This is a genomic window from Arthrobacter sp. NPDC080082, assembly GCF_040686595.1.
Lineage (GTDB): Bacteria > Actinomycetota > Actinomycetes > Actinomycetales > Micrococcaceae > Arthrobacter.
In genome coordinates, this window is record NZ_JBFBKQ010000001.1 from 57,672 (window position 1) to 115,021 (window position 57,350).

The 57,350-nt window shown below is 70.9% G+C and carries 48 protein-coding genes and 2 tRNA genes (2 of these 50 cut by a window edge); 18 read left to right on the forward strand and 32 right to left on the reverse strand.

Annotated elements, in window-relative coordinates:
• On the reverse strand, nt 1–251 hold the beginning of the coding sequence (locus tag AB0O44_RS00215) for a cysteine desulfurase family protein (protein ID WP_364132895.1). It extends 976 nt beyond the left edge of the window; 251 of the gene's 1,227 nt are visible here — the first part of the coding sequence; its start codon is at nt 249–251; its stop codon lies off the left edge, out of view.
• Between the two features lie 127 nt (nt 252–378).
• Between AB0O44_RS00215 and AB0O44_RS00220 the strand changes: the two genes are divergently transcribed.
• Nucleotides 379–1,386 carry a DMT family transporter gene (locus tag AB0O44_RS00220; RefSeq protein WP_364132898.1) on the forward strand — a complete coding sequence of 336 codons (1,008 nt, stop codon included), beginning with the start codon at nt 379–381 and terminating at the stop codon, nt 1,384–1,386.
• Here AB0O44_RS00220 and AB0O44_RS00225 read toward each other — a convergent pair.
• Nucleotides 1,293–1,979 carry a hypothetical protein gene (locus tag AB0O44_RS00225; protein ID WP_364132901.1) on the reverse strand — a complete coding sequence of 229 codons (687 nt, stop codon included), beginning with the start codon at nt 1,977–1,979 and terminating at the stop codon, nt 1,293–1,295. The two genes, AB0O44_RS00220 and AB0O44_RS00225, sit on opposite strands and share 94 nt — an antisense overlap.
• Nucleotides 1,980–1,986: 7 nt before the next feature.
• The gene (locus AB0O44_RS00230; RefSeq protein ID WP_364132904.1) at nt 1,987–2,931 is read right to left on the reverse strand and encodes a diacylglycerol kinase family protein; all 945 of its coding nucleotides are present in this window, start codon (nt 2,929–2,931) and stop codon (nt 1,987–1,989) included.
• A gap of 126 nt (nt 2,932–3,057) precedes the next feature.
• Here AB0O44_RS00230 and AB0O44_RS00235 point away from each other — a divergent pair, with 126 nt between their 5' ends.
• The 4 genes from AB0O44_RS00235 (at nt 3,058) to AB0O44_RS00250 (ending at nt 6,258) form a co-directional block, all read left to right on the forward strand.
• A complete protein-coding gene (locus AB0O44_RS00235) occupies nt 3,058–4,029 on the forward strand; it encodes a DnaJ domain-containing protein (protein WP_364132907.1) in 972 nt (323 codons plus the stop codon).
• 29 nt (nt 4,030–4,058) lie between these two features.
• Nucleotides 4,059–4,526, forward strand: coding sequence for a tRNA (cytidine(34)-2'-O)-methyltransferase (locus tag AB0O44_RS00240; RefSeq protein ID WP_364132910.1), 468 nt, complete (start codon nt 4,059–4,061; stop codon nt 4,524–4,526).
• 207 nt (nt 4,527–4,733) lie between these two features.
• Nucleotides 4,734–5,336 carry a sigma-70 family RNA polymerase sigma factor gene (locus AB0O44_RS00245; protein ID WP_364132913.1) on the forward strand — a complete coding sequence of 201 codons (603 nt, stop codon included), beginning with the start codon at nt 4,734–4,736 and terminating at the stop codon, nt 5,334–5,336.
• A 1-nt stretch (nt 5,337) separates the two neighbouring features.
• Nucleotides 5,338–6,258: an anti-sigma factor gene (locus AB0O44_RS00250; RefSeq protein ID WP_364132916.1), complete on the forward strand. Its 921-nt coding sequence runs from the start codon at nt 5,338–5,340 to the stop codon at nt 6,256–6,258.
• A gap of 92 nt (nt 6,259–6,350) precedes the next feature.
• Here the strand turns inward: AB0O44_RS00250 and AB0O44_RS00255 are convergent, their stop codons facing one another.
• From AB0O44_RS00255 to AB0O44_RS00280, 6 genes are all read right to left on the reverse strand, one after another.
• Nucleotides 6,351–7,760 (reverse strand): gluconate:H+ symporter, encoded by a 1,410-nt coding sequence (locus tag AB0O44_RS00255; RefSeq protein WP_364132919.1) that lies wholly within the window; start codon nt 7,758–7,760, stop codon nt 6,351–6,353.
• A 35-nt stretch (nt 7,761–7,795) separates the two neighbouring features.
• Nucleotides 7,796–8,329, reverse strand: coding sequence for a gluconokinase (locus AB0O44_RS00260; protein WP_290255708.1), 534 nt, complete (start codon nt 8,327–8,329; stop codon nt 7,796–7,798).
• 70 nt (nt 8,330–8,399) lie between these two features.
• Nucleotides 8,400–9,179, reverse strand: coding sequence for a PIG-L deacetylase family protein (locus AB0O44_RS00265; RefSeq protein WP_364132922.1), 780 nt, complete (start codon nt 9,177–9,179; stop codon nt 8,400–8,402).
• Nucleotides 9,180–9,183: 4 nt separating this feature from the next.
• Nucleotides 9,184–10,134, reverse strand: a complete 951-nt coding sequence (locus AB0O44_RS00270) for an electron transfer flavoprotein subunit alpha/FixB family protein (RefSeq protein WP_364132925.1) — start codon at nt 10,132–10,134, stop codon at nt 9,184–9,186.
• Between the two features lie 11 nt (nt 10,135–10,145).
• Nucleotides 10,146–10,946, reverse strand: a complete 801-nt coding sequence (locus AB0O44_RS00275; protein WP_364132927.1) for an electron transfer flavoprotein subunit beta/FixA family protein — start codon at nt 10,944–10,946, stop codon at nt 10,146–10,148.
• A 252-nt stretch (nt 10,947–11,198) separates the two neighbouring features.
• Entirely contained in the window at nt 11,199–12,818 is a 1,620-nt protein-coding gene (locus AB0O44_RS00280) for a trypsin-like peptidase domain-containing protein (protein WP_364132930.1), read from the reverse strand.
• A 263-nt stretch (nt 12,819–13,081) separates the two neighbouring features.
• Here AB0O44_RS00280 and AB0O44_RS00285 point away from each other — a divergent pair, with 263 nt between their 5' ends.
• The 3 genes from AB0O44_RS00285 to AB0O44_RS00295 all read left to right on the forward strand — a co-directional run bounded on the left by AB0O44_RS00285 (nt 13,082) and on the right by AB0O44_RS00295 (nt 17,709).
• Entirely contained in the window at nt 13,082–15,139 is a 2,058-nt protein-coding gene (locus tag AB0O44_RS00285; RefSeq protein WP_364132933.1) for a TPM domain-containing protein, read from the forward strand.
• Nucleotides 15,140–15,262: 123 nt separating this feature from the next.
• A complete protein-coding gene (locus tag AB0O44_RS00290; protein WP_290255714.1) occupies nt 15,263–16,051 on the forward strand; it encodes a PspA/IM30 family protein in 789 nt (262 codons plus the stop codon).
• 233 nt (nt 16,052–16,284) lie between these two features.
• Entirely contained in the window at nt 16,285–17,709 is a 1,425-nt protein-coding gene (locus tag AB0O44_RS00295; protein WP_364132937.1) for a deoxyribodipyrimidine photo-lyase, read from the forward strand.
• A 117-nt stretch (nt 17,710–17,826) separates the two neighbouring features.
• Here the strand turns inward: AB0O44_RS00295 and AB0O44_RS00300 are convergent.
• The 4 genes from AB0O44_RS00300 to AB0O44_RS00315 form a co-directional block, all read right to left on the reverse strand.
• Nucleotides 17,827–17,900 (reverse strand) — tRNA-Met (locus AB0O44_RS00300).
• A gap of 177 nt (nt 17,901–18,077) precedes the next feature.
• Nucleotides 18,078–18,151 (reverse strand) — tRNA-Met (locus tag AB0O44_RS00305).
• Nucleotides 18,152–18,278: 127 nt separating this feature from the next.
• Complete coding sequence (locus tag AB0O44_RS00310; RefSeq protein ID WP_364132939.1) at nt 18,279–21,284, reverse strand: UPF0182 family protein; 3,006 nt, start codon at nt 21,282–21,284, stop codon at nt 18,279–18,281.
• 92 nt (nt 21,285–21,376) lie between these two features.
• Nucleotides 21,377–22,405 carry a S16 family serine protease gene (locus tag AB0O44_RS00315; RefSeq protein ID WP_290256459.1) on the reverse strand — a complete coding sequence of 343 codons (1,029 nt, stop codon included), beginning with the start codon at nt 22,403–22,405 and terminating at the stop codon, nt 21,377–21,379.
• A 418-nt stretch (nt 22,406–22,823) separates the two neighbouring features.
• Between AB0O44_RS00315 and AB0O44_RS00320 the strand changes: the two genes are divergently transcribed.
• Nucleotides 22,824–24,281 carry a zinc-dependent metalloprotease gene (locus AB0O44_RS00320; protein WP_364132942.1) on the forward strand — a complete coding sequence of 486 codons (1,458 nt, stop codon included), beginning with the start codon at nt 22,824–22,826 and terminating at the stop codon, nt 24,279–24,281.
• A gap of 89 nt (nt 24,282–24,370) precedes the next feature.
• On the opposite strand, the gene AB0O44_RS00325 is transcribed toward AB0O44_RS00320, so the two are convergent.
• From AB0O44_RS00325 to nudC, 3 genes are all read right to left on the reverse strand, one after another.
• Nucleotides 24,371–24,976 carry a M48 family metallopeptidase gene (locus tag AB0O44_RS00325; RefSeq protein WP_364132945.1) on the reverse strand — a complete coding sequence of 202 codons (606 nt, stop codon included), beginning with the start codon at nt 24,974–24,976 and terminating at the stop codon, nt 24,371–24,373.
• A complete protein-coding gene (locus AB0O44_RS00330) occupies nt 24,976–27,078 on the reverse strand; it encodes an ATP-dependent DNA helicase UvrD2 (protein WP_290256460.1) in 2,103 nt (700 codons plus the stop codon). Before AB0O44_RS00330 ends, AB0O44_RS00325 begins: the two co-directional genes overlap by 1 nt.
• 105 nt (nt 27,079–27,183) lie before the next feature.
• Nucleotides 27,184–28,266, reverse strand: coding sequence for an NAD(+) diphosphatase (gene nudC / locus AB0O44_RS00335; protein WP_364132948.1), 1,083 nt, complete (start codon nt 28,264–28,266; stop codon nt 27,184–27,186).
• Nucleotides 28,267–28,432: 166 nt separating this feature from the next.
• On the opposite strand from nudC, the gene AB0O44_RS00340 reads away from it, so the two are divergent.
• On the forward strand, nt 28,433–29,827 hold the full coding sequence (locus tag AB0O44_RS00340; protein WP_364132951.1) for a macrolide 2'-phosphotransferase: 1,395 nt from the start codon (nt 28,433–28,435) through the stop codon (nt 29,825–29,827).
• Between the two features lie 6 nt (nt 29,828–29,833).
• Here the strand turns inward: AB0O44_RS00340 and AB0O44_RS00345 are convergent, their stop codons facing one another.
• The 3 genes from AB0O44_RS00345 to AB0O44_RS00355 form a co-directional block, all read right to left on the reverse strand.
• Nucleotides 29,834–33,322 carry an ATP-dependent DNA helicase gene (locus tag AB0O44_RS00345; protein WP_364132954.1) on the reverse strand — a complete coding sequence of 1,163 codons (3,489 nt, stop codon included), beginning with the start codon at nt 33,320–33,322 and terminating at the stop codon, nt 29,834–29,836.
• Nucleotides 33,319–36,618: an ATP-dependent DNA helicase gene (locus tag AB0O44_RS00350; protein WP_364134615.1), complete on the reverse strand. Its 3,300-nt coding sequence runs from the start codon at nt 36,616–36,618 to the stop codon at nt 33,319–33,321. Before AB0O44_RS00350 ends, AB0O44_RS00345 begins: the two co-directional genes overlap by 4 nt.
• A 68-nt stretch (nt 36,619–36,686) precedes the next feature.
• Complete coding sequence (locus AB0O44_RS00355; protein WP_364134618.1) at nt 36,687–37,103, reverse strand: MGMT family protein; 417 nt, start codon at nt 37,101–37,103, stop codon at nt 36,687–36,689.
• An 85-nt stretch (nt 37,104–37,188) separates the two neighbouring features.
• On the opposite strand from AB0O44_RS00355, the gene AB0O44_RS00360 reads away from it, so the two are divergent.
• From AB0O44_RS00360 to AB0O44_RS00375, 4 genes are all read left to right on the forward strand, one after another.
• Nucleotides 37,189–37,899, forward strand: a complete 711-nt coding sequence (locus AB0O44_RS00360) for a 3'-5' exonuclease (protein WP_364132957.1) — start codon at nt 37,189–37,191, stop codon at nt 37,897–37,899.
• A gap of 380 nt (nt 37,900–38,279) precedes the next feature.
• Entirely contained in the window at nt 38,280–39,230 is a 951-nt protein-coding gene (locus tag AB0O44_RS00365; protein ID WP_290256463.1) for an ABC transporter substrate-binding protein, read from the forward strand.
• A gap of 32 nt (nt 39,231–39,262) precedes the next feature.
• Nucleotides 39,263–40,027: an amino acid ABC transporter permease gene (locus tag AB0O44_RS00370; RefSeq protein ID WP_364132960.1), complete on the forward strand. Its 765-nt coding sequence runs from the start codon at nt 39,263–39,265 to the stop codon at nt 40,025–40,027.
• A complete protein-coding gene (locus AB0O44_RS00375; protein WP_290255724.1) occupies nt 40,024–40,761 on the forward strand; it encodes an amino acid ABC transporter ATP-binding protein in 738 nt (245 codons plus the stop codon). The genes AB0O44_RS00370 and AB0O44_RS00375 overlap by 4 nt, the downstream gene beginning before the upstream one ends.
• A gap of 66 nt (nt 40,762–40,827) precedes the next feature.
• On the opposite strand, the gene hemL is transcribed toward AB0O44_RS00375, so the two are convergent.
• The 10 genes from hemL to hemE form a co-directional block, all read right to left on the reverse strand.
• Entirely contained in the window at nt 40,828–42,159 is a 1,332-nt protein-coding gene (gene hemL, locus AB0O44_RS00380) for a glutamate-1-semialdehyde 2,1-aminomutase (protein ID WP_364132965.1), read from the reverse strand.
• 13 nt (nt 42,160–42,172) lie between these two features.
• Complete coding sequence (locus tag AB0O44_RS00385; RefSeq protein ID WP_364132967.1) at nt 42,173–43,306, reverse strand: LLM class flavin-dependent oxidoreductase; 1,134 nt, start codon at nt 43,304–43,306, stop codon at nt 42,173–42,175.
• Entirely contained in the window at nt 43,303–44,286 is a 984-nt protein-coding gene (gene hemB, locus AB0O44_RS00390; protein WP_364132971.1) for a porphobilinogen synthase, read from the reverse strand. The genes AB0O44_RS00385 and hemB overlap by 4 nt, the downstream gene beginning before the upstream one ends.
• A 10-nt stretch (nt 44,287–44,296) precedes the next feature.
• The gene (locus tag AB0O44_RS00395) at nt 44,297–45,223 is read right to left on the reverse strand and encodes a uroporphyrinogen-III synthase (protein WP_364132974.1); all 927 of its coding nucleotides are present in this window, start codon (nt 45,221–45,223) and stop codon (nt 44,297–44,299) included.
• Nucleotides 45,224–45,240: 17 nt separating this feature from the next.
• Nucleotides 45,241–46,239, reverse strand: a complete 999-nt coding sequence (hemC, locus tag AB0O44_RS00400; RefSeq protein WP_364132977.1) for a hydroxymethylbilane synthase — start codon at nt 46,237–46,239, stop codon at nt 45,241–45,243.
• A complete protein-coding gene (locus AB0O44_RS00405) occupies nt 46,236–47,507 on the reverse strand; it encodes a ferrochelatase (protein ID WP_364132980.1) in 1,272 nt (423 codons plus the stop codon). The genes hemC and AB0O44_RS00405 overlap by 4 nt, the downstream gene beginning before the upstream one ends.
• Before the next feature lie 26 nt (nt 47,508–47,533).
• Nucleotides 47,534–48,235, reverse strand: a complete 702-nt coding sequence (gene hemQ, locus AB0O44_RS00410) for a hydrogen peroxide-dependent heme synthase (protein ID WP_364132983.1) — start codon at nt 48,233–48,235, stop codon at nt 47,534–47,536.
• Between the two features lie 102 nt (nt 48,236–48,337).
• The gene (locus AB0O44_RS00415) at nt 48,338–49,009 is read right to left on the reverse strand and encodes a hypothetical protein (RefSeq protein WP_364132986.1); all 672 of its coding nucleotides are present in this window, start codon (nt 49,007–49,009) and stop codon (nt 48,338–48,340) included.
• Nucleotides 49,010–49,206: 197 nt separating this feature from the next.
• Nucleotides 49,207–50,733 (reverse strand): protoporphyrinogen oxidase, encoded by a 1,527-nt coding sequence (gene hemG / locus AB0O44_RS00420; RefSeq protein ID WP_364132989.1) that lies wholly within the window; start codon nt 50,731–50,733, stop codon nt 49,207–49,209.
• Nucleotides 50,734–50,738: 5 nt separating this feature from the next.
• Nucleotides 50,739–51,872 (reverse strand): uroporphyrinogen decarboxylase, encoded by a 1,134-nt coding sequence (gene hemE, locus AB0O44_RS00425; RefSeq protein ID WP_364132992.1) that lies wholly within the window; start codon nt 51,870–51,872, stop codon nt 50,739–50,741.
• A 158-nt stretch (nt 51,873–52,030) separates the two neighbouring features.
• On the opposite strand from hemE, the gene AB0O44_RS00430 reads away from it, so the two are divergent.
• A complete protein-coding gene (locus AB0O44_RS00430; protein ID WP_364132995.1) occupies nt 52,031–53,362 on the forward strand; it encodes a glutamyl-tRNA reductase in 1,332 nt (443 codons plus the stop codon).
• Between the two features lie 76 nt (nt 53,363–53,438).
• On the opposite strand, the gene AB0O44_RS00435 is transcribed toward AB0O44_RS00430, so the two are convergent.
• The gene (locus AB0O44_RS00435) at nt 53,439–54,440 is read right to left on the reverse strand and encodes an SDR family NAD(P)-dependent oxidoreductase (protein ID WP_364132998.1); all 1,002 of its coding nucleotides are present in this window, start codon (nt 54,438–54,440) and stop codon (nt 53,439–53,441) included.
• Between the two features lie 11 nt (nt 54,441–54,451).
• Nucleotides 54,452–55,669, reverse strand: coding sequence for a molybdopterin-synthase adenylyltransferase MoeB (gene moeB, locus AB0O44_RS00440; RefSeq protein WP_364133001.1), 1,218 nt, complete (start codon nt 55,667–55,669; stop codon nt 54,452–54,454).
• 82 nt (nt 55,670–55,751) lie between these two features.
• On the opposite strand from moeB, the gene AB0O44_RS00445 reads away from it, so the two are divergent.
• The 3 genes from AB0O44_RS00445 to AB0O44_RS00455 all read left to right on the forward strand — a co-directional run bounded on the left by AB0O44_RS00445 (nt 55,752) and on the right by AB0O44_RS00455 (nt 57,016).
• On the forward strand, nt 55,752–56,417 hold the full coding sequence (locus AB0O44_RS00445) for a TetR/AcrR family transcriptional regulator (RefSeq protein ID WP_290255737.1): 666 nt from the start codon (nt 55,752–55,754) through the stop codon (nt 56,415–56,417).
• A gap of 63 nt (nt 56,418–56,480) precedes the next feature.
• Nucleotides 56,481–56,705 (forward strand): DUF3107 domain-containing protein, encoded by a 225-nt coding sequence (locus tag AB0O44_RS00450; protein WP_290255738.1) that lies wholly within the window; start codon nt 56,481–56,483, stop codon nt 56,703–56,705.
• 8 nt (nt 56,706–56,713) lie between these two features.
• The gene (locus AB0O44_RS00455; RefSeq protein WP_364133005.1) at nt 56,714–57,016 is read left to right on the forward strand and encodes a hypothetical protein; all 303 of its coding nucleotides are present in this window, start codon (nt 56,714–56,716) and stop codon (nt 57,014–57,016) included.
• 4 nt (nt 57,017–57,020) lie between these two features.
• Here AB0O44_RS00455 and AB0O44_RS00460 read toward each other — a convergent pair whose 3' ends face one another.
• Nucleotides 57,021–57,350, reverse strand: partial view of a VOC family protein gene (locus AB0O44_RS00460; protein ID WP_364133008.1) — the 3' portion only. 33 nt of this gene lie beyond the right edge of the window; 330 of the gene's 363 nt are visible here — the last part of the coding sequence; its start codon lies off the right edge, out of view; it ends in the stop codon at nt 57,021–57,023.

Here is a 57,350-nt window from a genome sequence, read left to right on the forward strand (position 1 = left end):
CGGGCCCAGTAGAGACCCTTGACGGCCAGGTTGTCCGCTTCCGTGCCGCCCGAGGTGAAGATGATCTCGGAGGGGTGCGCCCCGGCGGCCGCGGCGAGCGCCTCGCGGGCGTCCTCGACGGCGCGGCGGGCCCGGCGGCCGGAGCCGTGCAACGAGGATGGGTTGCCGGTGCGGGCAAGCTCCCGGGTCAGGGCGGCGAGCGCTTCCGCGGCGAGCGGGGTGGTGGCGGCATGGTCGAGGTAGGCAGGCACCCTCCAATTCTACCGGCGGCCTGTCCCGCCGTCGGTGGCCGCCCGCGGGGCCGCTACTGAATCCACTGCGGAACGACGTCGAAACGGTTGCCGGTCCGGTCCCGGCGCGCTGGTGTACATTCGAGCGGTGAAAGCGCCCCTGTACCTGGTCCTGGCCACCCTGTTCTGGTCCGGAAACTTCGTCGTCGGGCAGGCCGCCGTGGCGTCCATGTCGCCGCTGGATCTGACCTTCTGGCGCTGGACCCTGGCCGCGCTGCCGCTGCTGGCCCTGGCCCACGTCGTGGAGAAGCCGGACTGGCGCGCGGTGCTGCGCCGCTGGCCGGTGCTGCTCCTGCTCAGCGCGTTGGGGATGAGCGGCTACACCCTCCTGCTGTACGGGGCACTGGGCTTCACCTCCGCGGTGAACGCCTCCCTCATCACCGCGGCGAACCCGGCCCTGATCGTGGTACTGGCGGTGCTGTTCCTGGGCGAGCGCACCACCCGGCTGGGCTGGCTGGGCATCGGCCTGGGGCTGCTGGGGGTGCTGCTGGTCCTGACCCAGGGCCAGCTGGAGCGGATCCTGAGCCTGTCCATCAACACCGGTGAGCTGCTGATGATCGGCGCGATCGCGGTCTGGGGCTGCTACACGATCATCGCCCGCCGGCTGGCGTTGCCGCCGATCGCAGCCACGGCGGTGCAGGTGGCCATGGCCTCCGTGACCCTGGCCCCGCTGGCGCTAGCCTTCCACGCCCGGCTGCCGGACACCCCTGCCGAGGCCTGGTCGCTGGCCTACATCGCCGTGTTCCCCTCGCTCGGCGCCTACCTGTTCTGGAACCTGGCCCTCCGGACCACCCCGCCCGGGACGGCCGGGAACTACCTGAACCTGATGGTGGTGTTCACCGCCGCGATCACCGTGGCGCTGGGCACGCCGCTGACGGTGGTGCAGATCCTCGGCGGGGTCCTAGTCATCGCCGGGGTGCTGCTGACCGGGCTAAGGGGCCAGCCCCGGGCCCTGCCGCTCACAGCAGCCCCGGCTACGGCCTCTTCGGCGTCCCCCGCCCGTCAGGACGACGGCGGCAGCACGGCCAGGCGCGCGGCGACGTCGGCGCGGGCCGCGGCCAGCGAGCCCCGGTCCGGGCACGCCACGGACACGTAGACCGACGAACCTGCCTTCGCGAACATCCGGGCGTAGCTGACCGCTGCCCGCGTGCCGGCCGCGGCGCCGTCGTACACCAGTACCTCCACGCGGGGGCCGGTCTTGTCCGCGTCGCCGCCCCAGCGAAGGGTGTCGGTGGCGAGGTAGCCGGGCAGGATGCTCGGGTCCAGGTAGTGGAACAGCGCCTCGGTGGAGGCCTTGTCGTTTCCGGGAACCGCCAGCGGCCCCTGGTTGGTGCTGACCCGGGCCGCCGCCTGGCAGCCGTCGGCCTTCTTGTAGATGCTGGCCCCGGCCGTGCCCTGCCCCGCGGCGGACCAGCCCGGGGCGTCCTTGAGCCCGTCGGAGAGTTGGACGGGGACCCCGGCGGCGAGGCTCTCCCCCGCGCTGAAGGGCAGGTCGCGGGCGGCGACGGCGTCCGCGTCGTGGCCCGGGGTGACAGTCGGGGTGGCGGGGGCCGGCACCCAGGTGGAGGTGGCGGGCGCCGGGGCGGCCGGGTCGGGGACGCCGACGCTGCACCCGGACACGGCCAGCAGCAGGACGCCCAGTAAGGGCAGGGCCGCAGCCGGGGCGCGGCGGAACGAGGAAACGGGCATTGGGCTCCTAGGCCAGCACCCGGAGGGCCCCGGGCACCACGTCGATGGTCAGGGGCAGCGGTCCCAGCCGCTCGCCGTCCGCATAGGCGACGACGCCGTCGGCCTCCAGCACCACCCGGCGCACCCGGCGCAGTTCCACGGCGGGATGGCCCACGTGCCGGCCGGTGAAGACCTTCGGAAAGACCGCCAGGAGCGCGGCACGGGAGAGCGGGTGCACCACGAACAGGTCCAGGAGACCGTCCTCCAGGCTCGCCTCCGGAGCGATCGCCATGCCGCCGCCCATGGAGCGGCCGTTGGCGACCGAGACCAGCATGGCGCCCTGCCGGCGGCGCTCGCCGTCGATGGTCAGGGTGTAGTCGATGGCGGTGAATCCGGCCAGTTCGCGGAGCATGGCCAGGTTGTAGCGGGACTGGCCCCGCGGCCAGCGCCAGGCGTTGGCGCGTTCGTTGACTGCGGCGTCGAAGCCCGCGGAGAGGACGCCGGCGAACCAGTGCGTCCGGCCGGCAGACACCGCGCGGCCGGCGTCGATCCGCCGTCCGCCGGAGCCGAGGGCCGCGAGGACGCGCCCCACCGCGGCCGGAATGTCATGCCGCGGCAACTCCAGCATCCGGGCCAGGTCGTTGCCCGTGCCGGTGGGGATGATGCCCAGCGGGGTCCCGGCGGCGGTCCCGGCGCCGGCCGAGGGGGCGCCGCCGTCGGCCCCGGCGACGGCGGGCACGGCGGCGAGCGCATTGACGCCCAGGTGGACCATGCCGTCGCCGCCGACCACCACCAGGGCGTCCACTCCGCCAGCGACGGCCTCCGCCACCCGCGCGGCGAGGGCGGCATAGCTGTCCTCGCAGAGCAGCTCCACCTCCGCGCCGGCAGCCCGGAAACACTCCGCCGCTGCCCCGCCGGCGTGCCGGCCGCGGCCGAACGAGGCGCGGGGGTTTACGGCGAGGGCGATCTTCATGGCCTGAATTATGCCAGCCGCCGGGGAACCTTCCACGACTCCGCGCTCGTTGTTCCCCTCAAGCCGGTTAAACTGGCGACGCCGGAGCCGCCGGCGGGAAGTCCCCTCGAGGCAAAGGAACGGTGCGTGACGCAGGGCAGCAGTTCGCATTACCAGGTCCTTCGGATTCCGGTCACGGCGACGGAGAAGGACATCAAGGTGGCGTACCGGAAGGCCGCACGCACCGCCCACCCTGACCACGGCGGGGACCCGGCCACGTTCCGTCGCGTCACCCTTGCCTACGAGACCCTCATCGACGCCCGCCGCAGGGCCGACTACGACCGTTCCTACGGCAGCGGGACCTCGGCCGCGAGCCGGATTCCCCCGGAGGACGAGGGCGCGCACTTCGACGCCCCGGCCGCCGGCAGCCGCGCCTCGGCCCACGTGCGCCGGCCCAACACACCGCGCAGCACCGCCGCGGACGCCCCGGTGTACGTCCCCTCCTTCGAGGAGCTGGCGGCGGCCGGCGAGGTGCCGCTGATCCCGCCGTCGACGGCGGGCCAGCAGGTCCACGGGATGCCCCGCCGCCGGGGCATCTTCGGTGCCGAGGCCCGGATCCAGCGCGAACTGCGGACGGTGCAGCTGCTCTCCCGGCAGGTCCTCCCCGGCATCCCGGCCGCCCGGCTGATCAACGGGCTGCAGTCCCCGGCGGACAACAGCCACATCGACCACGTGCTGCTCTCCGGCTACCGGATGGCCATCATCGGGTCCATGCTGCTGCCCCCGGGCGCGTACGCCTGGGACGGTCGCACCCTGAACCACGGCGGCCGCTCGGTCGCCCCGCCGCAACTGGCCCACGTGGTCCGGCGGATGCAGGACATCTTCCCCGAACTCAACGTCACCGGCTGGACCGTGGTGCACAGCACCGACGGCAACCTCCACGAGCCGGTGATCGACCGGCCCGGACGCCGGCGGGGCGGGGAGGACGCCCTGGAGACCGTCCAGGTGGTCAACGCCGCCGGCCTGGCCCGGGGACTGAAACAGTTCCTCGGCTCGGGTCCGGCCCCCAACACGGTCCTGGTGCCGGTCCTGGCCCGGCTGCTGCGGGGGATGCACTAGCGGCCGGGGCCGCTGGCTAGGATGGGAACGTGTTCCGCATCCTCTTCGACAGCCCAGAAATTCCCGGTAATACCGGCAACGCAATCCGCCTCGCGGCCATCACCGGGGCGCAGCTGCACCTGGTGGAGCCGCTGGGCTTCGATTTCTCCGACGCCAAGCTCCGGCGCGCCGGCCTGGACTACCACGACCTCGCCGTCGTCACGGTGCACCCGGACCTGGACACGGCGTGGGAGGCCCTGCAACCCGAACGGGTCTTCGCCTTCACCTCCGACGGCGACACTTCCTACACGGACATCGCCTACCGCCCCGGGGACGTGCTGATGTTCGGCAGGGAATCCGTTGGCCTCTCCGAGGAGGCCAAACACGACCCACACGTCACCGCACGGGTCCGGCTGCCCATGCTGCCGGCACTTCGTTCGCTGAACCTGGCCAATGCCGCCTCGATCGCCGTCTACGAGGCGTGGCGGCAGAACGGTTTCGCCGGCGCCAAGCTCTGAACGGCCCCGTTTAAGTCCCTCCCATCCAACTCCGGCGCGGCGCCGAATCCTTCATGGACACCACAAATGCCAACCAAGGAAAGGAGCGAGGAGCGGCCGGTGAGCACACTCCAGGTACACAGGTCCGGCGGACCGCACCGGGCGGGGCACTCCCCGCACGCCCGGCCTGATCTCCGCACGGGCGGCGGCGGCCTATGCTTGAAGGTGATGGAAACTCCGAACGCCCCGAACCGCGAGGCCGCTCCCCCGACGAGCACCACCGATGTGAACCACCGGCTCGGCGTGCTGCTCGACCAGATCGCCGGCGGCAGTCAGTCCGCCTTTGCCGAGTTCTACGAGCTCACGTCCCGCCGTGTCTTCGGCATGGCACGCCGTGTCCTGATCGATCCCGAACTCAGCGAGGACACCACGCAGGAGGTCTTCCTCCAGGTCTGGCAGAACGCGGCCAAGTTCGACGCCGCCGCCGGCAGCCCGCTGGCCTGGCTGATGACCATCTCGCACCGGCGCGCCGTGGACAAGGTCCGCTCGACCCAGTCCGCCAGCGACCGGGAGGCCCGCTACGGTGCCAGCAGCCAGGACATCGACCACGACTCCGTGTCCGACGAGGTCGGCGGCCGACTCGAGGCTGAGGCGGTGGTCCGGTGTCTGGAAACGCTGACGGATACGCAGCAGGAATCCGTCAGGCTCGCCTACTACGGCGGGCTTACCTATCGTGAGGTGGCGGAGAAACTGAACGCCGCCGTACCCACCATCAAGTCCCGCATCCGCGACGGACTGATCCGACTGAAGAACTGCCTGGGGGTGAGTTGAGATGAACGACATTAATCCGCTGAACGGCGGGCGACCCGCCGGCGGTTTCTCCGCCGACATCGCCACCGATCTCGCCTCCGGCCGCGCCGTCGACTTGGCCGAAGTGTACGCGCTGCACGCCCTCGACGACGGCGAACGCGACGCCGTCGACCGCTATGTATCCTCCGCCCCCGCCGCCGAGCGGGCCGAGTTCGAGGAACGCGTGCGCCAGGCCCGGGAGACCCTGGCCATGAGCTTCACCGCCGAGGAGGAACCACCCGCCGGGCTGTTCGACAAGATCTCCGCCGCGCTGCCCACGGCCGCTTCGGCGTCGACCCCTGCGACCCCGGAATCGGGGACCCCGGAGTCCGGGGCACCCGTCGTAGCCCTCCCGGGCGCCTCCGCCCCGGTGGTCGCCCGGCCCGTCCGGGACGCGGCCCAGGCAACCGGCACCGACGACCTCGCCGCGGCCCGGGAGCGCCGGGAGCAGCGCCGCCGGCCGCAGGGCATGCGTACCTGGCTGATCGGCGTCGCAGCGGCGGCCGCCGTCGCCGTCGGCGGCGTGGGCGTGGGTGCCTACATCGCCAACCAGAACGACCCGATGGCCCAGGTGCTGCAGGCCGGTGACGTGAAGAAGGAAACCATCGACGTGATCGGCGGCGGCACGGCGTCGCTGACGCTGTCGTCGTCCAAGGACGCCGTCGTGGTCAAGATGAACGGCGTGCCCGCTCCCCCGTCCGGCAAGGTCTACCAAATGTGGCTGATCCCCAAGGACGGGTCGGCCCCGGTCTCCAAGGGGCTGATGGACGCCGAGGCGCTGTCCAAGCCCGCCGTGGTCACCGGCATCGGCTCCGCTGCGGCGCTGGGCATCACGGTGGAACCGGTGGGAGGGTCCAAGACACCCACCATGCCCACGGTGGCGGCGGCCTCGCTGGGCGCCTGAGCGGCCGCGCGAACAATCTCTACCACGACAAAAGCCGCGCCGACCCCGGAATTCCGGGACCGGCGCGGCTTTCTCGTATCAGTTGAACGGCGCTAAATCACCAGCGAGAGCAGCATCACGAAGCCGAAGCCCACCACGGAGATCAGCGTCTCCATCACGGACCAGGTCTTGAAGGTCTGCCCCACGCTCAGGCCGAACAGTTCCTTGACCAGCCAGAAGCCGGCGTCGTTGACGTGCGAGAGGAACAGCGAGCCGGCACCGATCGCCAGGGCCAGCAGGGCTGCGTGGGTGGGGGTCAGCGAGCTGGCCAGCGGACCCACGATGCCGGCTGCGGTCACCGTGGCCACGGTCGCGGAGCCGGTGGCCAGGCGCAGCGCCACGGCCACGATGAAGCCCAGGACCAGGACGGACATGTTGGCGCCCTCGGCCCACTTCTTGACCGCGTCGCCGACGCCGGCGCCGATCAGGGTCTGCTTGAAGCCGCCGCCGGCGCCGACGATCAGCAGGATCGCGGCAATCGGGCCCAGGCTCGCGCCGATCTTGGTGGTGATCTTGTTGCCGGTGAAGCCGACGGCGTAGCCGAAGGTCACGATAGCGAGCAGCACCGCCAGGGTCATGGCGACCAGCGGCTGGCCGACGAAGTCGAAGAACACCCGCACCGCGGGGGCGGTCTTGGGGTCCGGCCAGACGATGTCCACGACGGCCTTGAGCAGCATCAGGACCACCGGGAAGATGATGGTCAGCAGGGTCACCAGGAAGCTGGGCTGGCGCTTGACGCCCTCCAGGTCGGCCCCGTGCCGGGTGTCGATGCCGCCGGCAACCTCGGGGGCACCCACCGGCACCCAGCGGGCGGCGAGTCGGGCGAACAGCGGGCCGCAGATGATGACGGTGGGGACGGCCACCAGCAGGCCCAGGGCCAGGGTGGTGCCCAGCTCGGCCTTGACGGCGCTGATCGCGATCAGGGGTCCGGGGTGCGGCGGCACGAGGCCGTGCAGCACGGACAGGCCCGCCAGGGCGGGGATGGCGATGCGCATCAGCGGCATCTTGGACCGCTGGGTGACCAGGACGATCACCGGCAGCAGCAGCACCAGGCCGATTTCGAAGAACATCGGCAGGCCGATGATGACGGCCACCAGGGTGATGGACCAGACCACGCGGTTGCCGGTGGCCTTGGCCAGCAGCGTGTCCACCACGCGGTTGGCGCCGCCGGAGTCGGCCAGCAGCTTGCCGAGCATGGCGCCGAGGGCGATCAGCAGGCCGACTTCCTTGAGGACGCCCCCAACGCCGTCCTCGAAGTTGCTGATGATCTTGGCCAGTTCGACGCCGGAGGCCAGGCCCACGAACGCGGAGCCGAGGACCAGGGCCAGGAACGGGTGGAGCTTGAATTTGGCGATCAGGACGACGATGAGCGCGATGCCCACGGCGGCGACCACCAGGAGTTGGGTGTCGTGGCCGGACCAGGCCTCGACGGCAGCGGGAACCTGCAGGGCAAGTGATTTCACAGGGTATTCCTAAAGGGAGGGGGTGGCCGGAAAGGTCAGAGCGCGGCGGTGCCGGCGGCCTCGAGGTGGAGCCGGTCGATGATTTCCTGCGCCTCTTCGGCGGGCGTCGCGCCGACCGAGAGGGTGATGGCGTTCTCGTCCGCGGCGGGCTTTTCCAGCGCGTCGAACTGGGAGTCCAGCAGCGCCGGCGGCATGAAGTGTCCGTGCCGGGAGGCGAGCCGGTCCGAGATGCGGTCCTTGCTGCCCTCGAGGAAGACGAAGGTGACGCCCTCCCCGCGGAGCACGTCGCGGTACCGCTTCTTCAGGGCCGAGCAGGTCACGACGCCGGGCCGGCCGGAGTCGGTGTGGTCCCGGATCCATTCCGCGATGCGTTCGAGCCAGGGCCACCGGTCCTCATCGGTCAGTGGCTGGCCCGAGTGCATCTTGGCGACGTTGGACTCCGGGTGCAGGTCATCGCCCTCGGCCAGATCCCAGCCGAGGCGCCCGGCCAGCAGGCCCGCGACGGTGGATTTACCGGATCCGGAGACGCCCATGATGACAAGGACGGGGTGCTGCGCAGTCTTCGCCATTAAAGTCTGCCTTCCATAAATATGATTTAAACATGGTCAGCATATGGCAGTGGGGGCGGGCAAACAAACACTAGAACCCGGCGATGGTCTCCGGCCCGTTGACCGCCACGACGTGGAACGCCTCGGCGCTACGGCCGGCCGGCAGTCCGCCGCGCTGCGCGGTGGACCGCAGGAGCCCCCGGACGGTGCGGTCCATGGCGTCGACGTCGGGGTGCTGGCTGACGTGGACGTGGATGGCGGCGAGCTTTTGCTCCACCTGGCCGGTGACGTCTACGAAGTGGTTCTCCCGCTCCTCCGGACCGGCGAAGAGCCACAGCCAGGGCAGCTTGTAGGCCTCCAGGCCGGCGGCGGCCAGCTCCGGGTAGGCGAACGGGTTCTCCACGGCCGGATAGACCGCCCGGGTGACGGCCTCCCCCACGGCCAGGTGGTCCGGGTGGCTCTTCTGGATCCGGGTCCAGTTCCGTTCCGGGTGCATGGCGAGCACGACGTCAGGCCGGATCGTGCGGATCAGCCGGACCACGTCCCGGATCACCTCGTGGGTGGGTTCGAGGTAGCCGTCGCGCTGGTGCAGGTAGTGGATGTCGGTGACCCCGACGAGGCCGGCGGCGTGCCGCTGCTCCTCGATCCGCTGCCGCACGATCTCCTCGCGCGTGTCCGGGTCGAAGCCGCCGGCGTCGCCGTCGGTCATGATGCAGTAGGTGACCTCGACCCCGGCCGCGGTCCAGGCCGCGATGGTCCCGGCGGCGCCGAAGTCGATGTCGTCCGGGTGCGCGGTGAAACAAAGCACCCGCCCGATCCGGTGCTGCGCCGGGTCGAACGGGCTTTGTGCCGATGTGGCGGTGGTGTTCAAATGCCTAGCCCTTGCGTTTGTTGATCTCTTCGGTGGCCTGTGGCAGGACCTGGAACAGGTCTCCGATGATGCCGAAGTCGGCGATCTCGAACACCGGCGATTCGGCGTCCTTGTTCACCGCCACGATCACCTGGGCGGTCTGCATGCCGGCCTTCTGCTGGATGGCGCCGGAGATCCCGGCGGAGATGTAGAGCTGCGGGGAGACGGTCTTGCCGGTCTGCCCGATCTGGGCGTCGTGGCCGATCCAGCCCGCGTCCGTGGCGGCGCGGGAGGCACCGACGGCGCCGCCCAGGGCGTCCGCGAGGTCCTCGAGCGGGCCGAAGTTCCCCTCGACGCCGCGGCCGCCGGCCACGACCACCCGGGCCTCGGTCAGGTCGGGACGGCCGCTGGCGGCCTTGGCGCTGCGGGCGACCACGCGGGCCGCAGCGCCGGCGTCGGCCGGTACCTCGACGGTGGCGGTCTGCGGCGCCGTGGCCTCGGCGGCGGGTTCGGCGGTGATGCTGTTGGCCTTGACGGTCAGCAGCGCCACGGCGGTGGTGGCGCGGGCAGTAGTGGTGTAGGACCCGGCGAGGACCGGCTTGTGGGCGGTGCCGTCCGGATCGACGGCGACGACGTCGGTGATGACCCCGGCCTCAAGCTTGATCCCGGCGCGGGCCGCGATCTCGCGGCTTTCGGCGGTGTTGTCCAGCACCACGGTGGTGGCCCCGCTCTCCCGGACCGCTGCGGCTAGGAAGGCGGCCTTCGGGGCGACGAGGTAGTCCTCCAGGTCCGCGGCGGAGGGCCGGTAAAGGGCGTGGACGCCGTAGTCGCCGAGCGTGGCGGCGGCGCCGTCGTGCAGCTCGCCGGTGACGGCGGCGGAGGCCTCGCCCAGGCTCCGGGCGAGGGTGAGCAGTTCCAGGCTGGACTTCTTCAGCGCCTCGCCCGGGTTGTCAATGAAAACCAGTACGTGTGCCATGGATGATCCCCTTAGAGCAGCTTCTGGGCGGCGAGGAAGTCGACCAGCCGGATGCCGGCGTCGCCCTCGTCGGTGATGATGGTCCCGGCGGTGCGCGGCGGGCGGGCCTCGGCGGTCTCGACGGCGGTCCACGAGCCGGAGCGTCCCACCTGTGCCGGGTCGACGCCGATGTCCGCGAGGGACAGGGTGGTGATGGTCTTCTTCTTCGCCGCCATGATGCCCTTGAAGTTGGGGTAGCGGGGGTCGTTGATCTGGTCCGTGACCGAGACGACGGCGGGAAGGTCCGCCTCGACAGTGAGCGCGGAGGTGTCCCCCTCGCGGCGGGCGGTGAGGGTGCCGCCGTCGATCTCCAGGCTGGCCGCGAAGGTGACCTGCGGCAGTCCCAGCCGTTCGGCCAGCTGCGCGGGGACCAGCGAGGTCTCCCCGTCGGTGGAGGCCATGCCGGTGATGACGAGGTCCGCGGGCGCGTCGGCGCCGAGGTGTCGGACGGCAGCGGCGAGGGCCAGGGAGGTGGCGGCCGCGTCGGAGCCGGCGAGGGCGTCGTCGGAGAGGTGCACGCCCTCGGAGGCGCCGATCTGGAGGGATTTCTTGATGGCATTGACGGCCCCCGCGGGTCCCATGCTGAGCGCGATGACTCTGTTCCCGGCGGCCTCGCCGCCGCGGGCCTCGATCAGCTGCAGGGCCGCCTCGAGGGCGTACTCGTCCAGCTCCGAAAGGATGCTTTCGGACCGGTCCAGGGTGTTGTCCGGGCCGCCGAGGTGTCGGTCGAACTGGGCGTCCGGTACGTGCTTGACCAGCACAATGATCTTCAAGGGTTCTTCCACTGTGTCTACAGCAGCCTTCCGTGCGGGGGCAGCCAGCCGGGTGGGTGGTGGCCTGGGAGCGGTTCCCGGCGCCGCCGGGTCTTCCTAGCTAACCATATAGCGGCGGCCAATTCCGGCCGGGGTTAAGCCGGATGTCAGAAGGGGCCGCCCGGTACCTTGCGGTCCGGACGGCCCCTTCCTGGTGCGGGTCCCGGCCGTCGCTGCGGCCGGGCTGTTGCCAGTGTTACTGGTCTGCCAGTGTTACTGGTCTGCTGCTGCGCCCAGGGTGACGTCCACCTGCTTCTCCTGGCCGCCGCGGAGGACGGTGACCTTAACGGTGGCGCCGGCGGCCTGTTCGCGGACGGCTGCGGTGAGCTGGTTGGGGTCGCTGATGACCAGGTCCTGGAACTTGGTCACGACGTCGCCGACCTTGATGCCGGCCTTGTCCGCGGCGGAACCGGGCTCCACCGTCGCGACGTCCGCTCCCACCGAGAAGCCGGAGGCGGAGGAGCCGGAGGGCTTGGCCTTGACGCTGACGCCCAGCTGGCCGTGGCTGGCTTTGCCGTTGCTGATGATCTCCTGGGCCACGCGCTTGGCGTTGTTGATCGGGATGCTGAAGCCGACGCCGATGTTGCCGCTGCTGCTGCCGCTGCTGGAGTCACCGCCGGCCGAGGCGATGGCCACATTGACGCCGATGATCTCACCCTTGCTGTTGACCAGGGCGCCGCCGGAGTTGCCAGGGTTGATGGCCGCGTCCGTCTGGATCACGTTGATCGAGATGCTGCCCTGGTTGCTGGTGCTGGGCGCCTGGCCGCCGCCCGGAGGGGCGAATTGGAAGCCCTGGTCACCGCCCTGGGAGTTGTCCGCGCCATCCTTGGGGGCGGCGGAAGACGCGACGCTGATGGTGCGGTTCAGGGTGGAGACGATGCCGTCCGTCACGGTTCCGGTCAGGCCCAGCGGGGAGCCGATCGCGACGGCCGTGTCGCCGACGTTCAGCTTGCTGGAGTCACCCAGGCTGGCCGGTACCAGGCCGCTGGCGTTGTCCACCTTGATCACGGCGAGGTCCGAGAGTGGATCCGTGCCGACGATCTTCGCGCTGTAGACCTTGCCGTCGTTGAGGCGGACCTCGACGGCGGCCTTGGCGGTCTTGCCGTCCAGGGTGACGACGTGGGTGTTGGTGAGGATGTGGCCCTCGCCGTCGAGGATGATGCCGGAGCCGGTGCCGCCCTCGGAGCCGCTGGTGGCCTTGATGGTCACCACGCTCGGCGAGGCCTTCTGCGCCGCGGCGGTGATGGCGTTGACGTCGTCCTTGTTATTGACGATCACCGTGCCGGGCTGGGTGCTGCTGCCCGTGGAGGAGACCTGCCGGCCGCCGATCAGGGCGTTACTGCCGGCCACGACGCCGCCACCCACCAGGCCGGCCGCCAGCATGCTGGCGATCAGGACCGGGACGCCGAAGGCGGCCTTGCGCCGCGGGGCGTTGTTGGGGTGGTTGAACGAGGAACCGGGAGCGTGCTGGGCCTGGCCCTGGTGGGCCTGCTGGCCGTTCCAGCCGGCAAAGTGGCCCTGCTGGTTCGGGTACTGGCCGTGCTGGTGCTGGCCCTGCTGGTGCTCTCCGTAGGCGCCCGACGGCTGTCCCGGGGCGCCGAACTGCTGCGTCTGCGGGGACGGGTTCTGGGCTGACGGGTTCTGGCCGTAGGCCGGCTGGTGCTGCGGGTAGACCGGGCGCGGGGCGTCCTGCCCCGGCTGGTCAATCCGCATCGTGGGGTTCTCCTGGCCGGAACCCTGCGCCGGTGCGCCGTGCCGGTCCGTGGCCTCGCCCGGCTCCCGCTCCGGCTGTGCTGGATCCGTCGAGCCGCCCTGCAGTGGGTTCTCAGTCATGGAACTTCCTTTCATCCGTGTCTGCCATTAACTATGGTCGCTCAGACTGGTACAACTGCGGACATTCGCTGGGAGGTTCCTGAACGCCCCGGCTTTTCGCTGGTGGCATATTCCCGGCGATGGACTGCCCCCGGGGGGCACCATAGAATCAAATGGAATTGCCACAGCGACCTGCGGCTTCACACCTGCGTGGGGGCGTTGCCGCAGTTCTGGGACGACCGGCACGGACCGTGCCGGCCACCGAGGCGCTGAAGGGTTTGCAGATGCGGTCAATGATGAAACGTTTCCTCGCGGGGGTTGGGGTCGCCGGCCTGCTGGTCCTTCCCGCCGCCCCGGCCCTGGCCGAGGACCCGGTGACCATTCCCTCCGGCCAGAACGTCGTGGACAACGCCAACGTGCTGGGCAGCCGCAAGGGTGAAGTCCAGGACGCGGTCCAGAAACTGCTCAAGGACCACAAGTACAACCTGTACGTCGTGACCGTGAAAACCTTCGAAAACCCCACCTCCCCTGAGGGTTGGGCGCAGGCGGTTGCCACGAAGAAGGGCATGGGCCGGGCGGACGTCATCCTCACCATGTCCGACGACGGCAAGTACTACTTCTCGCCGAACTCGGCCAGCGCCATCTACTCCAAGAAGAGCACGATCACCCAGAACGCCATCGCCGCCAACCTCGGCGCCGGCAAGCGCGACTTCGCCCAGGCGGCCATCGACACCGCGGCGGCCGTGGGCGACGCGGCCGGCGGCGGCAGCGGCACCGTGCCCTCCGGCGCGGGAGCCGGCTCCGGCGTGCTCGTGGGCGTCGGCGTCGTCGCGCTCGGCGGCGCGGGAACCTACCTTTACCTGCGCAACCGCCGGAAGAAGGCCGTCACGGCAGGTAGCGCCGGGGAGGGCCAGCAGGCCGAACTCGACCCCCTGGCCGGCCTCAGCGTGGACGAGCTGCGCCGCAAGAGCGGCTCGCTGCTGATCGAGGCCGACGACGCGATCAAGTCCAGCGAACAGGAACTCGGCTTCGCCCAGGCCCAGTACGGCGACGCCGCCGTCGGCAACTTCACCAAGGCGCTGCAGGACGCCAAGGCGCACATGACCGAGTCCTTCAAGCTCCAGCAGCAGCTCGATGACCACATCCCCGACACCGAGGCACAGCAACGCTCCTGGTACGGCGAGATCATCCGCCGCTCGGAGGCGGCCCTGGCATCCCTGCAGGAGCAGAAAGCCGACTTCGACTCCCTGCGCGAGCTGGAGAAGAACGCGCCCCAGGCCCTTGCCGCCGTCGGAACCGGGGCCCGCGAGGCCGAGACGAAAATCGCCGCGGCCGACCAGTCCCTCACGGACCTGCGCGCCCGGTACGCGGACAGCGCCCTCACCGCCGTGGCGGACAACATCACCCAGGCGAAGGAGCGGCTGGCCTTCGTCCAGAACGCCTCCTCCACGGCGCAGGACAAGCTCGACGCCGGCGACACCAGCATGGCCGCCGTGGCGGTCCGGGCCGCCGAGGAAAGCCTGCACCAGACCAACGTCCTGCTCGGCGCCATCACCAAGGTGGCCGCCAACCTCGACGAGGCCCGCAACGGGCTGGAAACCGCCGTCGTGGACACCTCCCAGGACCTCGCCCAGGCCCGCGCCATGATCCAGTCCGGCGCACACCCGGAACTCGCCGGCCCCGTGGCCGGGGTCGAGGCGGCCCTGGCCCAGGTCAAGTCCGAGATCCAGGCCGGCAGGATCGATCCGATCGCCACCCTGGAACGGGTCGAGGCCGCCCACCAGAGCCTGGACAGTGCGCTGACCGGCATCCGCGACCAGCAGGAGCAGACCCGCCGGGCCCAGGCCTCGCTGCAGCAGAGCATCATGTCCGCCCAGGCCCAGATCAGCGCCACGTCGGACTACATCACGGCCCGCCGCGGCGGCGTCGGCACCGAGGCGCGGACCCGGCTGGCGGAGGCCCAGCGCAACCTCGACTACGCCCTGTCCATCTCCCGGACGGACGCGGTCACGGCCCTGCAGTACGCCCAGCAGGCCCACGCCCTCGCGGCGCAGGCCGCCCAGCAGGCCCAGGCCGACGTCGACCAGTTCGGCGGCTACGCCAACCAGGGCTACGGCCGGGGCGGCATGTTTGGCGGCGGCGGTGGAGGCGGCGGCCTGGGCGGCGCCATCCTCGGCGGCATCCTGATCAACTCCATCCTGCACGGCGGCGGCGGAGGCGGCTGGGGTGGCGGAGGCGGCGGCTGGGGCGGCGGTGACTCCGGCGGAGGCTGGGGTGGCGGCGGAGGCGGCGACTTCGGTGGCGGCGGCGATTTCGGCGGCGGCGACTCCGGCAGCTTCTGAGCGGACGGGAGCACGCTCACAGAGACTAGCGCCGGCGGACCCGGTCCGGCCGGCGGGTAGAGGCAGTACATCCACAGATCACCGATTCCAGTGACCCCACTGGAGAGGACGAGAGGTAGCACCATGGTTAAGCAGTCCATTTTCGGCCGCATGGCACAGCTGGCGAAGGCGAACATCAACTCGCTGCTGGACCAGGCCGAGGATCCGCAGAAGATGCTGGACCAGATGGTCCGCGACTACACCAACAACATCGCCGAGGCGGAGTCCGCCGTCGCCCAGACCATCGGCAACCTGCGGATGCTGCAGGATGACTACAACGAGGACCTCAAGAACGCCCAGGACTGGGGCAACAAGGCCCTCGCCGCCTCCCGCAAGGCCGACGAATACCGGGCCAAGGGCGACTCCGTGGACGCCGAGAAGTTCGACAACCTGGCCAAGGTGGCGCTGCAGCGCCAGATCACCGCGGAGAACGAGGCCAAGTCCGCCGAGCCGAGCATCGCCTCCCAGACCGAGGTGGTGGACAAGCTCAAGCAGGGCCTGGACCAGATGAAGAACAAGCTCAACGAGCTGACCAGCAAGCGCAACGAACTGGTGGCCCGGTCCAAGACCGCCGCCGCGCAGAGCCAGGTCCACGACGCGCTCAAGAGCATTGACATCATGGACCCGACCTCCGAGGTGGGCCGCTTCGAAGAGAAGATCCGCCGCGAGGAGGCCAAGGTCCGCGGCCAGCAGGAACTCGCCGCCTCCAGCCTGGACGCCCAGTTCAACGCCCTCGAAGACCTCGGCGAGCAGACCGAGATCGAGGCCCGGCTGGCCGCGCTGAAGTCCGGCGGCAGCCAGCAGGCCCTCGGCGCCGGCAACGGTTCCCACACCGGCTCCACCGTGGACGAGGCCGACTTCGACAAGCTCTGATCAAGGTCCACGCCGGCGCGTGACGCGCCGCCGGACGACGACGGCGAGGGCCGGGTTCCGCTGCGGAACCCGGCCCTCGCCGTCCCCGGGGCGTTTCCTGCCCTGCCCCTCCTGAACCTTGTGTCCTGTTCCCCTGCCCTGCACTTCCGGCCCTGCGCTTTCTGCCCTGCGCTTCCTGACTTGCGCTTCCGGCCCTGCGCTTTCTGCGGGGCGGCATCCAGTAGCGTTGAGCCATGTCTTCGACTTTGGTTTGGCTTCGCGACGATCTTCGCCTGGATGACAACCCGGCCCTGGCGGAGGGCGCCGCCGCCGACGGGCCAATGACGGTGGTCTACGTCCTGGACGAAGAGTCCCCCGGCATCAGGCCTCTGGGCGGCGCCACGAAGTGGTGGCTGCACCACTCGCTGGAGTCCCTGGCCGCGGACCTCAAGGAGGCCGGCAACCGGCTGGTGCTGCGCCGCGGCCGGGCGGACCGGATCATCCGCGACCTGGTCAAGGAAACCGGCGCGGACCGCGTGCTGTGGAACCGCCGCTACGGCGGCCCGGAGCGGGCCGTCGACGCGGGCCTCAAGGACTGGGCCGCCAAGGAGGGCCTCGAGGCCGAGAGCTTCCAGGCCAACCTCCTGTTCGAGCCGTGGACCGTCCGGAACGGCTCCGGCGGCCCCTACAAGGTCTTCACCCCGTTCTGGAAGGCCTGCCTGGACTCCCAGGACCCCCGGCAGCCGCTGGACGCCCCGCAGCAGCTCCCCGCCCCCGCCAAGACCGGAGAGCGCCGGCTGCCGGCCACCGACACCCTGTCCGACTGGGAGCTCCTCCCCCAGCGGCCGGACTGGAGCCAGGGTCTGGCCAAGGAATGGACCCCCGGCGAGGCGGGCGCCCACGAGCGGCTGGAGACCTTCCTGGACGGCCCCGTGACCGAGTACGGGACCGGGCGCGACCGGCCCGGCGTCGAGGGCACCAGCAGGCTCTCCCCGCACCTGCGCTTCGGCGAGATCAGCCCGTTCCGGATCTGGCACGCCCTGCGTTCCCGCTTCCCGCACCACGCCCCCGCCGACGTCGGCGTGTTCCGCTCCGAGATCGGCTGGCGGGAATTTTGCTGGCAGCTGCTGTACGAGAATCCCCAGCTGGCCACCCGCAACTTCCGGCCCGAGTTCGACGACTTCGCCTGGGAAAAGCCCACCGCGGCGGACCTCCGGGCCTGGCAGCAGGGCCGGACCGGGTATCCGTTGGTGGACGCCGGCATGCGGCAGCTCTGGCAGACCGGCTGGATGCACAACCGCGTCCGGATGGCGGCGGCCTCGTTCCTGGTTAAGAACCTGCTGGCGGACTGGCGCACCGGCGAGGAATGGTTCTGGGACACCCTGGTGGACGCCGATTCCGCCTCCAACCCCGCCAACTGGCAGTGGGTTGCCGGCTCCGGCGCGGACGCCTCCCCCTACTTCCGGATCTTCAATCCGGTGACGCAGAGCAAGAAATTCGACGCCGCGGGACGCTACCTGCGCGCCTACCTCCCCGAGCTGGCCGACCTGGACGACAAGGCCATCCACGAGCCCTGGAAGGCCGCGGACGGCGCCGGGGACTATCCGGAGCCGGTGGTGGGGCTGCCCGAGTCCCGCGCCCGGGCGCTGGAGACGTACCAGAAGCTCAAGGACGGCTGAACGAACCCGCGGGCCGGGCGGGTTTGGCCCGGCCCCGGCCCGGAACAGCGCACCTGGCCGCGGGGCCGCGGGAACGCGAAAGGCCCGGATCCTCAATGGATCCGGGCCTTTCCTTTGTTGCGGGGACAGGATTTGAACCTGTGACCTCTGGGTTATGAGCCCAGCGAGCTACCGAACTGCTCCACCCCGCGTCGCATGATCAAGCCTACCCCATGTTTGGCCTGGCCCCGACCACCGGGCCGGATTCCCCCCTCGCCGTCCCCGCCGAAACCCGGAGTCCCGGTCCGCAGTTCCAAGCCCGGGCCCAGGACCCACAAGGCCGGTTAAAGCAAGAAGTCCGGAACATTCTGTTCCGGACTTCTTTCCAGTTGCGGGGACAGGATTTGAACCTGTGACCTCTGGGTTATGAGCCCAGCGAGCTACCGAACTGCTCCACCCCGCGTCGCACCATCAACATTACCTGCCGGTGAACGCGGGGCCAAATCGGGGCGGCGTGATCTGCATCGCACCGCCCCGATCCCGGGGGTGGCCGGCGCCCCGTCACGGGAGGCCGGCCACGAGGCCCGCGGCTACTTGGTGGGCGAGGGCGAGGCTGTCGCCGTCGGCGACGCCGTGGGCGAGGGGCTGCCGCCGCTGGCCGGCGGCGTCAGCTTCCCCTCGGCGTCGATCGCCCGCTGCAGGGCGGCGGAGAGCTTCTTCTGCTGGTCGCCGTAGGCTGCGAAGTCGCCCTTGGCCAGGGCCTCCTGGCCGGCCTTGATGGCGCTGTTCGCGTCATCGAGTGCCGCCTTGAGGTCCGCGTTGGCGTTCGAGCCGCCGGTGGGCGGGGTTGTCCCGGTGCCCGGGCCCGGCGTCGCCGGTGTCTGGCCGTTGTTCGCCGCGTCGCCCGCCGTGGCGCCGGAGCTGCCGCCGAAGAGCTGGTTCAGCGCCTCGTCCAGGGTCGGGGCGAAGCCGATCTTGTCGCCGAAGGCCACCAGCACTCGCTGCAGCGTCGGGTAGGAGGTCTCCCCCGTCGACTTCAGGTAGACCGGCTGGACGTAGAGCAGGCCGCCACCCACCGGCAGCGTCAGCAGGTTGCCGTTGAGCACCGCGGACGCGCCCTGCCGGAGCAGGTTCAACGCCTGGGACACCGTGGGGTCCGAGTTGAACTTGTTCTGCGCCTGGCCCGGGCCGGGGACGTTGGCCTCCGGCGGGATCTGCAGCAGCCGTAGCTGGCCGTAGCTGTCCGCCTTCACGCCCTTCTGGTTACCGGCGTCGGAGTCCGCGGCGAGGAAGCCGTAGAGGACGTTTCGGGCGTTGCCGTTGACCACCTGCGGGATGAACGAGGAGGTGAGCTGGAAGGCCGGCTTGTCCTGGTCCGGCATCTGCAGCGACATGTAGAACGGAGGCTGCTTGACGCCGTCGTCCTTCACCGTGGGGTCGTTCGGGACGCTCCACGCGTCGTTGTTGGTGAAGAAGTTGTCCGGGTTGGTCACGTGGTACCGGCCCAGCAGCTCACGCTGGACCTTGAAGAGGTCCTCCGGGTACCGTACGTGGCTCATCAGCGCACCCGACATCTCCGAGTACGGCTTCAGCGTGGAGGGGAAGATGCTCTGCCAGGCCTTCAGGACCGGATCCTGGTCATCCCAGGCGTAGAGGGTGACGGAGCCGTCGTAGGCGTCCACGGTGGCCTTGACCGAGTTCCGGATGTAGTTCACCGAGCTGCTGGGCAGCGCGGCGGTCCGGCCCGCGGAGGTCTGCGAGTCCCGGGTGGCGTCCGAGAGCTGCTCCTGCTGGGAGTACGGGAAGTACGGGCTGGTGGTGTAGCCGTCCACGATCCACTTCACGCGGCCGTCCACGACGGCGGGATAGGCATTGCCGTCGACCGTCAGGTACGGGGCCACCTTCTCCACGCGGTCCTTGGGGCTGCGGTCGTAGAGGATCTGCGAATCGGCGTTGACGCCGTCGGAAAGCAGGAGGTCGGAGGACTGGAACTTCACCGCGTACAGGATCTTGTTGAAGAAGCTGCCCACGTTCGGGCCGCCGTTGCCGGTGAAGGTGTACTGCGTGCCGGCGTCGCCCTCCTTGGCGGCGGGGCGGTCCTGCTCACGGTGCGGCGCGCCGTCCGGGGCGCCGACGATCGAGTAGTCCGGAGAGTTTTCGCCGAAGTAGATCCGCGGCTGGTACGTGGTGTCGGTGCCGAGGACGCCGGTCGACGGGATGCCGGACTGCAGGAAGTCGGGCTTGCCGTCGGCGGTGAACTTGTTGCCCTTGGCAGCGACGACACCGTAGCCGTGGGTGTAGACGACGTGCTTGTTCAGCCAGGACTGCTGGTTGCTGGCCAGGCCGCTGGGGTTCAGCTCGCGGACCGCGATCACGGTGTCCTGGATCTTGCCGTTGACCTCATACCGGTCCACGTTCAGGGTGCTGGGGAACTGGTAGTACGGCCGGTATTGCTCAAGCTGCGAGAACGCGTCGGAGATCAGATTCGGGTCCAGCAAGCGGATGTTCGCCGTCGTCTGGGCGTCCGGGGCCAGCGCGCCGGTGGTGGCGTTGGTCGTGGCCTCATAGCGCTTTTCCTGGATCTTATCCAGGCCGTAGGCAGCCCGGGTCATGGCGATGTTGCGCTCGATGTAGGTCTTTTCCAGGGTCTGCTCGGAGGGGCGGACCTGGAACTGCTGGATGACCCACGGGTAAACGCCGCCGGCCAGGATGGAGGTGATGACCAGCATGGCGGTGCCGATGACGGGGAGGCGCCACTTGCCGATCACGGCCGCGACAATGAAGAGCACGGCCACCAGCGCGGCGGCGACGGCGAGGATCGCCTTGGTGGGGATCACGGCGTTGACGTCCGTGTAGAGGGCGCCGGCCCAGCGGCCGCTGTTGTTCAGCACGGCCGAGTAGCGGTCCAGCCAGAAGTTGACGCCCAGCAGCAGCAGGAAGGCCGCGCCGGTGACGGCCAGGTGGATCTGGGCGGCGCGGCTGGTGAAGACGCCACGTTCCATCAGGCGGATGCTGCCGTAGAGGTAGTGGGTGAGGATCCCCGCGATGCCGGCGACGACGGCGACGCTGATCAGGAAGCCGGTGACGAAGCCCAGGAACGGCAGGGTCATCATGTAGAAGCTGATGTCCAGGTTGAACTGCGGATCATTCTGGCCGAACGGCTTCTGGTGCAGGAACAGCAGCACCTTCTGCCACTGGCTGGCGGCCGCGCTGCCGGCGAAGAGGCCGAACAGGACGGGCAGGCCGATCATGACCACGCGGCGGATCGGCTCGAGCTGGGCCTGGTAGCGGTTGAGGTTGTCCCGGATCTCGGAGTCCGGGGCGTAGACGGGCCGGGCGGTGTAGGCGATGCGGATGGCGAAGAACATGGCCGCGAACATCACCGCGAAGCCCGCCAGGAAGATCAGGATCCGGGACACGTTCTCGGTCACGAAGACTTCGAAGTAGCCCAGTTGCTGGTACCAGAGGACGTCCGTCCACACATTGGCGAAGAAGATGAAGCCCACGACGAGCAGGGCCACGACAATCAGCGTGGGCGTTAGGGCGCCTCGCCGCTGCTGTTGCCTTCCGGGTGGGACGGTGCTGGGACGGGACAAACTCGATACCTCATAGCTGGTCGTCGGTGCTGCTGTTTTTTCAGTTGTCTCTTGTGCCACGAGCGGCACGGAGGCTTAGTTCCGGGGTCAGTCTAGTTCCTGGTGCAAGCGGGCAGCTCGGCCGTGTCGCCGCCTGACGCTGAGAGCTCGACGGCGTGCCGTGCGTCGGCCAGGGTCTCGACCTTCACCACCTGCAGGCCGGCCGGGATGTGGCCGACGACTTCGTCGCAGTTGGCCGCCGGCGCGAGGAACAGGGTGGCCCCGCCGGAGCGGGCGCCGACCATCTTCTGGTCGATGCCGCCGATGGGCCCGACGGCGCCGTCGGGGGTGATGGTTCCGGTGCCCGCGATGTGCTTGCCGCCGGTAAGGTCGCCCGGGGTCACCGTGTCCACGATCCCGAGGGCGAACATCATGCCGGCGCTCGGGCCACCCACCTTGTCCAGGGAGATTTTTACGTCGAAGGGGAAGGTGAACTTGTACTGCAGCACCACGCCGAGGAGGTAGCGGCCGTTCTCGGACTTGGCCGGCGTGATGGTCAGCGTCTGCTGGCTGCCGCCGCGGTCCACCACCACGGGGACCGGTTTGCCGTTGCCGGCGGCGAGCTCGGACTGGATGACGCTCAGCGCGGAGATCGGCTTGCCGCCGATGGAGACCAGCAGGTCGCCCTCCTGGATCTTGCCCTTGGACGCGGAGTCGTCGGGGATGCTGGCCACCTGGAGCTTCTGCCCGAACGGGATGCCGAGTTCCTTCAGGGCGGCCGCGACGGCGTTCTCCTGGGAGGTGGTCATGGCCACGGCACTTTCCTGCTGCGACTGTTCCTTGGTGACGCCGCTGGGGAAGATCAGTTCCTGCGGGTAGACGGCCTTGGCGGGGTTCAGCCAGGCGGTGAGGGCCTCGAAGACGCTCACGGGTCCGTTGGGGCCGCCGTCGACGTACACCGTGGTGAGGTCCAGGTTGCCCTTGGCCGGGTAGGACTCGTGCCCGGTGACGGTGATGACCGGCTTGCCGTTGTCCGTGCCCAGGGTGTTGAAGGTGGGGCCCGGGGATTCGATCACATAGGGAACGGGCAGGCTGAGGGCTGCGACGCCGAGTCCGATCGAGAGCAGGCCGGAGACCACCATGGCCGAGGGTCGGCGCCCTCCTCCCCCGGCGCCGCCCTGCCGGCCGGCGCGAGCTCCGCGGCGCGGCCAGAGGCCCGCGTGGTCGGCGCCGTCGCCGTCGGTAGCGGGGCTTTCGACCGTGCCGTTGGCGGTACTGTCGGCCACGGGGCCGTTACCGGGCTGCCCGTCCTGCGTAAACGTCACTGAAGGACCTCTCGTGCCGGCGTCCGGCACCCCTGCCGGGGGTGGTCCGGACGCTGGGCCGGCGCCCGGAAACGGCGCGTCAGCCATGCAAATATTCCAGAGCCCCACACTACGCGCTCGCGGGGTGCCGGAGTGCTTTGCCGACAGCGAACGGCGCCGGTTTCTGCAAGACAGCCGCTGAGCGGGAGGGGTAGCGTGAAGTTGAGTACCAGTCACACCGACGATCGGCGGGATCATGACCTCTAACCCACACCAACCGTCCAACGGGGACGACGAGCCCAAGGATCCGCTGGCGGAAATGCTGCAGAACCTGATGGGCGGCAAGGGCATGGGGAACATCGATCCGGCCGAACTGGCCAAAGCCGCGGGCCTGCCCGATGACCCCAACCTGCTGGCGCAGATGTTTTCGCAGGTCCAGGCCATGATGAGCGCCTCCTCCGACGGGCCCGTCAACTGGCAGCTGGCGCACGAGAACGCCCGGCGGGTCGCGGCCAGCGGTTCCGACCCCTCCGTCACCGCCGCCCAGTCCCGCGAGGTGGACGAGGCGCTCCGGCTGGCTGAGCTGTGGCTGGACCAGGTCACCGAGCTTCCCTCCACGGGGCTGATCGGCCGTGCCTGGTCCCGGGCCGAGTGGGTCGAGGAAACCCTGGGCACCTGGAAGCGGCTGACCGAGCCGGTGGCCAACAGCATCGCCAACGCACTCTCCACCGCGATGACCGAACAGATGCCCGAGGAAATGAAGTCCATGATGGGCGGCGCCTCCTCGATGCTGCAGAACATGGGCGGCGCGATCTTCGGCATGCAGCTGGGCCAGGCGATCGGTGCACTCTCCGCAGAGGTGGTCAGCTCCACCGACATCGGCGTCCCGCTGGCCGACCTGGAGATGGCGCTCCTCCCCGCCAACGTGGCCAAGTTCGGTGAGGGCCTCAGCCTTCCCGAGAACGACATCCGGCTCTTCCTGGCCGTCCGCGAGGCCGCCCACGCCCGGCTGTTCGTCCAGGTCCCTTGGCTGCGCGGGCACCTGCTGGGCGCCATCGAGGCCTACGCCCGGGGCATCCACATCGACACCTCCAAGATTGAGGACCTCGCCCGGGAGCTGGACCCCAGCAACCCCGAAGGCATCCAGGAGGCCCTCTCCCAGGGTGTCTTCATGCCGCAGCGCACCCCCGCCCAGGACCAGGCACTGGAGAAGCTCGAGACCGCGCTCGCTCTGGTGGAGGGGTGGGTGGACGAGCTGACCGCCGCCGCCACCGAGAAGCTGCTGCCTTCTGCGGCGGCCCTGCGCGAGACGGTCCGCCGCCGCCGTGCCACCGGCGGACCGGCCGAACACGCCTTCTCGTCCCTGGTGGGCCTGGAGTTGCGGCCGCGCCGGCTGCGCGAGGCCGCGACGCTGTGGGCCCAGTTGAAGGAGGAACGCGGCGTGGAGGGCCGGGACGCCATCTGGCAGCACCCGGACCTGCTGCCCACCGCCGAGGACCTCGATGACCCGAAGGGCTTCAGCGAACGCCGCAAGCTGGCGGAGGCCTCGGACACCGAGGTCGACGACGCGCTGCAGAAGCTGCTCAGCGGCGGCTTCGACGAGGCCCCCGAGCCCGGCACCGGCGACGGCGGGAGCGACGGCCCGAGCGACAAGGGCGACGGCGACACCAAGGGCGACGCCGGCGACGCCAACGGGGACTCCCCCAAGGCCTAGTCCGCCAAAGCTTAGTCCGCCGGGCGGCGTCCGGGCCTGACCGGCCCGGGCTCCCCCGCGGTCCAGCCACTGGGGGCCGGCGTCGCGGCTTAGCCGGCCGGGGCTTCCTCGACGTCGTCCTCGTCGGCGGGGAGCCCGCGGGCGGTGGCGAAGGAGACGCCCTCGAGGAAGGCCTTGGCCCGCTCCGTCTCGGGGTAGGCCGCCAGCAGCCGCCAGAATGCGGCGTTGTGCGCAGCCACCAGCAGGTGCGCGAGTTCGTGCAGCAGCACGTAGTCGATGACCCACTGCGGCATCTGCTGCAGCTTGTGCGAGAGCCGGATGGTGCCCTCCGACGGCGTCGCCGAGCCCCAGCGGGAGTTCTGGTTCGTCACCCAGCGGACCGACACGGGCTCGGCCCGGCCGCCCAGGTAGGTGGCGGAGAGCTCCGCCGCCCGGGATGCCAGGGCCGCGTCGCTGCCCGGCCGGCGCCGGCCGTTCCCCTTCTGCCCCCGGCTTCCCTGGGCGCGGAGCTTGGCCAGCATCCGCTCCACCCATTCGCGTTCCTGGGCGCCGCTGAAGTGCGCGGGGATGGCCACGACGGCGGTGCCGTTTTCCCAGAAGGCCGCCACCGTGCGTCGGCGCCGGGCCGAGCGGCGCACCTCTACCGGCGCGCCGTCCGCCGTCGTCGTCGGCGTTCCCGCAGCCCTGCCCGGCATCAGGCGGTGGTGCTTTCCGCGAGGATGGCCAGGACCGCCTCGCCGTACTTCTCCAGCTTGGACGCGCCGACGCCGGGCAGCGTGGCGAGCTCCTGGAGGGTCGCCGGGCGGGCCTCGGCGATGGCCGTCAGGGTGGCGTCGGTGAAGACCACGAATGCCGGGACGTCCGATTCCAGCGCGGTGGCCTTCCGCCACTGGCGCAGCGCGTCAAAAGTCTGTTCCTCGTAGCTGGGCGGGCACTGGTTGCACCGGCCCACCTTGCGTTCGGCGCCGCTGCTGAGCATGCTGCCGCACACCCGGCACGACGCCGGCGCGGCGGCCTTGCGGCGTGGGGCCGGGCCCTTGCCGCGGGCGCTGGAGGAGGCGACGGAATCCGGCCTCAGCCCGTCCAGGAAGCGGGAGGGCTTGCGGTTCGCCCGGCCGCCCGGGGTCCTCGCGGTGGACCAGGACAGGTACAGGTGTTCCTTGGCCCGGGTGATGCCGACGTAGAGGAGCCGGCGTTCCTCGTCGACGGCTTCGGGGGTGTCGGCGAAGGAGATGGGCATCAGGCCCTCGCTCAGGCCCACCAGGAACACCGCCTCCCATTCCAGGCCCTTGGCCGCGTGCAGCGAGGCGAGGGTGACGCCCTGGACCGTCGGGGCGTGCTGGGCGAGGGAGCGTTCCTGGAGTTCGTTGACGAACTCGGCGAGGCCGAACTGCGGCCCCCGGGCCGCGACGAGCTCGTCCGCCAGGGCCACCAGGGCGGCCAGGGATTCCCAGCGTTCCCGCAGGGCGCCGCCGTTGTGCGGAGCCTCCTCGGTGTAGCCGAGCGAGGACACGATGTCCCGGACCAGCTGGCCCAGCGGTTCCGGGCCGTCCGCGCCGTCGATGGCCCGGGTGGCGGCCCGCAACTGCAGGATGGCGTCCCGGACCTCCTTCCGGGCGAAGAACCGTTCCCCGCCGCGGAGCTGGTAGCCGATCCCGGCCGAGGCGAGGGCCTGCTCGTACGCCTCCGACTGTCCGTTGGTGCGGAAGAGCACGGCGATCTGGCTGGCCGGCGTGCCCGCCTCCAGCAGTGCCTTGATGTTCTGGGCGGCCGTGGCGGCCTCCGCCTCGTCGTCGGAGCATTCGGTGAAGTGCGGCACGGGACCGGCGGGGCGCTGCGCGACGAGCTGCAGCGGCGTCGCCCAGGCCGCGTCCGCGACGGGGCCGCCGCTGCGCCGGCCGGCGAGCAGGTCGTTGGCGAGCCGGACCACCTGCGGGGTGGACCGGTAGTCGCGGACCAGTTTCACCACGGTGGCGTCCGGGTACTGGGCCTTGAAGCCCAGAAGGTGCTTGGGGGACGCACCGGTGAACGAGTAGATGGTCTGGCTCGCGTCGCCCACGACGCAGAGGTCGTCGCGGCCGCCCAGCCAGAGTTCAAGGAGCCGCTGCTGCAGCGGCGAGACGTCCTGGTATTCGTCCACCACGAAGTGCCGGTACTGTTCCCGGACGGTGGCGGCGACCTTCGGGTCCTCCTGCAGGATGCCGACGGTGATCAGCAGGACGTCCTCGAAGTCAATGACGTTGCGGTCCGTCTTGACGTCCTCGTAGGACTGGAAGACGCGGGCGACGGCGGTCAGGTCGAAGCCGCCGGGGGTGCCGCGGCCCTGGGCCTTCTCCAGGTAGTTGGCCGGGGTGAGCATGGAGACCTTGGCCCATTCGATCTCGGAGGCGAGGTCGCGGATGGAGGCCCGGTCTGTGCTGAGCCGTAGCCGGCGGGCGGCCTCGGCGATCATCTGGGCCTTGTGGTCCAGCAGGTTCGGCAGGGCACCGCCGATCGCCTGGGGCCAGAAGAATTGCAGCTGGCGGAGGGCGGCGGCGTGGAAGGTGCGGGCCTGGACGTTGCCCACGCCGAGGTCACGGAGCCGGCTGCGCATTTCCGCCGCGGCCCGGGCAGTGAACGTGACGGCCAGCAGCCGCTGCGGGCTGTAGACGCCGGAGTGCACGCCGTAGGCGATGCGGTGTGTGATGGCGCGGGTCTTGCCGGTGCCGGCGCCGGCGAGGACGCACATGGGCCCGGTCAGGTTGCTGGCCACCTCGCGCTGTTCGGCGTCGAGTCCGCCGAGGATGCGTTCCTCCAGGGAACGCTCATCCGCGGCGGGAAGCCCTTCGGCGGGCGGGGTGCCGGGAAATGATCCGGCGGAGAAAAGATCTGTGTTCACGTCTGCTGCTCAAATATCGGAGGGTCAGGGGGTGCCGGGGGCGTCCTGGATGACGCCGCCGTACCAGTGTTCAATCAGGGCCCGGGCAATGGAGAGCCGGCTGGAGATGGTGATCTCTCCGCTGGAGACCGCGGCCTGCAGTTCCTCCCGGCTGAACCAGCGGGCGCGGGTGACCTCGACGCCGTCGGGCCGGGCCTCCGTGTCCCCGGTGGTGGCGGTGAAGCCGAGCATCAGCGATGCAGGGAACGGCCAGGACTGCGATCCCAGGTACTGGGAGGCGGTCACCCGAACGCCGACCTCCTCGCCGATCTCGCGGACGACGGCTTGTTCGAGTGATTCGCCCGGTTCGACGAAGCCTGCCAGCGTGGAGTAGTTCTTCGCATCCAGCGGTCCGCCGCCGCCGAGCAGGAGCCGGCCGTCCGGGCCGACCACCGTGACGATGATCGCGGGATCGGTGCGGGGATAGTGCTCGGAGTTGTCCGCCGGGCACCGCCGCACCCAGCCGCCGGCCTCGATGGTGGTGGCGGTCCCGCAGCGCGGGCAGTGGGTGTGGGTGGCGTGCCAGTTGGCGATGGCGCTGGCTTCGATGAACAGGGCGGTGTCCGGGGCGTCGAGGCGTCCCGCCACCTCGCGGAATCCGGCCCATTGCGCCCCGGCGGGGATCCCGTCGACATGCTGCTCGAACGGCTCCGCGCGGACCTCGAACTGCTCCGGCAGGATGAACAGCACGAACTCGGTGCCGGGCCGGGACGCCGGAGCGGGGTTCCCGCTGTCCGCGTCGAGGGAAGCCCCGAGGTAGACGACGTGGAGGGGTTCGAAATCGGTGCCCTTGAGTCGGCCCGCGAGCGCCTTGGCGTCGAGGAACACCAAACCGTCCCCGCCCACCAGCGCCTGGCGGCGGGAGAGCACCATGGCCTGCACGCCGTCGGCGTCCAGGAGTTCGTCGAGCATCCCGGGCCGCATGCGTGCGGCGGAGCGCCGGTCGATGAGGGCGGCCCGGACCGGAAGGACGGTCTCCCTGAGGTGGTTGGCCGGCTGTCCGGTCCCGCCCTGCCGGGACGCGGCGGGCGTCGTGGTGGTGGACGCGGACGGCTCCGGAAGACTCATATCTCCACCGTACCCACCCCCGCTGACAATTGACATTTGCCAGGAAGGCCGACGGCGGCCCAGCGAGGCCCGTGTCTGCCGGGTCCGGGGGGCGTTTTCGGGCCTAACTTTCAGACTCGCCGCCCTGCCTCGCCGTGTTGGGCGCCGGTCAATCTACCGTGGGAACGTGAGAAGAAACCCAATCGAACTGGCAGCGGTAGCGACGGCAGCGGTCCCCGGACTGACCCCTACGGCCGTGTGCTCCGCGCCCGACGATGCGGCTGACTTCGACTCCGCCCTGCTGCTGGATTCCGAGGGGAAGCGCTGGCGCGTCCGGTCGCCGCGGCATGCGGAGGCCAGCGCACGGCTGGAGACCGAGTTCCTGGTGTTGCGGGCCTTCACCCCCGGGATCCGTGCCGAACTTCCGTTCCTGATGCCCACCGTGGCCGGAACCGTGCGGCAGGGCGAGTTGAGCACGTTTGTGTACGCCCACCTCGCGGGACGCACCCGCTCCGTGGAGGAGCTGGGCTCCGGGACGCCCGCGCTGGCCCGGGAGGTGGGTGCTGCCCTCGCCGCGATCCACGATCTTCCGCATTCGCTGGTCAGCAACGCCGACCTGCCCACATACACCCCGAACGAGTTCCGCCAGCGCCGCCTCAATGAGCTGGACCAGGCCGCCACGACCGGGAAGATCCCGCCGCTGCTGCTGCGGCGCTGGGAACACGCGTTGGAGGACGTCACCCTGTGGCGCTTCAATCCCAGCGTCGTGCACGGCGACCTGCACGAGGACAACATCATGGTCGACGGCGAGCGGGTCACCGCCGTGACCGGCTGGACCGACCTGCGGATCGGCGACCCTGCCGACGACATGGCCTGGCTGGTCGCCTCCAACGACCAGGACTTTGTGGACAGCGTCCTGGCCGCGTACTCCTCCGCCCGACGGGACACCCCCGATGCGCACCTGTTGCGCCGGGCGGCCCTGTCCGCGGAGTTCGCGCTGGCCCAGTACCTGGTCCGTGGTCTGGCTGCCGGGGACACCGCGATGGTCGAGGAGGGCGAGTCGATGCTGGCGTTGCTGGCCGACGACGTGGCGGCCCACGGCGGCCAGCCGATCAGCGTCGAACCGCTGCCCGCTCCGGCGCCCGCACAGTCACCGGCGGTCACGGTGCAGCCGATCGAGACCGAGGCGGAGACGCCCGGGATGGCCGCGCCGGAGGCGGCCGCCGGGCAGCCCGCCCCGCTCGCCGCGGCTCCCGCCGTGCACGTCACTCCGATCCCCGACACCCCCGAGGAGGACGAGCAGTCTTCGGGTGGCGAGGAGTCGTCGCACGGTGTCTCCCGGGACGCGGTCTCCCGGGACGCGGTCTCCCGGGACGCGAAGGGCGGGGACGACGGCCGCGGAGCCACCCAGGCTGACGACGCCGACGTCGCACCTTCCAGCCCCACCGCGGAGGACCGTTCCGCAGCGGACCGCAGCGAAACGGTCTCCGACAGCCCTGCCGGTGCCGACACTCCTGCTCCGGCCAGCGGCGAGGATACGTCCACGACGGCGCTGACCGTCGTGCCGCTCCACCGCCACTAGCCCGTCCTACCTGCCGGGGACGCCCACCGGCCGGCCGAGCGCACCGGCGACGATCCGTTCGAGGTCCGCCGCGCTGCCCAGGTCGTGCGGGCGCACCACGGCGTCGTCGGCCACGTAGTAGAACGCCGCCCGGACGTCCTCGAGGGGCACGCCCTTCAGCCGTGACCAGGCGAGCCGGTACACGGCCAGCTGGACCGCCTTCGTCGTGAGCTGCCGTGCCGAAGGCCGGCGGCCGGTCTTCCAGTCCACCAGGTCCCAGCCGCCGTCGGCGTCGCGGAAGACGGCGTCGATGCGGCCGCGCACCACCACGTCGCCGATCCTGGTCTCCACCGGAACCTCCACGTGCGCCGGAGCCCGGTCCGCCCATTCGGAGCGCCGGAAGGTCTCGACCATGGCCTCCAGGCCGTAGGCCTCATCGATGTGCCCGTCCGAGCCGGGGGCCTCCCCCAAATCCAGCATCCCCGCCGTGCCGAAGTACTCCTCCACCCAGGAGTGGAATGCCGTGCCCTTGCGGGCGGACATCCCGGGCTCGCGCGGCACGGGCCGCCGGAGCCGGGCCACCACGGCGCCGGGATCTTCGTCCAAGTCCACCAGGGTGGAGGCGGAAATGTGCCCGGGCAGGTGAACCTCGTGGACGGTGGTGCGCCGGTTGCGGCGGTCCAGCAGGGTGGCGGCCTCCTGGGCCCAGCCGCCGGCGGGTCCGCGCAACGGCTGCCCCGGGGGCGCCGGCGCGGGCAGGTGCCGATCCCCGGGCCGCTGCAGGTGGTCCAGGACCAGGGCGGCCGCGGAGTCCATGGCCGCGCGGCGACCCGGCCGCAGGCGCAGCCGTACCCCGGTGCGGGGGTTGACCGGTCCCTCCAACGGGTCGTAGGGCCACCCGGCGAGCTCGAGTTCCGAGGTCAGCGGACTCTCCTCCGGCAGGGCGTCCTCGGAGACCGAGAGCGGGTGGACCGCGGCACTCCCCCGGCCCAACAGGGCCTCCAGTTCGGCCAGGAAAGGAGACATATCGGCGATGCCGGCCCGGGAGCCCACCCACGCGGCGCTGGAGACGCAGAGCACGTGCTTGGCCCGGGTGTAGGCGACGTAGGCCAGGCGCCGCTCTTCTGCCTCGCCGTGGGCCTGGACGTCGGCCTTGAAGTCCTTTTCGGCGTCCAGCCAGCCCTTCTGGTCCGGGTGCTCGAGATCCCACTGCGGCAGGTCCGCGCGGTCGCCGCGCAGGGGCCACGGCAGGGCCGCGGAGCCGCTGCTCCAGCGGGAGTCGCGGCTGCTCGGGAACGCGCCGGCGTTCAGGCCGGGGACGAACACCACGTCCCACTCCAGCCCCTTGGAGGCGTGCACCGTGAGCAGTTGGACGGCCTCGTGGTTGGCCTCGGGCGCGGCGGCGTCGAGGCCGTTCTCCTCGGCTGCGGCCGCCTCGAGCCAGGCCAGGAAGGCCAGGACGTCCACGCGCTGGGAGGTGTGCAGGAACCCGGCGGCCGCGTCCTGGAAGGCGTCCAGGTTGCGGCGGGCCTGGTGGATGCTGATCCCGGGCCGGGCGGCCACCTCGATGTCGAGCAGCATGGACCGTTCCACCTCGCCCAGCAGGGTGGTCAGGTCGTCGCCCATGAAGCTGCGCAGCTGCCGGAGTTCGGCCGAGAGCCGCTGCAGCCGGCCGAGGGCCTCGGCCCCCAGCTGCCGTCCGTGGGCCGAGGTCCAGCCGGGCCGGGGCAGCCAGTCCAGCGCCTCGACCAGGCTGGCGCCGTCGGTCAGGTCCGTTTCGATGACGGCCGTGTCGGCGTCGTCGAGGTCCTCGTCGGCGCCGGCCCCGCCGGCCCCGGGCGCCCCGCGCCGCCGGGCCAGGAAGCTGGACCAGTCGCGGAAGGCCATCAGGTCCGCGGGTCCGATCCGCCAGCGGGCCCCGGCCAGCAGGCGCATCAGCGAGTCCGACCGGCCCGGATCCGCCAGGACGCGGAGGGTGGCGACGAGGTCGACGATTTCCGGGGTGTCCAGCAGACCGCCGAGGCCGACGATCTCGTACGGGATGCCGCGGAGCTCGAATTCCTTGCGGATGCACTCCATCTGGGCGCGGCGCCGGCAGAGCACGGCCATCGCGGGCGGTTCGAAGTCCCCGGTGCCGGCGCTGCCGCTGAAGTCGGTCCGGCGGTAGGTCAGGACGTCGCCGGCGATGGCGGCCGCTTCCTCCTCGTCGGTGCCGAACCGGCCCATCACCACGCGGCCCTCCACCGCGGCGGGGCTGGGTTGCAGCGGCGGAACCTCGACGGCGGGGGCGGTGTCCCGGGCGCCAGCGGGACCGGCTTCCCCGGCGGCGCGGCTGAGCGGTGCCGAGATGACGTTGGCGGCGTCGAGGATGGTGCGGCCGTTGCGCCAGGCCGTGGTCAGGTACGACGTCGGCGCCACGGCGAAGCGGCGGCCCCCGCCCCCGTCGCCGGCGTCGCCGCCGGCACCGGAGCCGGCCTCACCGACCAGTACCGGGAACTCCCGCACGAAGTGGAAGAGCTGCCCCGCGGAGGCGCCGCGGAAGCCGTAGATGGACTGGTTGGGGTCCCCCACCGCGGTGACGGCGTGGCCGCCGCCGAAGAGCCGGGAGAACAGCACCAGCTGGGCGTGGGAAGTGTCCTGGAATTCGTCGAGCAGCACCACCTTGTAGCGCTGGCGTTCGGTTTGCGCGGCCAGCGGGATCTCGCTGGCAACCCGGGCGGCCAGGGCCACGAGGTCGCCGAAGTCGAGGGCGCCGCGGGCCCGCTTGGCCTCCGCGTACCGGCCCACCATGTCCGCCACGCTGGCGCGGGTCCGGAACAGGGCGCTGAGTTCGGCCGCGGCCTGGGTGGGGTTCTTCTTGGCGGTGGCCAGGTACGGCAGGGACTCGAACTCCTGGACCCGGTCCAGCAGCCAGGTACGGACCCCGGCCGGCTCCTGCAGGTGTTCGGCGCACTCCCCCGCGAGCTGGATGACGGCCTTGACCAGGGTGGACTTGGCGGCGCGGAAGTGCTCGTAGTCGCCGTCGTAGGCTTCGACCACCTCGCTGGCGAGCTGGAAGGACTGCGCGGCGCCCAGGAGCACCACGTCGCGTTCGACGCCGAGCCGGAGGCCGTAGTCGGAGACGATCCCGCTGGCGTAGGAGTGGTAGGTGGAGACTTTAGGCTCCAGCGCCTCGGTGCTGAGCAGCCCGGCGGGGAACACCGAGTGGTCCCTGTCCTCGGCGGCGATCCGGGCCAGGGCGGTGAGCTTCGCCCGGATCCGGGTGGCCAATTCGCCGGCAGCCTTGCGGGTGAAGGTCACGCCGAGGACTTCTTCCGGGCTGACCCAGCCGTTGGCCACCAGCCAGACCACCCGGTCCGCCATGGTGGCGGTCTTCCCGGAGCCGGCGCCGGCGATGACCAGCCGGGGTGCCAGCGGCGAGGAGATGATCAGGGACTGCTCCGCCGTGGGGCGGTTCTTTTCCCCGAGCATGGCCGAGAGCTCCTCGGGGCTGAACCGTGGATCCGGGAGGCTCATTCGGTGACCTGCTTTCCTCGGGCGCAGAGCGGGCAGAGCTCGGGCAGGCGGCACCCGTGGCCGCCGTGGCCGCCCTTGGCCGGGTCGTGACGGGCCTCGAACGTGCTGCCGGACATGACCCGGGCGGAGTCGTTCACCAGGTCCAGGGCCCAGTTGGCGTCCGGGTCCAGCGGCGGCTGGTGCTGCACGCCAGGGCTCTTGGTGGTGGTCCCCAGCTGGGCGAGGACGGCACCGCCGGGCCGGGGCGGCGGCCCGTCGTCGGGGCCGGCGAAACCTCCGGCGAGGACGGCCGCCTGGTAGGCGCCGAGCTGCGGGTGGCGTTCCAGCTCGGCCTTGCCGGGCTGACGTTTGCCGGTCTTCAGGTCCACGATCACCAGCCGGCCCTCGCCGTCGATCTCCAGCCGGTCCACCTGGCCGCGGAGCACCGCAGCGCGCGCGGGCCAGCCGTCGCCGTCCTCTGCCGCTCCGGCGGGGACGACGTCGGCCAGCTTGACCTCGAAATCCTGCTCCACCCCGAGCAGGCTGCGGCCCTCGCTGCGCATCACCAGGACGTACTGGGCGAGCTTGCGCACCATGCCCTCGGCCCGCTGGAAGTCCAGTTTGCCCTCCCAGTTGTCCTTCATGCCCAGGGTGGGCCAGCGCTTGACCAGCTCGGCCACGTATTCGCCGCCGGAGGCCTCGGGAAGGTCCTGCGCGATGGCGTGGACGAGGGTGCCGAGGCTGCGGGCGAAGTCCGTGGCGGCCTCCCCGCCGGCAGCCTGGACGAACCAGTCCAGCGGCGACTTCTGCACCGTCTCAACCTTGGAGGGTGAGACGAAGACCGTGCCGCCGGGCGGCACCACCGGCTCCGCCGAGGACAGCGGAGCCAGGCCCCACCACTGGTCCGGATGGGCGCCGGGCACGGGCGGTTCGGCGGCGGCGAGCGCCCCCAGGATGGCTGCGGCCTCCTCGCCCTCGGCGGTCCCGGCCTGGGCGTGCTGGCGCAGTTCCGCGACCAGGGCCCGCAGCGTCAGCGGCCGTTCCACCGGGGTGTAGCCCCGCCGGTCCTGGCCCGGGGCCAGCGGCGCTGCGTAGTCGAGGAAGGACGAGGGCTGCTCGTCCTCGGAAGACACGGCGGTGCAGATCAGCACCTCGCGGGCGCGGGAGACTGCGGTGGAGAAGCTGCGCAGTTCGTCGTAGCGGATGTCCCGGAGCCGGCTGAGCGGATCGAGACGCAGGGCGTAGTCCACTCCGTGCTCCACCGCGTCCGCGAACAGCGTGCTGCCCAGCAGCTCGCCGCGCAGCCGCGTGTTGGGCCAGACGCCTTCCTGCAGTCCGGGCACGATGACGACGGGCCATTCCCGCCCGGCGGCGCTGGCCGGGGTCATCAGCTCCACCGCGTCCTCCAGCTGGGCGCGGGCGGCCAGCGTGTCCATCGGCAGTTCCTGGCTGAGCAGGTACTCGAGGAACTGTTCCGGCCCGGACCCGGGCAGCTGGTCCACGTAGCGTTCGGCGGTGTGGAAGAGGGCCATCATGGCGTCCAGGTCACGGTCCGCCCTTGCGCCGGCGGCACCGCCGGCCAGGGCGGCCTCGGTCCAGCGCTTCGCCAGGCCGGTGGCGTTCCACAGCGCCCACAGCACGGTCTCGGCGTTGGCGCCCGGCGCGGCGGCGGCCTCGCGTCCGGCGTGGATCATCCGGGCGATCCGCCGCGCCGAGCGTCCCTCCAGGCCGGTCGCGGCAAGCGCGCCGGGTTCCAGCAGCGCCTCGACCAGCAGGGCGTCGCTGGCGCGCCCGCCGCCGCCGAGCAGTTCGTCCTGCCGCAGCGTCTGGCGCAGCCGCCGCAGCTCGATGGAGCTGGCCCCGCCGATGCGGGAGGTCAGCAGCGACACGGCGGCTTCGGCGGTCAGGGCCTCGGGGTCCAGGGCGACGGCGTAGGCGTCCAGCAGCGGCCGCACCGCAACCTCGTCCCGGACGGCGGCCTCGGCCACGGGAATCCGCACGGGAATGCCCTGCCCGGCCAGGTGCCGTTGCAGCTGGCTAAGCTGGCCGCCGTTGCGGACGATCACGGCGATGTCGCCCAGGGCGCGGCCCTCGTTCAGCTGAGCCTCGAGGATCCGCTGGGCCACATAACGCAGTTCGTGGACCGGTGAGGGCAGCAGGTGCCCCTCTACGGTGCCGGACACTGGCAGGTTTGGCGCGGCTGGGTTTGGGGCGGCGGGTTCCGGTGCCGCCGGTGCCGGGTAGTCCAGCCGCCGCGCGGTGGCGCCGCCGGTGCGGAGCGAGATCCGTTCGGCGACGGCCTGCCAGGCCTGCCCGACGGCGGGCGCCTGACGGTGCGCCGTCCAGAGCGGCCGTTCCAGCACGGTGCCGCCCGGGGCGAGGAGCCGGGGCAGTTCCGACACCAGGTCCGGCCGCGCACCGCGGAAGCCCTGCACGACGGTGTCCGGGCAGTAGGTCACCAGGGCGTCCTTGCCGGAGGCGATGTCGGCCAGCAGCTCGAAGACTGCCGGGTTCGCCTCCTGGAGGTCGTCCACCAGGATCAATTGCAGCCGGTCCCGTTCGGCGGCCAGGAAGTCCGGCGCGTCCTGGAAGATCTGGCGGGCGGCGGTGATGATGCCGGCGGGGTCAAAGGATTCCGGCATCCGCAGGTCCAGCACGTCGCGGTACTCGGCGTAGAGCGCCGCGGCGGCCTCCCAGTCCGGCCTGCCGCAACGGCGGCCCAGTACGGCGAGGTCCTCGGCGGTGCGCCCTGATTCGATGATCCGGTCGAAGAGCTGCCGCACCTCCTGCCGGAAGCCTCGGGTGGGCAGGGCGGCGCCGAGGTCCTCCGGCCAGGGCAGCTCGAAGCCCGGACGCGCGTGGCCCTCGAGGAGTTCCTTGATGATCAGGTCCTGTTCGGGGCCGGAGAGCAGCTTCGGCGCCCGCGGCAGGGGCAGCACCCCCTCGGCCTTGGCCCGCCGGATCAGGTCGAAGGCGTAGGACGCCCAGGTGCGTGCCGGCGTCGTACTCAGGCTACGGTCCAGCCGCGCGGTGAAACGGTCCCGCAACGTGTCCGCGGCGAGCCGCCCCGGGGCCAGGATGAGCATCCGTTCCGGATCCAGGCCGTCCCGCCGGGCACGGTGCACCGCGGCCTCCACCAGAACCGTGGACTTCCCCGTGCCGGGCGCGCCGGGCACCAGGACCGGCCCGCTCCCGCGCGCGGGTTCGACGGCGGCGCGCTGGTCCGCGGAAAGCTCCGGGGCCTGCGCGTGCCGGGTCCGCGGCGGCAGCAGCGTCAGCCCGGGCACGGTGGTGCCGGGGACAGCTGTTTCTTGCATGGCCTGGTTGGGCACGGTGGTGCGTGAATCGTTAAGGCTGATGCCGGCGGGGCGGTGGCTGGGGCTACTCACACAAACATTTCATCATCGGGCACCGACAGTTTCCGGCTGGCGGGCTCCAGCCGCTCCGCTACGGCGTCGATCGCGGCAAATTCTTCATCGGTGGGAGCCCATCGGGCAGCCGCAAGGTCCACCCGCCACCGGCCCTCGCCGCTGCGCTGGAAGTCCAGGAAATCACCGCGCAGGGGTGTCCCCTCGGCCAGGTAGTGGCCGAGCGCGTCCCGCCCGTGGCCGGGGGGCGCCTCGCCGCTGGCCCGGATGATGCGCCACCAGGGGATCGAGCTGCCGTGGTGGCTGAGCACCGCGCCGACCTGCCGGGGGCCGCCGGAACCCAGCAACTCCGACACGTCGCCATAGGCGAGGGCGGACCCCGCAGGCACCATCGCACCGAGCTCCAGCACCGCCTCCACGTACTCCATCCGCATGCCATCAAGGGTACCGTCGCCGCCTCCGCGCCCCGGCCGCAGGTCGCTGCCCAGGACTGTCCGTGGCAGCAGGTAGCGTAATTGCATGAGCACTTGGCACACCCTCCCCCGCGCAGCATTCGACCTCGAAACCACCGGCCGGAATTCCCGCGCGGCTCGGATCGTGACGGCGTCGGTGACCCTGGTGGACGGGGACGGCGCCGTCATCAAGGAGCACGAGTGGCTCGCCGATCCCGGCGTCGAGATCCCCACCGAGGCCAGCGACATCCACGGCGTCACCACGGAGCGGGCCCGCAGCGAGGGACGCCCCGCCGCTGAGGTGGTCCGGGAACTCGCCGGGGTGCTGCAGGAACTGTTCGATGCCGGGGTTCCCGTCATCGCCTTCAACGCCAGCTACGACTTCACGGTCCTCGCGGCGGAATCCGCGCGCTACGGGGTGCCCCAGCTGCACCGTTACCCGGTCCTGGACCCGTACATCATGAACAAGCAGGTGGACCGCTACCGCAAAGGCAAGCGCACGCTGACGGCCCTCTGCGAGGAATACGGCGTGGACCTGGACAACGCCCACACCTCTGCCGCCGACGCGCTCGCCACCCTGCGGGTCCTCGATGCGATGGCCGGAAAGTTCCCGAAGCTGCGGATGCCGGCGGCCCACCTGCACCAGCTGCAGGTGGAATGGGCCACCGCCCAGGCAGCGGACTTCCAGAGCTACCTTCGGAAAACCAAGCCGGCCGCGGTGATCGAAGGTGACTGGCCCGTCCTGCCGCCCGAGGACGCAAGCCGCGGCAGTTTCTAGCCGCAACCCCGAAGCCCGGGCTGCGGCGTCACAAATCGACACGTCCGCCCCGAAAATCGGCCGGAACCCTGCTTTTCGGCGGCCCATCGGCAGAATGAGACGGACCACACACAGCTTCCACACAGCCGGGACGCGCCGCCACGCCGGACGGAATTCTGTGCATTGGACGGTGGCCGCCGCTCTCAAGCCGCACAGCCCACATGACACTCGCGTTATTCGCTCATCCCACCCCAGGGCCCCCGGAAATTCGATTTGATCCGGCCCAATGCCCCGGTGACACAATTATCTTTTGCGGTGCCGCCCTGGTGCGGCATGCCCTCCGGCGGCCGGACCTGCTGTCCCGCCGCCGCCCCAGGACTTCAGACGAAAGTGATTGCGTGATGAAAAGCAAAGCCTTGAAGTGGCTTACCGCCCTTCCGGTGGCCGTGGCCCTGTCGGTCTCCCTCGCCGCATGCGGCGGCGGGTCCGCCCAGAGCTCGGGCTCCCCGACTGATGCCCTCCAGGGCAGCGACCAGACCTCCCTGGACAAGTACACCACCAAGGACGTCCCGGCCCTGGACAAGATCGACAAGTCCAAGCTCGGCCTGATCAGCGAGGGCACCCTGCGGGTGGGCACCCTCTCCGACGCCCCGCCGAACATCTTCATCGATCCGTCCGGCAAGTTCACCGGCTACGACAACGAGCTGCTGCGGGCGATGGCCGACAAGCTGGGGCTCAAGATCGAGTTTGCCTCCACAAAGTTCCAGGCGCTTCTAAGCCAGGTGAAGAACAAGCAGTTCGACGTCGGCTCGTCCTCGATTTCCACCACGGACGCGCGCCGCGAAACGGTTGCGTTCACTAACGGTTATGACTTCGGCTACATGGCTCTTGTGACTAAAGAGGACGCCAAGGTCCAGAAATTCGCCGACCTGAAGGGCAGCCTCCGCATCGGCGTCGTCAGCGGCAGTGTGCAGGAGGACTACGTCAAGAACACCCTCAAGCTTGAGCCTGTTTCCTTCCCCGACTACAACACCGTGTTCGCCAGCCTCAAGAGTGGGCAGGTTGACGCCTGGGTGGCTCCGTCCCAGCAGGCCACCGGCCAGGTCAAGCCCGGCGACGGTACCAAGATTGCCGAGAAGAAGCTCAACACGCAGAACTTCACCGCCTACGCCGTAGCCAAGGACAACCCTGCCCTGCTCGACGCGCTTAACTCTGCCCTCGACGCCGTGGTTGCCGACGGAACCTGGTCCAAGCTGACCGCCCAGTGGTACACGGACCGTCCGACGTCCGCCGAGCAGACCCCCGAGGGGTGGAAGCCGGGCAGCAAGGCCGTCAAGGTCCCCGCGAAATAGTCACCGGCTACCAGGAGAGATAGCGACGCCATATGGATTACCTGACACGACTCGGAGAGACCTTCTTTGACTGGGGGAAGATCGCTGAGGTCTTGCCAAGCATGTTCACCGTTGGCCTGCCCAACACCTTGGTCCTTGCGATCACCTCTGGCCTGATCGGTGCGTTCCTCGGTCTGATTCTGGCTCTCATGGGAATATCCCGTAATCCCGTGGCACGGTGGGCGGCCCGGGTGTACACGGACGTTTTTCGTGGACTCCCGGCCGTCCTCACCATCCTGGTCATCGGACTTGGATTCGGACCGATTTTCCGCGAGATATCGGGTAGCAACAGCCCCTACCCCATGGGCGTTGCGGCTCTGTCGCTCATGGCCGCCGCGTACACGGGCGAAATCTTCCGCTCCGGCATTCAGAGCGTAGACAAGGGTCAGCTTGAGGCGTCACGGGCCTTGGGGTTCGGTTATGGCCCGTCCATGCGCCTAGTCGTGGTGCCGCAAGGTATCCGCCGGGTACTCCCTGCCCTGATGAACCAGTTCATCGCTCTGATCAAAGATTCCTCGTTGGTATTCACCTTGGGCTTGCTGGCAACGGAACGGGAATTGTTCCAGATCGGCCAGGACGCCGCCGCACGCAGCGGGAACCTATCCCCGTACGTGGCAGCGGCTATTTTCTACCTCGCCATGACCATTCCACTCACTCACCTGGTGAACTTTATTGATTCCCGGCTGCGTTCCGGCCGGCCGGAAAAGAAGCAACCGGACGAGGCTGCCGCCGTCGTCGGAAAGGGAGCCCAGGCATGAGCGAATTCGCGTCCGGATCACTGACGGCGAAGAACATCCACCTGTCCTTCGGGTCGAACCACGTCCTGCGCGGCATCGACCTGCACGTCGAGAAGGGCACCACGGCCTCCGTGATCGGCCCCTCCGGCTCCGGCAAGTCGACGCTGCTCCGGGTGATGAACCGGCTGATCGAACCGGACCAGGGCGACATCCTGCTCGACGGCCGGTCCGTGCTCAAGGACAACCCGGATGAGCTGCGCCGCCGCATCGGCATGGTCTTCCAGCAGTTCAACCTCTTCCCGCACAAGACCGTGGAGGAGAACGTCTCCCTGGCCCTGCGCAAGCTCCGCGGCATGTCCAAGGAGCAGGCCCGCGAGGAGGCCCTGGCACAGCTGGACCTGGTGGGCCTGAAACACAAGGCCGATTCCCGGCCCGCGAACCTCTCCGGCGGCCAGCAGCAGCGCGTGGCGATCGCCCGGGCGCTGGCCATGAAGCCCGAGGTGATGTTCTTCGACGAGGCCACCTCGGCGCTGGACCCGGAGCTGGTCAAGGGCGTCCTGGCACTCATGGCCGACCTGGCCAAGGGCGGAATGACGATGGTGGTGGTGACCCACGAGATGGGCTTCTCCCGCAATGTCTCGGACACCGTGACGTTCATGGACGCCGGCAAGGTGGTGGAGTCCGGCGCCCCGGAGCAGCTCTTCACCGACCCGCGGACCGAACGGCTCCGCGGCTTCCTGGCGGACGTCCTCTAGGCAGCACCTCCTTAAACGACTGAAGGCACCCGCCGCGGCGGGTGCCTTCAGTCGTTTAAGCGCCGGTCAGGCGGTGGCGGCCGCGGCGGCCTTCGCGGCGGCCGGAAGCGCGTCGAAGATCCGGTTCATGGCGGCGTCGTCGTGCGCGGCGGAGAGGAACCAGGCCTCGAAGACGGACGGCGGCAGGTACACCCCGGAGTCCAGCATGGAGTGGAAGAACGGCGCGTACCGGAAGACCTCCTGGCCCTGGGCGTCGTCGTAGTTGTGGACGCCGCGAGCGGAGGTTCCGAAGGCCACGGAGAACAGGTTCCCCGCCCGCTGGATGGAGTGGTCGACGCCGGCGGCGTCCAGCGCCTCCGACAGGGCGCCGGAGAGTTCCAGGGAGCGGGCGTCGACGAAGTCGTAGACCTCCGCGGTTGCGTGCGTGAGGGTCGCGACGCCGGCGGCCATGGCCACCGGGTTACCGGAGAGCGTGCCGGCCTGGTAGACCGGGCCCACGGGGGCGAGGTAGTCCATCACGTCGGCGCGGCCGCCCAGGGCCGCCGTCGGCATCCCGCCGCCGATCACCTTGCCGAAGGTCAGCAGGTCAGGAGCCCACGGTTCGGCCGCGTCGGCCGCGCCGCCGGTGAGGCCCCAGTAGCCGGCGTAGCCGGTGCGGAAGCCGGTGAGGACCTCGTCCAGGATCAGCAGCGCGCCGTGCTCCCGGGTGATCCGGGACAGGCCCGCGTTGAACCCCTCACCCGGGGTCACCACGCCCATGTTCGCGGGTGCGGCCTCCGTGATGACGGCTGCGATGTTGGGCCCGTGCGCGGCGAAGGCGGCTTCGACGGCGGCGAGGTCGTTGTAGGGCAGCACGAGGGTTTCCGCGGCGGTCGCGGCGGTGACGCCAGCGGAGCCCGGCAGGGCGAGGGTGGCCAGGCCGGAGCCGGCGGCGGCGAGCAGGCCGTCGAGGTGGCCGTGGTAGCAGCCGGCGAACTTGATGACCAGGTTGCGGCCGGTGTAGCCGCGGGCCAGCCGGATGGCGGTCATGGTGGCCTCGGTGCCGGTGGAGACCATCCGGACCCGTTCCGCGGCGGGGACGCGTTCGCGGACCAGCGCGGCGAGGTTGGCCTCGTCCGGGGTGGAGGCGCCGAAGGAGAGGCCCCGGTCGACGGCCTCGTGGACGGCGGTGAGCACGGCCGGGTGGGCGTGGCCCAGCAGCGCCGGACCCCACGAGCAGACCAGGTCGACGTACTGGTCGCCGTCGGCGTCGGTCAGGTAGGCGCCCTGGGCGGAGACCATGAACCGCGGCGTGCCGCCCACCGAGCCGAAGGCCCGGACCGGGGAGTTCACGCCGCCGGGCATCAGCCCGCGGGCTCGGTCGAACAGTTCCTCATTGCGGTGGTGGCTGGAAGTCATGAATCCTATTCTTTCAGTTCCGGGAGCCGGAGGTCCGGCTGCCCGTCTCGGTCTCCCCGGCCAGCAGGGCGGCGACGCGCGGAGCCACGTCGGTGCCGAACAGCTCGATGGAGCGCATCATGGCGGCGTGCGGCAGGGTGCCGTTGCTGTATTTGAGGTCGAAGCGGTCCGCGCCCAGGTTCCGCTTGAGCAGGGCGATCTTCGCGGCCACCGTCTCCGGTGACCCCACATAGAGCGCCCCCTCGGGGCTGCAGAGCTGCTCGAACTCGGCCCGGCCGCCCGGACCCCAGCCGCGTTCGGAACCCAGCTGGTTCCGCTGCGCCAGCCAGTGCGGGAAGAACTCCTCCCGCGCCTCCTCGTCGGTGGCGGCGATGTGACCGGGCGAGTGGGTGGCGACCTGCTGCAGGGGGTGGCCGTACTTTTCCATCGCCTCCCGGTACAGCCCCGCCAGCGGCCCGAAGGCCCGGGGCGCCCCGCCGATGATGGCGAAGATGATCGGGTAGCCGTATTCCGCGCAGCGAAGGACCGACTCGGGGGTACCGCCGACGCCGATCCAGGCCGGCAGCAGGTGGTGCTCCAGCGGCGGGTAGACGCTCAGCCCGTTGATGGGCGCCCGCGTGCGGCCCTCCCACTTGATGGGTTTCTGCGCCCGGACCTTGTCGAAGAGTTCGAGCTTTTCCTCGAACAGGACCTCGTAGTCGGCCAGGTCCAGGCCGAAGAGCGGGAAAGACTCAATGAATGAGCCGCGGCCCAGCATGACCTCGGCGCGGCCGTTGGCGATCGCGTCCACGGTGGCGAAGCGCTGGAACACCCGGATGGGGTCATCGGAGCTGAGCACGGTGACGGCGGAGCCGAGCCGGATCCGCTTGGTGCGGGCGGCCGCGGCGGCGAGGAAGACCTCGGGCGCCGAGACGGCGAAGTCGCGGCGGTGGTGCTCCCCCACGCCGAAGGCGTGCAGCCCCACCTCTTCGGCGAGTTCCGCCTGTTCCAGCAGCTGGCGCAGCACCTGGGCGTGCGGGACCGGCTGGCCGTCCGGGAAGACACCGACGTCGCCGAAGGTGTTCAGGCCCAGCAGGATGGTCTCCGGGCCTACCGGCGCGGTGGGGTTCGCGGCGGACGCGGGATCCGGCTGCACGGCGTGGTTCACCGGGTCTCCTTCAGCCAGCCGGCGAGCTCGGTGGCCCAGTAGGTCAGGACCATGTTGGCGCCGGCCCGCTTGATGCCGAGCACGGACTCGGTGATGGCGGCGCGGCGGTCGATCCAGCCGTTCGCAGCGGCGGCCTCGATCATCGAGTACTCGCCGGAGATCTGGTAGGCGGCCACCGGCACGGGGCTCATGGCGGCGACGTCGGCGAGGATGTCGAGGTAGCTCATGGCGGGCTTGACCATCACCATGTCGGCGCCCTCCTCGAGGTCCAGTTCCACCTCCAGGATGGCCTCGCGCCGGTTGGCGGCGTCCATCTGGTAGGTGCGGCGGTCGCCGGTGAGCTGGGAGTCCACGGCCTCGCGGAACGGGCCGTAGAACGCGGAGGCGTACTTGGCGGCGTAGGCCACGACCGCGGTGTTGGCGTGGCCGGCCTGTTCCAGTGCCTGGCGGATGACGGCGATCTGGCCGTCCATCATGCCGGAGGGTCCGAGCACGTGGGCGCCGGCCTCGGCCTGGGCCACCGCCATCTGTCCGTAGATCTCCAGGGTGGCGTCGTTGTCGACGTAGCCCTTGCCGTCCAGGACACCGCAGTGGCCGTGGTCGGTGAATTCGTCGAGGCAGACGTCGCTCATCACCACCAGCTCGTCGCCCACCTCGGCCCGGACGTCGCGGATGGCCTTATTCAGCACGCCCTCGGGGTCCAGGGAGGCGGTGCCCCGGGCGTCCCGCTCGGCGGGGATACCGAAGAGCATGATGCCGCCCACGCCCAGCTCCACGGCTTCGGCGGCGGCGCGCTTGAGCGAATCGGTGGTGTGCTGCTGCACCCCGGGCATCGACGCGATCGGGTTGGGCTCGGTGAGGCCCTCGCGGATGAAGGCGGGAAGGATCAGTTCGGCCGCGTTGAGCCGGTGTTCTGCCGTCAGGCGGCGCATCGCGGGGGTGGTGCGGAGCCGGCGGGGGCGGTGGGTCGGGAAGCTCATGGCTGGTCCTTCACTGTGGTGGGCGGTCGGGGGAAGTGTGCGGGTGGTTCGGAATCAGGGCGTAAACTACGGCGGCCACCAGCCCGGAGGCGGTGGGTTCCTCGGCGACGGCGGCGACCTCCAGGCCGAGCGCCGCGGCCTGGGCCGCCGTCGAGCGGCCGATCGCCACGAGCCGGCACTCCCCCAGCGGGGTGAGTCCGGAGTGGATCCGCCGGGCGGCGCTCGGGGAGGCGGCGACGACGGCGTGCAGGGTGCCGGCGTCCACCGCGTCCCGGGCCTGGGCCGGGGTCAGGACGGGGGCACCATGGCCGGGTTCCCGGGCGGAGGGTCCATCTGTGGCGGCGGTGGTGGCGATGCGCCGGCGCGGGTCGGCCGGGTAGTCCACCGTGCGGTAGGCCGTGACCGCCTGGACGGCGGCGCCCCGGGCGGCGAGGCCGCGGCGCAGGGCCGGGTCGGCGATGTCGGCTTGAGGCAGGAAGACGCTGCCGGCCCGGTCGGGCCAGATGTCCAGCAGCCCGGCTCCTGACTGTTGCCCTGTCGGGGACAGGTCGACGGGGATGTCCAGTGCTTCGAGGACGCGGCGGGTTGCCGGGCCGATCGCGGCGATCTGCAGGCTGCCGGGAAGCCAGGCGTTGAGCGCGGAGCCACGCTCGGCGGCCAGTTCCTGGAGGACCTGGACGGTGGTGACGCTGCTGACCACCAGCCAGGTGTAGGCGCCGGCGCCGAGGGCGTCGAAGGCCACGCCCAGGGAGTGCTGGTCGGCGGCCTGTTCGAAGTCGATCAGCGGCAGCAGCAGCGGTTCGGCGCCGGTGGCGCGCAGCGCGGAGACCAGCGCCCCGGCCCGGTCCGGGCTCCGGGTCACCAGCACGCGGGCGCCATCCAGCGGCCGCGGCACGGCGGTGCCGTCCGCCCCGGAAGTGGCGCTGCGGCGTCCCATCAGGCTGGTGGTCCTCCTCAGGAAGCGGTCAGGTCGGCGATGTCCGCCGCGCCGGCCGCGAGCAGTGCCTCGGCGAGCTCGATGCCGAGCAGGGTTGCGCCCACCTCGGTCAGCCCGTCGGTGGCCTTCTTGTCCCGGACGCTGGCGGTACCGTCGACGGCGCAGACCACGGCGTCCAGGTGCAGCATGCTGCCCTTGCGGTAGGCGTAGGCGCCCACCGGGGCGGCGCAACCGGCCTCGAGCCGGGCCAGCAAAGCCCGTTCGGCGGTGACGGCCAGGCGCGTGTCCGGGTCATCCAGCGCCGCGAGGGCCTGGGCGAGGACGCCCTGGGAGCCCTCGGTGGACCCGGCCTTGCGCGGGGCGTCGGCGGTGCGGCATTCGATGGCCAGCGAGCCCTGCCCGGCGGCGGGGAGCATCACGTCGGGGTCGAGGTATTCGCTGACCGCGTCAAGCCGGCCGATGCGGTGCAGTCCGGCGGCGGCCAGCACGACGGCGTCGAGGTCGCCGGACTTGCCCGGCACCACGGCGTCGGTGGCGTTACCCGGCAGCCCGGGCACGCGGCCCAAGCGGGTGTCCACGTTGCCGCGGATATCGCGGATGTCCAGGTCCGGGCGCGCTGCGCGGAGCTGGGCCGCACGCCGCGGTGAGCCGGTGCCCACCGTGGCGCCCGCCGGCAGCTGGGCGAGCGTGAGTCCGTCCCGGGCGCAGAGCACGTCGCGGACGTCCACGCGCTTCGGGGTCGCGGCCAGGCTCAGGCCGAGGGCCGGGCCGACGGGCAGGTCCTTGAGCGAGTGCACGGCCACATCGCAGGCGTCCTGGAGCAGGGCGTCGCGGAGGGCGGCAACGAAGACGCCGGTGCCGCCCATCTGGGATAGCGGGCCGGTGAGGACGTCACCGTCGGTACGTATGTGCACCAGCTCCACGGGGAACCCGCCGACGGCCGCCAGCTGGTCCGCGGTCTGCTGGGTCTGGGTGAGGGCAAGCTTGCTGGCCCTCGTGCCGATCCGGACGGTCACGGCGCGGGGTGCCCGGTCACTTTGGCAGCCGCGGCGGCGTCCGGGTAGGGATCGTGGCCCGTGCCGACGGTGGTGTCGGCACCGGAGATGGTCGGCTTCTCACCGCGGAAGTTGGCGCAGCAGCCGGGGCGGCAGACGTCGTACCATGGGCCGAGCTTGGTCAGGTGCGGACGCTCGGTGATGGTGTTGGAGCTGGTCCGTTCCGAGATCAGGTCCACGATGCCGGCGACGAACTTGCGGTGCGTGCCCGGGGTGGGGACGCGGGTGGCGGCGACGCCGAGCTTTTCGCAGGTCTCGAGGGCCTCGGTGTCCAGGTCCCAGACGACTTCCATGTGGTCGCTGACGAAGCCGAGCGGCACGATCACGACGCCCTTGACGCCCTGGCTGGCCAGGTCCTCGATGGCGTCGTTGATATCCGGTTCCAGCCACGGCACGTGCGGGGCGCCGGAGCGGGACTGGTAGACGAGGGACCACGGGGCGGTGTCACCGGTCTGGGCTTCGACGCGGCGGATGACCTCGCCGCCGGTGGCGAGGTGCTGCGCGGCGTAGGCGGAGTCCTGTTCGAACCGGCGCGGTTCGCCCTCGGAGCGGCCGGACGCCTCGGCGTCGCGGGTGGGGATGGAGTGGGTGGCGAAGAGGATGTGCACCGGGGCGTCCGGAGTTCCGGCGGAGGCCAGCTGGGCGCGGACCTCGGCCAGGCCGGCGGCGGTGCCCTCGACGAACGGTTCGACGAAGCCGGGGTGGTCAAAGTACTGGCGGACCTTGTCCACCTCGAGCTTGCCGTCCAGGCCGGTCTCGGTCAGGGCCATGCCGATGTCCTCGCGGTACTGGCGGCAGCTGGAGTAGCAGGAGTAGGCGCTGGTGGTGATCATCAGGACCTTGCGGTGCCCGGCGTCGTAGATTTCCTGCAGGGTCTGCGGGATGTAGGGGTCCCAGTTGCGGTTGCCCCAGAACACCGGCAGTTCGATGCCGCGCTTGGCCAGCTCGGTCTCCATGGCGGCCTTGAGCTCGCGGTTCTGGGCGTTGATGGGGCTGATGCCGCCGTTGGCGCGGTAGTGGTGGGAGACCTCTTCGAGGCGCTCGTCCGGGATGCCGCGGCCGCGGGTGACGTTGCGCAGGAAGGGGATGACGTCTTCCTGACCCTCGGGGCCGCCGAAGGAGGCGAGGAGCACTGCGTCGTAGTCCTTGGGGGCCATGCGGCCCGCCTCGGTGACGGGGTTGACGGAGGTCAGGTCGGTCTCAGCGGTCACGTTGCTCTCCAGCGTCATTGCGGTTTCCTTGGGGTCGAGCGGGCTCATGCGAGGACTTCCGCGACCTCGGCGGCGCTGACGCGGCGCCCGGTGTAGAACGGGACTTCCTCGCGGACGTGGTGGCGGGCCTCGGTGGCGCGCAGGTGGCGCATCAGGTCCACGAGGTCCACCAGTTCCGGGGCTTCCAGGCCGAGAATCCATTCCCAGTCGCCGAGGGCGAAGGAGGACACGGTGTTGGAGATGACCTGGGGGAAGTCGCGGCCCAGGAGGCCGTGGTCGCGGAGCATGGCGCCGCGCTCGGCCTCGGGCAGCAGGTACCACTCGTAGGAGCGGACGAAGGGGTAGACGCAGAGCCACTCGGCCGGTTCCACGTTCCGGGAGAAGGCCGGGGTGTGGTTCTTGGCGAATTCTGCCTCGCGGTGGACGCCCATGGCGGACCAGGCGATCCCGGTGCCGGCGAAGAGCTTGCTGCGGCGGATGTCGCGGATCGCGCGCTGCAGCGCCTCCGGCTGCGGGCCGTGCAGCCAGACCATGATGTCCGCGTCAGCGCGCATGGCGGAGACGTCGTAGCTGCCGCGGTGGATCACGCCGTCCTCGGCAAGCCGGCCGAGGAGTGCCTCGAAGTCCTCGGCCGCATCGCCGCTGCGGAGGACATCGGAGGAGCGCTTGAAGACGGTCCAGAGCGTAAAGAACTGCTCGGCTGATTCTTCGGTTTTGGTGACAGATTCGGCAGAAGTGTGGCTCATATGTACCAGTCTGCCCCCTCCCCGAGACGAAGTCGAAACAGGGAACTTCTACAAGCGGTAGAAGTGATGAATGTCACACAAGCGGCCTCGGAGCCGGGCGTGTCAGGCCCGGCGCATCCGGAGGTAGACGGCGCCGGCGCCGAGGGAGACGGCCACCAGGCAGATGCCCCAGCCCACCAGCGCGGAGCCGCCGAAGGGCTGCACGTCGGAGGCGGCCTGCATGCTGTCGCCGGACCGGGCGCCCGCGGCCGGGGCGGCCTTCGCGGCTGCCCGGGTGCTGGCCGACGTCGGGCTGCCCGCGGGCGTGGGCGTCCCGGCGGCCCCGGGGGCCGCGGTCGCCGTGGCGGCGCCCGGAGTGGCGGGGGCTTCGGTGGGAGCCGGCGCCGGTGCGATGCCTGCCCCGGCCGCCGGGGCAGCGGGAACGGCGGGGGCCGGGACAACCGGCGCCACGGTTCCGGGCGCGGCGGGAGCCGTGGTTCCGGGTGTGGCAGGGGCCGGGGTTCCGGGGGTGGCGGGAGCGGGTGCCGACGGTGAGGAGGGCTGGCTGGGGGTGCCGCCGGGCGAGGGCGAAGAGGACGATGGCGGGGCGGTGCTCCGGGTAGGGGTGGGGCTGGACCCGTCGTCGGAGGTGGGCGACGGTGACGGGGTCCACGAGCCGCTCAGTCCGTCGATGAGGCCGCCGAGGCCCACGGAGACGGACGCGGTGGGGGCATCGGGGCTGGGTGTGGGCGTTGCAGCCTGGGTGGCGGGGACTCCCGCCGTAAGGACCAGCACCGCTCCGAGCGCCGCTGCTGCCGTGCCGCGCCGGAGTCCCCCATGGCCGGCCGGCGAACTAAAATCTTCGGACCTGTGCGTAACCATGGTCATCGACTGTAGCGGCCCGTCAGGGGGCGGGGAAAATTTGCCGAACCGTTATTTTGCCGCTAGCGGAGGCAGGTCCGGATCCCTCACAGGAGGCCGCGGGACCACGTTCAGGGTGCGGAATCCCGGGCGACGGCGGGCAGCAGCGGGGCAATCTGGCGGGGGGTGTCCGCGACGATCGCGGCGAGGCCGTTGCCGGCGACCCAGCCGCCGACGACGGCGAGGTCCCCCTCCGCGGCGCAGAGTTCCCGGACCCGGGCCACGCGCTGTTTGTGTCCCAGGGACGCGAACGGCAGGGCACCCGCCCAGCGCACCACATCCCACCCGGCGAGGTCGTCGCGGGAGAGTCCCACGCCCAGCAGCGTGGAGGCGTCCCGGAGGGCCGCGGCCAGCAGGTCCGCCTCGGCGTCGGGTTCAGGTGTTGCTCCCGCGGGTGCGCTCCCCGGGGCACCCGTCGTGGCGCCCCGGCCGTAGGAGAGTCGGAGGACGTGGCGGCCCGGGGCGGTGGATTCGTCCAGCCAGGCCCACTTGGCGGTGGCGTGGGTGAGGGCCTTGGCCTGGATGCCGGGGCTTTGCGGGGCCACCAGCACGCCCGTGCCGCGCGGGGCGGTATCCAGCTCGGACCGGTCCAGCACCAGGGTGACCAGCTTGACGTCCGGGCCGGCCTCGGGACGCAGGGCGGTGATTTCGGGGAGGACACCGGAAAGGAGGCCGACGGCGGCCGGGCCCTCGACGGCGACGACCAGCCTCCCGGCCTCGTACTCCTCTCCCCCTGCGGTGACCTGCCAGCCGGTGGGGGTCCGCCGGACCCCGGCGGCAGGGGTCCCGGCGCGAAGCGTGACGCCCAGGTCCGTGAGCTCGGCCAGCAGCGCCGTGACCAGCGTGTGCATGCCGCCGCGGAGGCCGGCGACGGCGGAGCCCGCCTTCTGCAGGGCGGCGCTCCCCTGCGAGGCAGTACTCTCCTGCGGACCCGCAGGGGTGGCGGTGGTGGAGGCCCGGCGCTGGGCCTTGACCGCAGCGGCGAGGGAGCCGTGGGCGCGCAGGCTGGCGCGCAGGCCGGGGGCCACCATGTCCACGTCGAGCAATGCCGGGTCCGCAGAGTGCACGCCGCCCACCACCGGCGAGACCAGCCGGTCCAGGACGCGCCGGCCCATCCGGGCGCGGACCAGGGCCGCGACGCTGGTGGCGGCACCCCCGGTTCCCACGGAGGCCGGCAGAAGCGTGTCGACCCAGGCGCGGAGGGAGCCGGCCAGGCCCAGGGTGCGGCGGACTTCGGGGTCCCAGGGGTTCGCGGGGATGCCCAGCACGCCGGTCCTGGGCAGTTCGCGCGGGCCTTCGGGCAGTTGCACCCAGGCCCCGCCCGGGTTCGGGGCGACGATCTGCGGCCCCAGGCCCAGTTCACGGGCCAGCGCGGCCACAGCGTTGGAGCGGGTGGCGAAGGATTCGGCGCCGCTGTCCAGGGTCAGGCCGGCGACCACGTGGCTGCCGACGCAGCCGCCCCAGGTTCCGGTGGCCTCCAGCACCGTGGTGCGGACGCCGGCCCCGGCCAGTTGGCGGGCGGCCAGGAGTCCGGAAATGCCGCCGCCCACCACAACCGCGGTGGGGGCGGGGGTGGCGGACTTGTCGTCGGGGGCCACGGGGCTCACTCGGGGGCGATGGAGTGGATGAGTTGCACCACGCGGGTCAGGACGTCCGGGTCGGTTTCCGGCGGGACGCCGTGGCCCAGGTTGAGCACGTGGCCGGGGGCGGCGGCACCCGCGGCGATGACCTCGCGGACATGGGCCTCGAGCACCTCCCACGGGGCGGCCAGCAGGGCCGGGTCGATGTTGCCCTGCAACGGCACGGTGCCGCCCAGGCGGCGGTTCGCCTCGTCGAGGGGCAGGCGGTAGTCGACGCCGACGACGTCGACGCCCACGTCGCGCATGGCGACCAGCAGTTCCGAGGTTCCGGTGCCGAAGTGGATCAGCGGGGCGCCCAGGTGGCGGACGTGGTCCAGGGCCCGGGCCGAGGCGGGGGCCACGAAGCGGGTGTAGTCGTTCAGGCCGAGGGAGCCGGCCCAGGAGTCGAAGAGCTGGGCGGCGGAGGCGCCGGCCTCGAGCTGGGCGCGCAGGAACATGCCGGAGGCGTCGGCGGCCCAGTTGGCCAGCGCGGTCCAGGTCTCCGGGTCGGCGTGCATCATGGTGCGCGGGCCCAGGTGGTCGCGGGAGGGACGGCCCTCCACCATGTAGGCGGCCAGCGTGAAGGGGGCCCCGGCGAAGCCGATCAGCGGGGTGGTGCCGAGCTCGGCGACGGTCAGCCGGACGGCCTCGCGGATCGGTTCCAGCGCCTCCCAGGTCAGGGTGGGCAGGGCCGCGACGTCGGCGGCGGTGCGGACCGGGGTGTCCAGGACGGGTCCGACGCCGGGGACAATGTCGACGCCGACGCCGGCCAGCTTGAGCGGGATGACGATGTCGGAGAAGAAGATCGCCGCGTCCACGTCGTGCCGGCGGACCGGCTGCAGGGTGATTTCGGAGGCCAGCTCGGGGCGCAGGCAGGAATCCAGCATGGCCACGCCCTCGCGGACCTTCAGGTATTCGGGCAGCGAGCGGCCGGCCTGGCGCATGAACCAGACGGGACGGCGGGAGGGCGTGCCGCCGCGGTAGGCGGTGATCAGCGGCGACCCGGAGGTGCGGCTGTCCATCAGGGGGTGGCCGGCGTCGAGCCCGCCCTGGGCGCCGGGGGTGCCGTCCGTTCCGTCCAGTGTCGAGTCGTGGGGTGCCGCCGCGCGTGAAGTCATGCCTCTGATTCTGCCCAAAACCGGCCCCAAAAGATAACGACAGGCTGTCAAACGGCGGCCGCGGGCGGCGGATGTGCTGCGGCTCACAGCCGGGAGTGCCCAGTCCCACGTCCGGAAACTCTTCTACCGGAGCACGAAAAAGCTATGATGGTCGTGCTGTGGTTCTTTTCTCATTGGTGGCTACACACGCCGACATCGATCTCGAGACCGTTGCTCAGTTGAGCACCGGTGCCTCCGGCCTTGCCACTTCAGCCCTCGCAGAATCCCCTGCCGTCGCCGGCGCCGTCGTACTCTCCACCTGCAACCGATTCGAGATCTACGGCGAGGCACCGAACCCCGACGACGTCGAGGCGGCCCGCGCCGCCCTGATCTCCCGGATCAGCGACGCCAGCGGCCTGAACAAGCAGCTGGTGTCCCGCGCCTTCAACACCCGTACCGGCGCGGACGTCAGCCGGCACCTCTTCGCCGTCAGCTCCGGGTTGGATTCCGCCGTCGTCGGCGAACGCGAGATCGCCGGCCAGGTGCGCCGCGCCTTGATCTCCGCCCAGCACGAGGGAACCGCCAGCTCCGGCCTGGTCCGGCTCTTCCAGGCCGCCTCGAAGACCGCCAAGGACGTCGGCGCGCAGACCGCCCTCGGCTCCCGCGGCCTCTCGATCGTCTCCGTCGCCCTCGACCTGGCCACCGACCTCTCCGAGAGCAACGACTGGGCCGGCAAGAAGGTCGTGGTCTTCGGCACCGGCGCCTACGCCGGCGCCACCATGTCCCTGCTGCGGGAACGCGGCTGCACCGACATCTCCGTCTTCTCCTCCTCCGGCCGCGCCGCCGGATTCGTCGCCACCCGCGGCGGGACCGCCCTGGACAGCGACTCGCTGCCGGGCGCCGTCGCCGCAGCGGACATCATGATCGGCTGCAGCGGCTCGGACAGCCGGGTCGAGGCGGACGAGCTCGCCCGCATCCGCTCGGCCTCGCCGCAGCCGCTGATCGCCATCGACCTGGCGCTCACCCACGACTTCGACCCCGCCGTGGCCGAGCTCGACGGCGTCGAACTCCTCACCCTCGAATCGGTCCGCCTCGCCGCGCCGCAGGAGCAGGCCGAGTCCCTGACCCAGGCCAGCGGCATCGTGGCCGGCGCCGCCACCGCCTTCGAGCAGGAGCGGGAGGCGCGGTCCGTGGACTCCGCCATCGTGGCCCTTCGCCGGCACACCATGGACGTCCTTGACGCCGAGATGGAGAAGGTCCGCGCCCGTCACGGCTGCACCGCCGCCGCCGAGGAGGTCGAGTTCGCCCTCCGCCGCATGGTCAAGCAGCTGCTGCACGTCCCGACGGTCCGCGCCCGTGAGCTGGCGGCCAACGGCCAGCAGGCCGACTACGTCGCAGGCCTCGAGGCCGTCTACGGCATCACCGTCGAACAGCCCGCCCAGCCTGCCGCCGGCAAGGCACCGCGGGCCGCGGAGGCCGGCTGCCCGGTCGACCACAGCGAATCTGCCTGACGAACTCCCTGCTTGGCGTTTGTCCCCCTGACCGGCCCCCGGTGTTTCTCCCCCCCGGCCCTCCCGCAGCCGCTGACTACGCGAACGCGTTGATGCCGGTCAGTTCCGCCGACTTCTGCCACAGCCTTTCCGCCGCCTCCCGGTCGATCGCGTGGGCGTCAACGCCGCGGACCCTGGCCTCCGGGGAGCCCGGCACGGTGCGCTCCGCGATGTCGCAGTCCTCGCAGTAGACCCCGCCCATTCCCGCCAGCCGCGGTGAGGTGGCGGCCCAGACCGAGGTGGCCGTGCCCTGCTCCGGGGTCTTGAAGCGTTCGTTGACGTTCCCGGCCTCGTCCATCCAGCCGGAGGCGATCATTTCCTCGCGGGGCAGGTGGCGTTGCAGTTCGGTCATGATGCCGCCGGGGTGGACGGCGAAGGCACGCACTCCGGAGGACTTGCCCAGGGCGTCGAGTTCGACGGCGAAGAGCGCGTTGGCCGTCTTGGCCTGGCCGTAGGCCTGCCATTTGTCGTAGCCGGAGTCGAAGTTCAGGTCCTCGAACCGGACCGGCGAGAGCTTGTGGCCGGTGGAGGACAACGCAACCACCCGGGCCCCGTCCCCGGCGGACAGGGCGGGCCACAGCAGGTTGGCCAGGGCGTAGTGGCCCAGGTGGTTGGTGGCGAACTGTGCTTCCCGGCCGGGCCCGACGAGGGTCTCCGGGCTGGCCATGATGGCCGCGTTGTTGATCAGGATGTCCAGGCTGCCGGCCTCTCCAAGGAAGCCGGAGGCGAGGAGGTCCGCAGCGAAGCTCCTGACGCTGTCCAGGTCGGAGAGGTCCAGGGCGGCGACGGCCACGCCGTCGAGGCCGGCCTGGTCCAGCACCTCGCGGGCGTGTTCTGGCCGGCGGGCCGGGACCATGACCTTGGCGCCGGCGGAGGCCAGCGCCCGGACCGTTTCAAGGCCCAGCCCGGAATAGCCTCCGGTGACGACGGCGGTCTTGCCGTGCAGGTCGATTCCCGCGACCGCTTCGGCCGCCGTCGTGCGGGGCCCGAATCCGGAGCCGAGGGGGTGCTGCGGGGTGGTGCCGTTGTCCGTGACCATGGAGCTGCCTTTCAGTAGACGGGTTTGCCGGGCTCGACGTCCCGGACCCAGGCGAGGATGCCGCCCTCGAGGTGGCTGACGCGCTCGTAGCCTGCGGCCCGGGCGGCGGCCAGGACGGCCGCGGACCGGGTGCCGGCCTTGCAGTGGAACACGATGTCCGTGTTCTGCGGCAGCTCGGCCCACGCCTCGCCGGCGAGGATCCGGCCCTGCGGGATGAGCCGGGCGCCCTCAATCCGGACGATGTCGTACTCGCCGCTCTCCCGGACGTCCACCAGTTCGAACTGCCGCAGGCCCGCGTTGCGGGAGGCGAGCATGGTGGCCAGCTGGGTGGCGGTGATGGTGTGCCCGGTGTCCGTGCCGGCGTCGGCGGCGGGGGTGATCCCGCAGAACGCCTCGTAGTCGGTCAGTTCGGTGACCCTGGGCGCGTCCGGGTCGCGGGAGACCTTGATTTCGCGCCAGCTGCCGCCCAGGGCGTCGAAGAGCGCCACCCGTCCCAGCAAGGAACGGCCGACGCCGGTGATGAGTTTGACCGCCTCGGAAACCATCAGGGAGCCGACGGCGGCACACAGCATGCCGAAGACCCCGCCCTCGCCACAGGAAGGGACGGACCCGGCCGGCGGCGCCTCGGGATACAGGTCGCGGTAGGTGGGGCCGTGCTGCTCCCAGAACACGCTGACCTGCCCGTCGAAGCGGAAGATCGACCCCCAGACGTAGGGCTTGCCCAGGATGGCGGCCGCATCGTTGACCAGGTAGCGGGTGGCGAAGTTGTCCGCCCCGTCGATGATCAGGTCATAGCCGGCGAACAGTTCCAGGGCGTTGGACGCGTCGAGCCGGACGTTGTGCAGGCGGACGTCAACGAGGGGGTTCAGGGCGGCGATTGCGTCCCGCGCCGACTCGGTCTTGGGCCGGCCGACGTCGGCGACGCTGTGGATCACCTGGCGCTGCAGGTTGCTCAGGTCGACGTCGTCGTCGTCGATGATCCCGAGCGTTCCGACGCCGGCGGCCGCCAGGTACAGCAGCGTGGGTGAGCCGAGCCCGCCGGCGCCAATCACCAGGACCTTGGCGTTCTTCAGGCGGCGTTGGCCCAGGGATCCGATCTCGGGAATGATGAGGTGGCGGGAATACCGTTCCACCTCCGCCGCGGTGAGGTCGGCGGCCGGTTCCACCAGCGGGCCGGGAGCCTGGCCGGCCGCGGCGGAAGTACTGTTCTCGGTCAACTTCGAAGCCATACTTCAATCTATGCCCGAAGTTGCCGCCAGTCATATTACCCCCGCGTATTGTGGAACCAACAGCGAGGAAAGAAGGCCCAGAGTGGTTCATCAGGCACCGGTTGATCGGGGACAGACCGGAAAGCCGGCGGCGCAGCCGCGCACCGGTGGGCAGCGTTCCGCCCGCCTGCCCCGCGATGAACGCCGGGCCCAGCTGCTGGCCGCCGCGCAGGAGGTCTTCGTCGCGAACGGCTACCACGGTGCCGCCATGGATGAGATCGCCGAGACCGCCCACGTGAGCAAGCCGGTCCTCTACCAGCACTTCCCGTCCAAGCGTGAGCTTTACTTGGCGCTGCTGGACAGCCACCTCTCCACCCTCACCGCGCTGCTGCTGGGGGCCTTGAACTCCACGACCGACAACGACGAACGCGTCCAAGCGGTCATGCGGGCCTACTTCCGGTTCATCGCCCACGACGACCAGGCGCACCGGCTGGTGTTCGAGTCCGACCTGGTGAACGACGCCGACGTCGCCCGCCGGCTTGAGACTTTCAACAAGACGTTCGCCGACGCGATCGCCAAGGTCATCGCTGAGGACACCAAACTCCCGCTGCTGGAGGCCCAGCTGCTGGGCCGCGGCCTGTCCGGCATGGCCCAGGTCAGCGCCCGGTACTGGCTGGAAACGGACGGCAACCTGGACCTCGATGTGGCCAGCGACCTGATCTACCGTTTAGCTTGGCGCGGAATCAGCCGCTTCCCGAAAGAGTCCTAGACTACAAATAGAAAACCCCCTTTAGGGGAACGTGAACACTTTGATTGGCTGGGAGGCCTTGCTGTGGAAGTAAAGATCGGCATTCAGAACATCGGCCGCGAAATCGCCCTGGAGTCCGGCCAGGACGCCGACGCCGTGGCGGCGCTGGTCAGCGAGGCCATCGCCAAGGGCACCGAGCTGCGCCTCACCGATGAGAAGGGCCGCCAGGTAATCGTGCCGGCCGGCGTCCTCGGCTATGTTGAGATCGGCGCCGAAGAGGTCCGCCGCGTCGGCTTCGGCGCCCTCTAGGACCCGCTGTGCTCTCCCTCATCGTGGTGGCGATGGTGGCCGTTGCCGCCGGCTTCGTCGTCTGGGCCAATGGCAAGCGGCATGCCAAGTACGGCATCGCCGTACCCGCCGGTGTCGCCCTCACGGTGGGGATGCTCAGCTGGATCATCTTCCAGGCCGCGGGCCTCGGCTATCAGCCGGGCCTGACCTGGATCCCGTGGATCCTGCCGCTGCTGCTCGCCGCGGCCGCCGCGGTTGCCGCCGTCGTGCTCCTGGGCCGGTCCCGCACCGCCCAGGACACGGAGCGGCTGAACGCCATCCTGCGCTCCTAGCCCCCTACAGCGCCTGCTGCAGCACCCAGCGGTTGCCGTCCGGATCGCTGAGGTGGGCGAATAGGACGCCGCCCATGTCCTCGATTTCGCTGACCTCCGCCCCGCGGCCCACCAACTCCGCGCGCGTCGCGGCCAGGTCCGGGGTCACCAGTTGCAGCCCCTCGAGGCTGCCGGGCTTCATCCCGGTCATTCCCGTCCCGATCACAATTGACGCCGCGGAGCCGGGAGGCGTCAGCTGGACCACCCGCATCCCCGGGATGTGTTCGACGTCGTGGTCCAGCACGAACCCCAGTCGCTCGGAATAGAACTCCTTGGCCGCGTCGACGTCGGCCAC

Bases quoted from the DNA above. Each gene is read 5' to 3' on its own strand.
- AB0O44_RS00225 (WP_364132901.1), bottom strand. From the start codon at position 1,979: ATGCCCGTTTCCTCGTTCCGCCGCGCCCCGGCTGCGGCCCTGCCCTTA.
- AB0O44_RS00230 (WP_364132904.1), bottom strand. From the start codon at position 2,931: ATGAAGATCGCCCTCGCCGTAAACCCCCGCGCCTCGTTCGGCCGCGGC.
- AB0O44_RS00245 (WP_364132913.1), top strand. From the start codon at position 4,734: ATGGAAACTCCGAACGCCCCGAACCGCGAGGCCGCTCCCCCGACGAGC.
- AB0O44_RS00250 (WP_364132916.1), top strand. From the start codon at position 5,338: ATGAACGACATTAATCCGCTGAACGGCGGGCGACCCGCCGGCGGTTTC.
- AB0O44_RS00260 (WP_290255708.1), bottom strand. From the start codon at position 8,329: ATGGCGAAGACTGCGCAGCACCCCGTCCTTGTCATCATGGGCGTCTCC.
- AB0O44_RS00270 (WP_364132925.1), bottom strand. From the start codon at position 10,134: ATGGCACACGTACTGGTTTTCATTGACAACCCGGGCGAGGCGCTGAAG.
- AB0O44_RS00280 (WP_364132930.1), bottom strand. From the start codon at position 12,818: ATGACTGAGAACCCACTGCAGGGCGGCTCGACGGATCCAGCACAGCCG.
- AB0O44_RS00285 (WP_364132933.1), top strand. From the start codon at position 13,082: ATGCGGTCAATGATGAAACGTTTCCTCGCGGGGGTTGGGGTCGCCGGC.
- AB0O44_RS00290 (WP_290255714.1), top strand. From the start codon at position 15,263: ATGGTTAAGCAGTCCATTTTCGGCCGCATGGCACAGCTGGCGAAGGCG.
- AB0O44_RS00295 (WP_364132937.1), top strand. From the start codon at position 16,285: ATGTCTTCGACTTTGGTTTGGCTTCGCGACGATCTTCGCCTGGATGAC.
- AB0O44_RS00315 (WP_290256459.1), bottom strand. From the start codon at position 22,405: ATGGTGGTCTCCGGCCTGCTCTCGATCGGACTCGGCGTCGCAGCCCTC.
- AB0O44_RS00320 (WP_364132942.1), top strand. From the start codon at position 22,824: ATGACCTCTAACCCACACCAACCGTCCAACGGGGACGACGAGCCCAAG.
- AB0O44_RS00325 (WP_364132945.1), bottom strand. From the start codon at position 24,976: ATGCCGGGCAGGGCTGCGGGAACGCCGACGACGACGGCGGACGGCGCG.
- nudC (WP_364132948.1), bottom strand. From the start codon at position 28,266: ATGAGTCTTCCGGAGCCGTCCGCGTCCACCACCACGACGCCCGCCGCG.
- AB0O44_RS00345 (WP_364132954.1), bottom strand. From the start codon at position 33,322: ATGAGCCTCCCGGATCCACGGTTCAGCCCCGAGGAGCTCTCGGCCATG.
- AB0O44_RS00350 (WP_364134615.1), bottom strand. From the start codon at position 36,618: ATGCAAGAAACAGCTGTCCCCGGCACCACCGTGCCCGGGCTGACGCTG.
- AB0O44_RS00355 (WP_364134618.1), bottom strand. From the start codon at position 37,103: ATGCGGATGGAGTACGTGGAGGCGGTGCTGGAGCTCGGTGCGATGGTG.
- AB0O44_RS00360 (WP_364132957.1), top strand. From the start codon at position 37,189: ATGAGCACTTGGCACACCCTCCCCCGCGCAGCATTCGACCTCGAAACC.
- AB0O44_RS00365 (WP_290256463.1), top strand. From the start codon at position 38,280: ATGAAAAGCAAAGCCTTGAAGTGGCTTACCGCCCTTCCGGTGGCCGTG.
- AB0O44_RS00370 (WP_364132960.1), top strand. From the start codon at position 39,263: ATGGATTACCTGACACGACTCGGAGAGACCTTCTTTGACTGGGGGAAG.
- AB0O44_RS00375 (WP_290255724.1), top strand. From the start codon at position 40,024: ATGAGCGAATTCGCGTCCGGATCACTGACGGCGAAGAACATCCACCTG.
- hemL (WP_364132965.1), bottom strand. From the start codon at position 42,159: ATGACTTCCAGCCACCACCGCAATGAGGAACTGTTCGACCGAGCCCGC.
- hemB (WP_364132971.1), bottom strand. From the start codon at position 44,286: ATGAGCTTCCCGACCCACCGCCCCCGCCGGCTCCGCACCACCCCCGCG.
- AB0O44_RS00395 (WP_364132974.1), bottom strand. From the start codon at position 45,223: ATGGGACGCCGCAGCGCCACTTCCGGGGCGGACGGCACCGCCGTGCCG.
- AB0O44_RS00405 (WP_364132980.1), bottom strand. From the start codon at position 47,507: ATGACGCTGGAGAGCAACGTGACCGCTGAGACCGACCTGACCTCCGTC.
- hemQ (WP_364132983.1), bottom strand. From the start codon at position 48,235: ATGAGCCACACTTCTGCCGAATCTGTCACCAAAACCGAAGAATCAGCC.
- hemE (WP_364132992.1), bottom strand. From the start codon at position 51,872: ATGACTTCACGCGCGGCGGCACCCCACGACTCGACACTGGACGGAACG.
- AB0O44_RS00435 (WP_364132998.1), bottom strand. From the start codon at position 54,440: ATGGTCACGGACAACGGCACCACCCCGCAGCACCCCCTCGGCTCCGGA.
- moeB (WP_364133001.1), bottom strand. From the start codon at position 55,669: ATGGCTTCGAAGTTGACCGAGAACAGTACTTCCGCCGCGGCCGGCCAG.